The sequence below is a fragment of the Kitasatospora sp. NPDC085879 genome, assembly GCF_040686255.1.
Lineage (GTDB): Bacteria > Actinomycetota > Actinomycetes > Streptomycetales > Streptomycetaceae > Kitasatospora.
In genome coordinates, this window is the sequence record NZ_JBFBJZ010000009.1 from 56,122 (window position 1) to 113,792 (window position 57,671).

A 57,671-nucleotide genomic window follows, 5' to 3' on the forward strand; every position below is an offset into this window, starting at 1 on the left:
GGCGACCGGGTCGGTGCCGAGCATCATCAGCGTGTAGCCGCCGGCCTCGGGGTTGCTGTCGACCTCGGTGCGCCAGCCGAACGCCTCGCGGTAGAAGGCCTTGGACCCCTCGGGGTCGGCGGTGGAGATCTCCACCCAGCAGGGGGCGCCGAGCGCGGGCCTGTCGATTCTCATCTCACTCCACCACCAGGACGAGTTTGCCGCGGGCGTGTCCGGACTCGACCTCGGCGAGTGCCTCCGGAGCCCGGTCGAGCGGGTAGGTCGCGGTGATCCGCGGGTCGAGGGCACCGGACGCGACGAGGTCGGCGACGTGCGCGAGGGCCTCACGGCCGGGGTTGCGGCGGACGGCGCTGCCGCCCAGTGCGGCGGCGGTGTCCGGGTCGGCGGTGGACACCAGCCGGGTGCGGTCGGTGAGGACGGCGGCGGCCTCCCGCAGGTCCTCGCCGCCGATCAGGTCGAGCAGACCGTCGACGCCGTCCGGGGCGGCGGCCCTGATCCGGTCGGCGACGCCCTCGCCGTACCTGATCTGCACGGCGCCGACGGAGGCGACCCAGTCGCGGTTGCGGTCGGCGGCGGTGCCGACCACCTTGACGCCGCGGGCGCGGGCGATCTGCGCGGCGGCGCCGCCGACACCGCCGGCGATGCCGAGGACGAGCAGGGTGCGGCCGGGGTCCAGGGCGAGCTGTTCGACGGCGTCCCAGGCGGTGGCGGCGGCGACGGGCAGGGCGGCGGCCTCGGCGAAGCCCACCCCGGGCGGCTTGCGGGCGCTGACATCGGCGTCCAGCAGGGCGTGCTCGGCGTAGCCGCCGCCGACCGCGACACCGAAGACCTCGTCGCCGACGGCGAAGCCCTCGACCCCGGGGCCGACCGCCTCCACCACGCCGGCGGCCTCGGTGCCGAGGACGGCGGGCAGCGGGCGGTCGGTGCCGAGCCATCCGTTGCGGATCTTCCAGTCCACCGGGTTGACCCCGGCGGCGCGGACGGCGATCTGCAGCCGGTCCGGCCCGGGGACGGGCACGGGGCGGTCCAGGAACTCCTGCTGCTCCGGGCCTCCGAACGCCCGGTATCCGAACGCCTTGGACATGCTGCTCCCTCGGGGTCGGCGACTTCCTCCGCCCAGCTTGCTGGGCGACGGGCCGGGACGGCCGGGAATGGTGGGCCGAACGGGACGGTTGTGCGGGAGGCGAAGGCAGTTGTTCAAATTGGAACCACGGGGTACGGTCGGAGCCGGACCAACCGGTTCAAATCTGAACCACACGACTCGGAGGCCGGCCATGCCGCAGACCGACACCGCCCGGACGCCGCTGCCCGCGCCCGCCACCGTGCGTTCCCGGGTGCGCATCCCGCTGGCGTTCCCGGACGGCTTCCGGGTCGAGGCCGAGGTGTTCACCTTCCACGGACTGGCGGACGGCGCCGAGCACCTGGCGCTCGCCCTCGGCGAGGTCGGCGACACCCCGCTGGTGCGGCTGCACTCCGAGTGCCTGACCGGCGACGTCTTCGGCTCGGCCCGCTGCGACTGCGGCCCTCAGCTGCGCGAGTCCGTGGAGCGGATCGCCGAGGCCGGCGGCTACCTGCTGTACCTCCGTCAGGAGGGCCGCGGCATCGGCCTCTACAACAAGCTGGACGCCTACGCGCTGCAGGACTCCGGCCTGGACACCTACCAGGCGAACACCGCGCTCGGGCTGCCCGAGGACGGCCGCGACTACACCGCCGCCGCCCAGATGCTCGGCACGCTCGGCGCCACCGGCATCCGGCTGCTCTCCAACAACCCCGACAAGGCCGGCCAGCTCTCCCGGCTGGGCATCACGGTGGCCGAGCGGGTGCCGACGGGCGTGCACCTCTCCGACAGCAACGTCCGCTACCTGCGCACCAAGGCGGACGGCACCTCCCGCACCGCCGGCCACGGCATCGAGTTCCTGTCGCTGGGCGCCTGACCGGGCTCACCTCACCCGAACGGCGCAGCGCGCGCGCGGCGGCCCCGTCCGCGTGGAAGCGTCGGGCGGTGGGCCGCGCCATCCGTCGCTGCACCCGCCCCGCGGCCCCGCCGGGTCTCCTCCCGGCGCGGACCGACCCGGGAGAGCGCCCGTGGAAACCGACTCCCTCACAGCCGAAGCCCTGCGCGAACTGCGCAGCCCCCGGCCCTACCCGGCAATCTCGCTGACCATGCCGACGCACCGCCGCGAGCCGGACAACGCCCAGGACGCGGTTCGGCTGAGGAACCTCCTCGCGGAGGCCGAGCGGCGCATCGACGCCGACCCGGAGGCCTCCCGGCAGGACCGCATCGAGCTGCACCGGCAGCTGGAGCGCGCGGTCGCCGAGGTGGACCTGCGGCACTCCCTGGACGGTCTGGTGGTGTACGCGACCCGCGACCAGCACCAGGTCTGGAGCCTGCCCCGCGAGGTGCCGGAGCGCGTCGTGCTGAGCGACACCTTCCTGACCCGCAACCTGGTCGCCGCCAAGGCGCAGGAGCGCCCGTACTGGGTGCTGGCGGTGGCCGCCGACCGGGCCACCCTGTGGAGCGGCGCCGGGCTCGCCCTGCACGAGCACGAGGCGGACGGCTTCCCGATGGAGCCGGAGGGTGTGGACTGGGACGTCCAGCGCGAGGAGCGCACCGGCGGCCAGCCCAGCACCTTCAGCGACGAGGAGACCCGGCGCTTCCTGCGCGCCGTGGACACCGCGGTCGGCGGCGTCCTCGGTGCGGACCGCCGCCCGCTGTTCCTGGTCGGCCTGCCCCAGGCGGTGTCCGCGCTGCAGGAGGCGGGCGCGGCGGCGGGCTCCGCGGTCGCGACCGTGCTCAAGGGCGGCCTCACCGACGGCCCGGACCGCACCCTGCTGCAGGAACTCGCCCCGGCGATGGCCCAGTTCACCGCACACGAGTCCGACCGGGTGGCGTCCGCGCTGGACTCGGCCCGCAGCCGCCGGGCCTTCGCGGCCGGCCTGGACGAGGTCTGGGAGGCCGTCTGCGAGGGCCGGGCCGAGATGGTGGCCGTCGAGGAGCACTTCCAGCGGACGATGCGCGTCGCCGACGGTCACCTCGCGCCGGTGGACGGCGACACGGCCGGCGGCTGGGAGGCCGGCGTCCGTGAGGACATCGTCGACGAACTCGTGGAGACCGCGCTGGACAAGGGCGCCGAGGTGGTCTTCCTGCCCGACGAGCAGCTCAGCGCGCACGACCGGATCGCCGCGGTGCTGCGCTACTGACCGCGGCCGACCGGCCGCCGCGGCCCCCGGCCCGCACCGCGCGGGTCGGGGGCCGCGGCGCACCCGCCCGGCGCAGCCCTACGCGCGGCGGGCCGCCCCGCGACGGAGGCTGGACGGGTCGTGTCCCCTCGGCCGAGCGTTCCAGGAGCCGCCATGTCCCCGCACCCCCGCCTTCGCTCCCTCACCGGGCCCACCGCCCGGGCCGGCGCGATCCTCGTCGCGGCCGCCGCCCTGACCGCGACGGCCGCGGCGTGCAGCTCGGAGAAGACGAAGGGCGGGATCAGCCCGGCGGTCGTGTCGGCCGCCGCGGAGGCCTCCCGGCACGCGGCCTCGGCCGCCGCCGAGGCCTCGGAGCTGGCCGGCGAGGACGCCTCGGCCGCCGCGTCGAGCGCCGCCGCGCTGATCTCGGAGGCCGCCCTGGCCCGGGCCGCGTCCGCCTCCGCGGCGGCGGCCTCGGTGGAGTCCCGGGCGGCCGCCTTCGAGTCCTCGGTGTCCGCGCAGGTGTCGAAGTCCCGGCAGAGTGCCAGTGCCGCGCTGAGCGGGGTGGCCGGCACCGGCAACGCGATCGGCGACGTGACGCTGACCGGTGTGCCCACCACCGCCACCGACGGCTTCCCGGCGGCCACCGTCACCATCACCAACTCCTCGTCGCAGAAGGCGAGCTATGCGGTGCAGGTGGACTTCGTGGACACCTCCGGCGCCACCGTGGAGACGGTGGTGGTCGGCACCGCGGACGTCGCCCCGGGCGAGCGCCGCACGGTGCTCGCGCACGGTGACCAGAAGGTGGACGCGGCGAGCGCCAAGGTCGTCCGGGCGCAGCGCTTCTAATCGGTGATCCGGCACGCGGCCGGGGTGCCGACCTGATGACCCGGCCCCATCCTGGGACCGGGGTTGATCCGCACCGGATGTCACCGGAGGTGACCGCACATGCTGGGACGAGGTACTGGTGATCCTGAGGCCGTCGTGATCGGCGCCGGCCCGTACGGACTGGCGGCGGCCGCGCACCTGCGGGGCGCCGGCGTGTCCTTCCGGGTGTTCGGTGAGCCGATGGCGGGCTGGCGCGAGCACATGCCCGCGGGGATGTTCCTCAAGTCGACGCCGCGGGCGTCCGGCATCTCCGACCCGTCGGGCCGGTACGGGTTCAACGACTTCCGCTCCCGCTCCGGCCGCGGCACGGTGGGTGACACGTACCCGATTCCGCTGGCCGAGTTCATCGAGTACGGCGAGTGGTTCCAGCGGCAGCGGGTACCCGAGCTGGAGCACACGCAGGTCACCGGGGTCGAGGGCGCGCCGGGCGGCTTCCGGGTCTCGTTGGAGGACGGCCAGACGGTGTCGGCCCGCTCGGTGGTGGTGGCGACCGGCTTGCGGCCCTTCGCGCACATCCCGCCCGAACTTTCCGCGGTGGTCGAGGCGGGCCGATGCTCGCACACCAGTGAGCACGCCGACCTGGCGAAGTTCGCGGGGCAGCGGGTGGCGGTGGTCGGGGCCGGTCAGTCGGCCCTGGAGAGCGCGGCTCTGCTGCACGAGGCCGGGGCCTCCCCCACCGTGGTGGTGCGCGGCCCCCGGCTGGTGTTCGGTGACACGCCGGACGCCGACGTGCCGTCCACCCGCCCGCTCACCGCCCGGGTGACCAAGCCGTCCAGCGGGCTCGGCCCGGGGTGGGGTCTGCGCGCCTACACCGACATCCCCTGGGCCTTCCGGTTCCTGCCGGACGAGGCGCGGGCCGTCCGGGTCCGCAAGGTGCTCGGCCCGGCCGGGGCATGGTGGCTGCAGGACCGGGTGGACGGGCAGTTCCCGGTGCTCACCAGGCACCCGCTGGCGGCGGCCGAGGCGGTCGACGGCACCGTCCGGCTGAGCCTCGAAGGCCCGACCGAACTGCTGGAGGCGGACCACGTCCTGGCGGCCACCGGCTACCGGGTGGACGTGGCGCGGCTCGACATCCTGGACGAAGGACTGCGCCGGGCCGTACGCCGTACGGAGCGGGGCGCACCGCGGCTGGCCCCAGGCTTCGAATCCTCGGTACCGGGCCTGTACTTCACCGGGCTGGCGGCGGCCGACACCTTCGGACCGGTAATGCGGTTCGTCTGCGGCACCCGCTTCGCGGCCCGACGGATCGGCCACCACATCGCCGCCCGCAGCAGTACTGCGTAGAAGGCGGGTCGACCACCAGGGGCCTGTGAGGCCTCTGGTGGTCGACCAGCGCCTCTGAGGCACTCGCCCTTGGCGCTCGATCAGGAGTGGAGGGTGGTGCGCAGGAGGCGGTAGGGGGCGGACAGGCTGAAGCGGAGCAGTGCCATGGCGGCGGGGGCCGGGTCGTCCGAGGCGAACCAGGCATGCTCGGTATGCGGCTCCGGCCACAGGCCCCAGGGGCGGCAGCGGTCCTGCCAGGCGCCGGACAGCGCGGAGAGGGTGTCGAGCCGGCCCATCCGGAAGCGTCGCGGGCGCTGGGGAGCGGCCGGGACCCGGCGGCCGGTGAGCGACAGGTGGAGGGCCCGGACGACGTCCACCCCGTCCACCGTCTCGAACAGGCGGAACTGGGCGCCGTTGCGTGGGTTGAAGTCCACCAGCTTGTAGCGGTCGTCGCGCCGGTCGTAGCGCCAGTCCAGGTCGGCGGTGCCGCAGTAGCCGATGGCCTCGCAGAAGTCGGCGGTCAGTGCGGCGAGTTCGGGGTTGGACCGGGTGTGGCCGCGGGTGGTGACGCCGGTCTCCGGCGGCCACGAGCGGTCCTTGACCCCGGTGAAGACGACCAGCGGCCTGCCGCCCGGGCCGCAGCACAGGTGGGCGATCCAGTCCTCGGCGCAGGCCTGCGGGACGTACTCCTGGAGCAGCAGCGAGAGCGGGCCGTCGGACGGGCACGCGGCCAACAGGGCCGCTTCGTCGGGCACGATCGTGGTGTGGCTGACGGCCGGCCTGGCCAGCCGGGTGAAGGGGGCGAGGTTCTTCAGGACCACCGGGTAGCCCCACTCGCTCGCCGTTGCGAGGAGTTCGCCGCGGTCGGCGGGGGTGCAGGCGCGGGGGGTGGCCACGCCGTGCGCCCGGCAGAGCTCGCGGAGCCCGCCCTTGTCGGCGAGCCGGCGCGGCAGTCCGGGCGGTACCGGCGGCAGCAGGAAGTACGGGGCGAGTTCCTCCTGGTGCTCGGCGAGCAGCACGGCCGCCTCGTCGTCGGTGGGCACCGCGACGCTGCGGCGGCCGATCGCCCGGCCGGCGGCGAGCAGTTGGGCGACCAGGACCTCGGCGGGTTCGCAGCCGGTGCCGGGCCGGGCGAAGGCCCGGCGCACGTAGCGGGAGAGCGCGGTCGGGGTGAGCGGGTCCTCCACCATGGCGTACACCGGTACCCCGGCCCGGCCGAGCGAGCGGGCGGCACCGGTGGCGCCGTATGCGTCCGGGTACCTGCCGACCTTGACCAACAGCGCGGGTACCGCGCGGTCCAGTTCGGGCCTGTGGGCATGCATCGGTGTCCACCTCCTTGAGTGGGTCAGCGCTGCCAGACGGCGACCCAGCCGACGTTCAGCCGGGCGGAGTCGACACCGGACGGCGGCGCGACCTGGAAGCCGACCGCCAGGTTGATCACCAGTTCCATGGCGACGTGCGGGATCGCGGCCGGTTCGGTGACCTGGAAGCGCTGAACGCCGTCGACGTACCAGGTGACCGAGTCGGGCTGCCAGTCGACGGCGTACACGTGGTAGCCGTCGGCGAAGTCGCGGGGGCCGTAGCTGTTGCCGATGTGGGTGTCGCTGCCGTCGGGGGCGCGCCAGTGCAGGTTGGCGGAGACCTGGGTCGCCGTGTTGATGAACTCCACGATGTCGATCTCGGGTGGGGTGCCGCGGGTCTCCGCCGGGATCAGCCAGAAGGCGGGGAACATGCCCTCGGCCTCGGCGGGCACCTTGATGGCGGCGGCGTAGTAGCCGTAGGTGAAGGTGTGCCGCGGGGTGCCGTCCCAGTGGTCCCGGCCGGTGGTGACCATGCCGGAGGTCCAGGGGTAGGTCTTGCCATCGGTGCCGTGGGTCTCCCGGCGCTGGGCGGTGAGGGTGAGGTTGCCGTCGGCGACGGACACCTGGCCGGGCAGGTACCACTCCAGCTCGTGGTTCCCCGCGTTGGTGCAGCCGCCGATGTTCCAGTCGTAGCAGGTGGTCCAGTCCTTGGTGTTCAGGCGGGAGCCGTTGAAGTCGTCGTGGAAGACCAGGTGCCAGGCGCCCGGCAGGTTCGGCGGTTCGGTCGCCTGCACGGTGCCCTCGCTTTCCGCTCGGGCGTTCGGCGCCGGGGAGGTCAGGGCGGTCGGATCTGCGCAGGCGGCGGCTCCGGCCAGCAGGCAGGCCGCAGCCAGTGCGCCGGCCCGCAGCGACGGGCCGCGGTGCCGGCCGGTCGGCGGGGGCGGTGCCGGCCGGGCGAACCGGTTCGCCGGGTCGGGCGGCGGCCGCCGCCGCGGGTAGGGCAGCACCAGCAGCGTGGTGAGGACCGCGAGCACCACCAGCACCCTTCGGGCGGTGAACGTGTGGGTGAGCAGCATCGGGGTGGCGGCCGCCGTCGCGAGGACGGTGCTGCAGGCGAGGGCGGGCACCACGGCGGTCAGGGGGGCCTGCCGGACGCCGGCGGGCCAGCGGCAGCGCAGCACCAGGGCCGTGCCCGGCACGGCCAGTACGGCGACGGCCGCGGTGGCGGCCCGCACCGGGCCGGCGTTCAGGGTGGTCGCGGCCACCCCGGCCCAGGCGAGCAGGGCGAGCGCGAGGCGCAGGTAGGGGCCGGCAATCACGGCTGCCTCTCTTCGGGCTGGGGCTGGTTCTCGATGCCTCCGGCCGGTGCGACCCCGGTGGGACCGTCGGTGGACGGCGCCACGTACTGGTAGACCACCGCGTCGGGACCGGTGTACACGGCGCGGAACTCCGGTGAGCCGGCCGCGAGATCGGCCAGCCGGCGGACGGTGTCCTCGGGCAGCACCCCGGTCAGCCGGCAGTCGGCGATCTGGGCCCGGGTGAGGACGAGGTAGGACGGGCCGGCCACCACCGGGTAGGTCAGCTCCCGGCGTAGCACCGGCAGCGGGTCGGCCAGCATGCGGCGCTGCTCCTCCTCCGGGAGCTGGCTGAGCACGATCCGGGTGCGGTCCTCGTCGTAGTGCATTTCGCCGCCGGGGAGGGCGGTGCCGGTGGCGAAGACGATGCGGGTGCCCGCCGGGGCGTCCGTGGTGACCAGGCGCAGTGCCTCGACCTCCTGCGGGGTGAAGTACTTCAGTGCTTCCTTGCTGTAGTAGTTGCCGAACATGCCGAGGGCCAGCACGGTGGCTGCGACGGCGGCGAGGGCGCGGTGCAGCACGGGACGGCGGCCGTCGCGCAGGAGGACCGTGGCGGCCAGGAAGGCGGTGGCCGGGAGCACGAAGAGGTAGGCGCGCAGGATCATCTCGCCGCCGTAGCCGTTGCCGAGCAGCAGGGGCAGTGGACCGAACAGGACGGCGACCAGGCCGGTGCGCCGTACCCACCGGTGGCCGATCAGCGAGATCAGGGCGAGCAGGCCGATCGTCCCGGACATGCCGAGGGACAGCCAGCCGACCGCCACCTGGTCCGGCGCCACGGTGCCGAGTTTCAGCTGATTGGGCGGACGGACGTTGCTTTCGGCCGCGGTGAGGCCGGCGATCAGCCCGCCGATGTTCTGCGACAGGTAGGGGCGGGCGACGGTGACGTCCCAGGCGAAGGTCATCCCGACGGCGGCCGCCAGCACCGGCAGCACCGTCCTGCGGTTGCGGCGGCGCAGGCAGAGCATGGCGAGGACGCTGATCGTCATCACCGGGGTCAGCGGGTGCGAGACGACGATGCCCGCGAGCACCACCACGACCATGGCGTACCAGCCGAGCCAGGGTGTCCGGGCGGTGAGCGCGGTGGACGCCGGCTGCCCTTCGGCCGCGGTCTCCGCCGCCCGGCGCGCCTCGGCCATCCGTCCCAGCACCAGCGCGAGCAGCAGCACGAACAGCACGAAGACGAAGGCCTGCGGCGCGAAGTAGTCCTGACCGACCCAGGAGATCGAGTAGAAGAGCCAGACACCGCCCCAGACGAGGCGTCGGCTGTCGGTGATCGCGCGGTAGAGCAGCAGCAGCGGGCCGAGCAGCAGCAGATTGGTCAGCAGCGGCCACCACGACGCGTAGCCGAGCGCGGAGTGCAGGCCGGTGGCCCGCAGGAAGAGCACGTTGAGCTGGAAGAAGCCGGGCCACTCGTTGTAGATCTCCAGCCCGCCGGCGTTCGGCACGGTGCCGTCGTGCCGGAGCATCGCGTCGACTACCGCGACGTGCTTCCACGCCCAGGCGTAGCGCAGCGTGGGATAGAGCACGCTCGGGGTGGCGTGGATCACGGTGATCAGCGCGACCACGTACGCCGCGGCCCAGGCCTGCGGGATGCGCGGCCGGTAGAGCACGGCGAGGAAGCCGGCGAGCAGGAGGGCGAAGCTTGCCCAGTAGAACGGCGGCAGGACCTGGAGCAGGCCGAGGTCGCCCATCCGGTCGAGCCGCGCGCCGCGCAGGGCGAGCACCCACAGCACGATCGCCGCGGGCAGCGCTCCGACGGTGAGCCAGGCCGCGGGGCCGCGGCCGCCGGCCGCCCGGGCCAGCAGCGCCGACGGCGGGCGGCGTTGTGCGGGCGGGTCGGCCGGGCCGGCGGCTCCGGCAATCTGCTGGTCAACCATCGAGGGCCCTCTCCGGACAGTGGGCGTGGCGGCACGGGCGGTGGTCAGTCCTTGGGCGGACCTCCGACCGGGGTGCCGATGAAGCGGGTGAACCGGCGGTAGGTCCGCCAGCCACGGGTGTAGAGGCTCTCCCGGATCGGGCCGATGCGGCTGCCGCGGCCGGCCGTCCAGTCGTCGAAGACGCTCTCCGGGGTGTCGCTGCGGACCATCAGCCGGCAGATCCGCATCGGGTCGTCGGTCGCGGAGCTGAACTTGTTCTCCACGGCGGTCGCCGACGTCCATCCGACGGCGCGGACCTGGCGGCGCACTGCAGGGCTGGAGTACCCGTGCGGGTAGGCGAAGGCGGTCACGGTGTGCCCGACCGCGTCCTCCAGGCGTTTCTTGCTGCCGGCGATCTCGTCGGCGCGCCGCTGGCCGTAGACGGTGTCGAGCTGGGCGTGGGTCTGGGAGTGGCCGCCGATCTCCACGCCGAGCGCGTCCAGGGTGCCCACCTGGCGCCAGTTGAGCATCTGCGTCTCGGGCAGCAGGCTGCCGCTGGGGCGTCCGCCGGGCGGGTGGATGGCGCCGACAGTCACGTAGAGGGTGGCCGGCAGGCCGCGTTCGGTGAGGATCGGGGCGACCGTCCAGTAGAAGTCGGCGTAGCCGTCGTCGAAGGTGAGCACCGCGGCGTTCGAGGGCGGCGGCGGGCCGCCGTGCAGGGCTGCGACCAGCCTGCGCAGCGGGACGACGGTCAGGCCGGCGTCGGCGATCCGGTCGAGCTGCTCGCGGAACGTCTTCGGGGAGACCGTGTAGGGCGCGATCCAGTCCGGCGGGTCGTCCGAGACCGAGTGGTACAGGAAGACGGGGACGGCTCTCATCGCGGGCTCCTCGCCGGCCGGAGGGCGGGCACGGACGGCCGGGGCAGCAGCAGGGCGGCGCGGCCCACGGTGTAGCCCAGCAGGGTGATTCCCGCCCCGGCGCAGAGCGCGCCCGCGGAGCGGAGGTCGGCCCGGCGCAGACTGCGCAGCACGGCTGAGGGCAGCGCGTGCCGCAGGTAGCGGCGCTCGGAGGCCAGTGCCGGGCGCGGCCCGGTGTGCTGCGCGACCACGGCCTTGGAGCGGCCCTCGGCGTAGCAGCGGGCCCGGAAGTACGCCCAGGTGGCCCGGGTGGGCGGGACGTGATGGTGGACGACGGCGGCCGGTTCGTAGCGCAGCACCGCCCCCGGGTGGCGGGCGGCCAGCCGTAGGCAGAACTCGGTCTCCTCGCAGCCCACCGGCCGGGTGCCGATGCGGCCGAGGTCGAGCCGGAAGCCGCCGGCCGAGACCGCCACGGCCCGCCGGAAGGACATGTTGGCGCCGGTGAAGTTGCGGATCGCGGCGGGCCGTTCGGGCAGGCCGCGGTAGGAGCAGCCGACCACCCAGTCGAACTCGCCGGGGAACCAGCCGGGCCGGCCGGTCTCCCAGCGCGGCCGGACCAGCCCGCCGACGCCGAGCACCTCCGGGTCGCGGTAGCCGGCCAGCAGGCGGCTGCTCCAGTCGGGAGCGGCCACCGCGTCGTCGTCGAGGAAGGCGACGACGTCGCCGCTGACGGCGCGGACGCCGGTGTTGCGGGCCCCGGACAGGCCGCGGCGCTGCTCGTTGCGGACGACCCGGACGCCGGGCCAGTGCCGTTCGGCGCGGCGGGCGAGTTCGGGGCAGTGGTCGATGACGAGCAGCAGTTCCTCCGGGGGCCGCTGCTGGCCGCGGACGGACTCCACGGCCGCGCACAGGTCGTCCCAGCGGTCCAGGGTGTACGCGCAGATGACGACCGAGAGGCTGGTGCGCGTGTCCGGTGGGGTGGTCATGCCCGACTCCCTTCGGGGGCCTTCATCCAGCGTGGCAGAGTGAGCAGCAGCGGCACGGCGACGGCGCAGCAGGCGAGCAGCCAGGCCAGGCCGACACCGGTGAGTCCGTACCGCGGCAGCAGGACGAAAGTGAGGCCGACGGTCAGGACGCACTGGGCGACCTGGACGCCGATGAGCAGGCGGAGGTTGCGCCGGACCCTGGCGACGTCGATGGCGACGATGATCAGGACGGTGGGCAGCGAGGCGACGGCCATCAGCCGCAGGACGGGGGTGCCGTACCGGGCGTAGTCCGGACCGAAGAGGGAGAGGATCCACGGCGCCGCGACCACCACGACGGCGGTGGCGGCGAGCACCAGCAGCCCGGCGTGGCGGAGCATCCGCCGGGCGAGCTCGGGGAGCCGCTCCGGGGCGTGGGCGCCCTCGACTACGAGGGAAAAACCCATGCTGAGCACGGCGATGTTGAAGGTGTCGGCGATGATCCAGGCCAGCGAGTAGTACGCGTTCTGGGCGGCGCCGAGGTGGGCGAGCACGGTCAGCGGCAGCACCGTGTAGGTGGTGATGCCGGCGAGCTTGCCCAGGTAGTCGGCGGTGGCGTAGCGCTTCACCCGGCCCGGCATCGGGGCGCCCTCGCGGTCGGCGCGCTGGTGGGCCGGGATCGCGTGGCGGAACAGCACGGAGTTGGCGATCAGGATGGCCAGCACCAGGGCGACGGCCCACGAGGTGAGGATGCCGGTACCGATGGCGAGGGCGGCGCAGGCGGCGAGGGCGCCGGCCTTGGCGGCGGCGAAGATCACGTTCTCGCCGAGGACCCAGCCGGTGCGGCGCAGGCCGGTGAGGGCGCCGTCCTGGAGGTCGAAGATGGAGTAGCCCGCGGCGGCGATGACGAAGGCGGTGCCGAGCAGGGGCGAGCGCAGGAAGTCCAGGCTGGGGGCGACGATCGGGACGATCAGCAGGAAGCCGACGGCTGCCAGTGCGCTGAACACGCCGGCGATCGCATAGGACCGCAGGACGAACCGCCCTGTGTGCCGCCCGGCACGCGGGACGAACCGGACGAGGACGTCGCCGAGGTTGAACCGGCCGAGGGCGGACATCAGGGCGGCGACCGAGAGCGCCGCGTAGCTGGTGCCGACGGTCTCGGCGCTGTACCAGCGGGTGGCGAAGATCCAGAACAACGCGCCGAGCCCGGCCGCGAGCACCGCGCTGGCGGCCAGGATGTGCCCGTTGCGCAGCAGCGGCTCGCCCGCGGTCCGCCGGAGCATGGCCGTGGTGCGAGCCCGCAGCAGCGCGCGGTAGGTGCACTCGCAGGGCAGCGGCAGCGGGCACGAGCACGCGCGGGCCGGTGCGGTGCGGCGGCGGGTCAGTTCCGGTATCACGGCCGGCCACCGCCATGTGTCCGTCGGCGCCTGCGGCTGACGAGGTAGCTGAACGGCCCGACGAGCAGGCCGCGGCATTGCAGTCGGACGAGCTCGCGCGGGGCCGGCGTGCTGTCGGGGCGGCGCCGGCCCGGGGCCAGCGGAAGCATCGCCGGCAGGCCGCGGACGAGGTCGGCCAGCATGGCCGGGCGGTGGGCGACGACGGCGGCCAGGAAGGCGCCGTAGCCGACGCCGTAGCCGTACACCTGGGAACGGAGGGCCGACGGGGTGCGGCGGTGGCGGTGCCAGACCAGCGCGTCAGGCGCGTAGGCGACCAGGCGGCCAGTGGTGAGGACGCCGAGGAAGGCCAGCAGGTCCTCTCCGCCGCGGGTGGGGGTGCCGGCACCGGTGGCCTCGTCGAAGCCGCCGATGGCTCGCAGGGCCTCGGTGCGGAAAGCCATGTTGGCACCGGTGCCGAAGCGGCTCACGGTATAGGGGACGGGCGGGTCGCCGCCCTGGTCGGCGAGCGACCAGATGCGCGGGGCGAAGCCGCGGGAGAAGCCGCAGTGGAGTTCGAAGGCCACTTGGGAGGGCGTGTCCAGTTCGGCGGGCAGGACCAGGCCGGTGACGCAGCCGATCCGGGCGTCGGCCCGGAAGGTCTCCAGCAGGGCGCGCAGCCAGCCGGGGTCGGGCAGGGTGTCGTCGTCGGTGAAGGCGCACACCTCGCCGGTGGCGGCGGCCAGGCCGGCGTTGCGGGCCCGCGAGACCCCGGGCGCGGGCTCGCACAGGTAGCGGATGCGGTCGGCGTACCGGTCGCGGATCAGGTCGTGGGTGGCGAGGTCGCTGGGGGCGTTGTCGACCAGCAGAAGTTCGGCGTCGGCGGGTGCCGCCTGCAGCAGGGCGTCCAGGCACGGCGGGAGCAGTTCGGTGCGGTCGCGGGTGCAGACGATCACGGTGAGCGAGGGCAGGGCGGCGGCCGCGGGCGGCGGGGTGACGGGCGTGGCACCGAGTGCGGTGCCGGCGGCGAGCAGGGCGGCCCGCAGCCCCGAGGTGTCCCCGGGGGCGGCGGTCACGGTGACCATGCCGAGCGGGTGGCTGTGCCGCCGGACGAGGGCCAGCACGGGGCCGCCCGCTGGCGGCGGAGCGGCCGCGCCTCCGGGGACCTTCAGCTCCGAGGGGTGGGCGAGGTCGAGGTCGACGATCGTGGCCGGCGGGTCGGGCAGTACGGCGGCGGCCGGGGTCATCATGGTAATCACTCTCCGATCCGTGCACCGCGCTGGTGCCAGAGGCTGCGGAGGTAGCCGAAGGGGCCGTACAGCAGGCCCTGCAGTTCCCGCCACCCGAGGCCGGGCACGGGTTCGGGGCCGCAGTTCTCGGCCGCCCGTCGGCGGTGGACGGTCTGCCACTGCCACAGGCCCCGGGGCAGCCGGCGGAGCAGGTCGCCCAGCACCTCGGGCCGGTGAGCGACGGCAGCGGTCAGGTAGGCGCCGAAACCGACCCCGAAGTTGAAGACCTGCCGGGCCAGTGCCTCGTCGGTGCGCGGGTGGCAGTGCCAGACGATCGCCTCCGGCTGGTAGGCGATGTCGTGGCCGCTGTTGTAGACGGAGAAGAAGGCGTAGAGCTCCTCGCCACCCCGGGCCGGGGTGCCGGCGCCGGTGGCCGGGTCGAAGCCGCCGACGGCGCGCAGCACCTCCGTCCGGAAGGCCATGTTCGCGCCGGAGCCGAAGCGACCGACGGAGAAGCGCTGCAGCGGGTCGGCGTTCGCGTCGTGCAGTGACCAGCTGCGGGCCGCGAAGCCGCGGGAGTAGCCGCCGTAGCTCTCCAGCGCGGCCTGTGCGGCGGTGTCGAGTTCGGCGGGCAGCACCAGGCCGGTGACACAGGCGGTCCGGTCGTCGGCCAGAAAGGCCTCGGCGAGAGCGGTCACCCAACCGCGGTCGACGAGGAGGTCGTCGTCGGCGAAGGCGCAGATCTCCCCGCGTGCCGCCGCCAGCCCGGCGTTCCTCGCGCGGGCCGAGCCCTGCTCGGGCTCGCACACGTAGCGGACACGGTCGCTGTAGTGCTCCAGCACCAGGTCGCGGGTGCCGGTGCCGTCCGGCGCGTTGTCGACCACGACCACCTCGACGTACGGGTAGTCGGTGCGCAGCAGCGAGTCGAGGCAGTGCCGCAGCGAGTCCGGCCGGTTGCGGGTGCAGACCACGACGGTGACGGTGGGCGCTTCCGCAGGCACCCGCGGCGGCCCGGTCCGGCGGGGACGCGCCGCGAGTGTCGCGGTGGACAGGGCGGGAACGCGCAGTTCCCGGTGGGCGGCTTCGACCAGCGCCCGGCGCAGCGTGGCGGGATCGCCTGCTGTACCGGTGGCCTGGACCAACCCGAGCGGGTGTCCGTGCAGCCGCACCAACGCCAACACGCGGCCGTCCGGGTCGACGGGGCCGAGACCGCCGGGCGCACGCAGGCGTCCGGGCTCGTCCAGGTCCAGCTCGACCACCCGGACGGGGGTGTAGAGCGTTTCACGGGCGGCAGTGCGCGGGCAGGCAGCCGGGGTGCGCCGGTCGTAGCCATTCATCACAGCTCCCCCACGGCGGCGGGCGCCGAGGACTTGGCACCGGGACGCTCGGCGATCAGGGTCCGCAGCACCCGTCGGCCGTCGGAGACGGCGTGGAGGTGCGAGCGACCGCTGCGGCGGGGAAGTTCGAGGCTCGGGACCTCTGCGATGCGCAGGCCCGAGCGGAGGGCGTGCGCGATCATCTCGGCCTCGATCTCGAAGCCGGACGAGCGCAGCCGGAGTTCGTCCAGGAAGCTGCGGCGGAACGCGCAGTACCCGTAGCAGAGGTCGGTCAGCATCGTGTGGTAGAGCCGGTTGACCACCGTGATCAGGGCGCGGTTGCCGAGCGAGCGGATGCGGGTGAGGTCGAGGGAGCCGCCGCCGGCGATGCAGCGCGACCCCTTGACGAAGTCGTACCCGTTGTCGAGGAAGTGCAGGTAGTGCGGGATCTCGCCGGGCCACATGGAGCCGTCGGCGTCCATCATGACGATGTACTCGCCGGTGGCGGCGGCGAAGCCGGTGCGCAGCGCGTTGCCCTTGCCGGGGCCGGTCTGCTGGACGTTGCGCACGGTGGGCAGGCAGTGCCGGGCCATGGCGAGGGTGGCATCGCTGGACGAGCCGTCCACCAGGATGACCTCGTCCACACAGCGGGGGATCTGCTCGAACACCCAGGGGATGTTGCGGGCCTCGTTGTGGGCCGGCACGACCAGGCTGACGGTGTGCCGAGTGGGGATGTCCCCGGCCCTGCGCATCGGCTGCGGCTCTGCCGAACGATCGGTGGATCGCCGCATGGGCATGCCGTTGCGGGTCGGGTGCGGCTGTTGCGGGTCGGAAGGCATGGTGGTGCTCATCGCGAGCGGCCTCTCGGGAGGCGGCAGGGCACACGTGTGCCCGCGGAGGAAGGGTGGAGACTGATCAACGACGCTCGGGCTGCGTCCCCCGCGGCCTCGGTGAGCCCCCCGGGCCCTGCCCCTAGAATGCGTCGGTCGTCTCGGGCGCACGGAGCGCCGACGGTGACGGCCGGTACCTGGCATCCCGCCGTAGCGGTACCGGTTGCAGCCATCATCCTCATGGCAGTCACGCCGAGTCAAGGACTTTGGGGCGGTTTATCTGAAATGCCCGATTTTTCGACGGCGGGTCGACGATCCCTCACTCGGTGAGGTCGATCGCCTCCGGCAGATTGGCCTCGGCGATCCGGCGGGCGATCTCGCCGGGGCGGACGGGGCGACCGAAGTGCCAGCCCTGCGCCCAGTCGCAGCCCATCAGCCGCAGTCGCTCGGCGTCGGCACGGTTCTCCACGCCCTCGGCGGTGACGGTCAGCCCCAGGGTGTGCGCGAGCGAGACGAGTCCGCTGACGATCCGCCACCCGAGGTGGGTGTCCTTGGCCGGGTCGTGCAGGTCGCCGACGAAGGAACCGGCGATCTTCAGGCCGGAGACCGGCAGGTCCCGCAGGTAGGCGAGGTTCGACCAGCCGGTGCCGAAGTCGTCCACGGCGAGCGACACGCCGAGGTCGACCAGGCCGTGCAGCGACTTCAGCGCCTCGTCCTCGGGGCCGACCACGGTGGACTCGGTGATCTCCAGCTGCAGCTTGTCGGGCTGCAGTCCGCTCGTCCGGAGGATACGGTCGAGGTCTGCGACGAGTCCGGCGTTGCGGGCCTGACGGACCGCCAGGTTGACGTTGAGCTGCGGCGCCCGGTCGCCGAACCGCCGTACCCAGTCGGCCGCCTGACCGCAGGCCTGCTCAAGCACCCAGCGGCCGAGTGGCATGATCAGCCCGGTCTCCTCGGCGGTGCCGACGAACTCCTCCGGCCCGAGCACACCGAGCTGCGGGTGGCGCCAGCGGACCAGCGCCTCGACCGCGGCGAGCGAGCCGTCGGCGAGGTTGACCAGCGGCTGGTAGTCGATGAAGAACTCGCCGCGGTCCAGTGCGGAGGGCATCCGGACGGACACCGCGTACCGGCTGACCGCGCGGGCGTTCTCCTTGGGGTCGAACAGCGTCCAGCGGCCGCGGCCGGCCTCCTTGGCCCGATAGAGCGTCAGGTCGGCGGCCCGGACGGCGGCGCCCGGGGTGGTGGTGGCGACCCGCCGCTCCAGCACGCCGACGCTGGCGCCGACCGCGAGCTTGTGGTCGCCGACGATGACCGGTTTGGCCAGTGCGGCGAGCACCGTCTTGGCCGCGGCCACCGCCTCCTGCTCGCCCCGGCAGTTCTCCAGCAGCACCACGAACTCGTCGCCGCCGAGCCGGGCCACCATGTGGCCGAGCGGGGTGAGCGCGGCGTCCAGCCGGCTGGCCACCGCGGTGAGCAGCTGGTCGCCCATGTCGTGGCCGAGGCTGTCGTTGACCACCTTGAAGCCGTCGAGGTCGACGTAGCACAGCCCGAAGCGGGCGCCCGGCTCCGGCTCCTCGAAGAGCCGCTCCAGCCGCTCGAAGAAGGCCGCGCGGTTCGGCAGGCCGGTGAGCGGGTCGTGGGTCGCCTGGTGGCGCAGCCGCTCCTGCAGCCGGTAGCGGTCGGTGATGTCCTCCAGCATGGCGACCTGGTACTTGGGGATGCCGTCGGCGTCGCGGATCAGCGAGACGGTCAGGTGCGTCCAGACCACCTCGCCGTCGCGCCGGTAGTACGGCTTGTCGACCTGGAAGTACTCGCGCTTGCCGCTGATGAGGTCCCCGTAGGCCTCCCAGACGCCCGGGGTGTCCTCGGGGTGGACGAGGTCGCCGACCCGGCGGCCGGCCATGTCCTCCGGGCCGACGCCGAAGATCTCCCCGATGGCCTTGTTCACGGCCAGGATGTTGCCCTCGACGTCGCCGATGCCGATGCCGATCGCGGCGCTCTCGAACAGGGCGCGGAAGCGCGCCTCGGACTCGCGCAGGGCGCGCTCGACGCCGTGCCGGGCGGTGTCCGCGGCCAGCCGGATCGCCTCCTGCTCGCGCAGCGTCCGCTCGCGCAGGGCGGCCGCCCAGCCGGCCGCGAAGGCGCCGGAGAGCATCGGGCCGGTGCCGTCGGTGGCGGGCTGCCGGTGCAGGATCTCCACGGCCCGGGCGAGCACCTCGGGGTCGGTGAAGTGGGCGTCGACCAGCATCGCGCCGGCCTGCCGGGCCGGGGCGGCGTCGAAGGGCCGGGCCCGGCGGGCGCGGTCGAGCAGGTCGGCGGTGCGGTCGACCAGGCTGTCGACCACCCGCGGGTGGACGGCGTCGCCGTGGCCGGCGCCGAGCAGCCGGGCCCATTCCTCGCGCAGGCCCCCTGCGCTTCGGGCCCCCACCGGCAGCCGGTCGCTCACGGCAGTCGTCCGACGCCGGCCACACCCGTCATCCGCTCCGGATGCGGGCCGACCGCCTCCGGGACGTCCGGCCGCCACTCGGGCAGGTAGACCAGGCCCGGCTCGACCAGGTCGAAGCCGTCGAAGAAGGCCTCGATGGCGTCCCGGCCGCGCATGGTGAGCGGGGTCGGGGTGCGCCGGTAGAGGTCCTGGTGGGCGCCGGCCTGGTCCGGCCGGCCCTCCAGGGAGGCGTGCGAGAGCACCAGGGCGCTGCCGGGCGGGAGCGCGTCGCGCAGTCTGGCGACGAGCTTGTGCGGGTCGTCGTCGTCGGGCACGAAGTGCAGCACGGCGACCAGCATCACCGCCACCGGCTCACCCTCCGCGAGCAGCGCGGCCGGCTCGGGGCGGGCGAGCAGGTCGTCGACGTACCGCAGGTCGGCCTGGACGACGCTGCTCGCCGGGTCGTCCTGGAGCAGCAGGCGACTGTGCGCGACGGCGACGGGGTCGTTGTCGACGTACACCACCCGGGCGTCGGGGGCGACCTGCCGGGCGGCCTCGTGGACGGGGCCGAAGGTGGGGATGCCGGAGCCGATGTCCAGGAACCGGGTGATGCCCGTCTCGGCGAGGTGCTGGACGGCACGCCGCAGGAAGGCCCGGTTGGCCCTCATGATCTGCGGGAGCTCCGGCCAGAGTTCGACCGCCTTGCGGGCCGTCTGCCGGTCTGCCTCGAAGTTGTGCGAGCCGCCGAGGTAGTAGTCGTACATGCGGGCCGCGTTGGGCTTCTCGAGGTCTGTTCCGGCGGGCACCCAGTCCGGTTGCCGCATGACGGCACCCCCTCCGGTTCAGGAAAAAGCCAACAACTCGACATGATTTTCCTATGATCTGATCTTCCTTGCAAGCGGAACGGAAGTTCCCGGCTCCACCACCGCACATCCCCGGATTCCTTACGCCGCGCGGTTCCTGACGCATTCGGCGGACAATGGTCCTGATGGCCGGACGAATAGAGGACTACGCCCTCATCGGGGACCTCCAGACCGCCGCCCTTGTGGGCCGTGACGGTTCGGTCGACTGGCTGTGCCTGCCCCGCTTCGACTCCCCCAGCTGCTTCGCCGGGCTGCTCGGCGACGGGCGGCACGGCGCGTGGCGGCTCGGGCCCGCCGCGGGCGGAGTCTGCACCCGGCGGCGCTACCTCGACGACAGCCTCGTCCTGGAGTCGCTCTGGGCCACCCCCGACGGCACCGTCCGGGTGCTCGACTTCATGCCGCAGCGCGACCGCGTCCCGCAGCTGGTGCGGATCGTCGAGGGGGTCTCCGGCGCCGTGCCGATGCGCGGCGAGCTGCGGCTGCGGTTCAACTACGGCCGGGTCGACCCCTGGGTGCGCCGCACCGAGCACCACCGGGTGGCCGTGGCCGGCCCGGACTCCGCCTGGCTGCGGGTGCCGCCCGGGGTGCACACCTACGGCCAGGACGGCTCCACCGCCTCCGACTTCACCGTCTCCGCGGGCGAGCGGGTGTCCTTCGTGCTGACCTGGCAGCCCTCGCACATGCACGCCCCGCCGCGCACCGACCCGCTGCGGGCGCTGGCCGGCACGCTGGACGGCTGGCAGCTCTGGGCGTCCGGCTGCCGCTACGACGGCGAGTGGCGACGCGCCGTGCTGCGCTCGCTGATCACCCTGAAGGCGCTCGCCTACGAGCCGACCGGCGGCATCGTCGCGGCGCCGACCGCCTCGCTGCCCGAGGTGCTCGGCGGCGAGCGCAACTGGGACTACCGCTTCTGCTGGCTGCGCGACTCCAGCCTCACCCTCTCGGCACTGCTGCGCGGGGGCTTCCGCGAGGAGGCGGCCGCCTGGCGCAAGTGGCTGCTGCGGGCGATCGCCGGCGACCCGGGCGACCTGCAGGCCGTCTACGGGGTGGCGGGCGAGCGGGGGCTGCCCGAGGTCGAGGCCGACTGGTTGCCCGGGTACGGCGGTTCGACACCGGTGCGATTCGGCAACGTCGCCGTCCGGCAACTCCAACTCGACGTCTACGGCGAGGTGGTGGACACGATGTACCTCGCGCTGCGGGCCGGCATCCCGATGGAGCGCCAGGTCTGGAGCCTGCTGCGGATACTCATGGCCTACCTGGAGAAGCACTGGACGGAGCCCGACGAGGGCCTGTGGGAGGTCCGCGGCGCCCGGCGGCACTTCGTGCACTCCAAGGTGATGGCCTGGGTGGCCGCCGACCGCGCCCTGAAGATGGCCGAACTCACCGGCCTGCCCGCGCCCGTGGAGCGCTGGCGGGAGATGCGCGACGCGGTGCACGCGGACGTCCTCGAGAACGGCGTCGACCGCCGCCGCGGCCTGTTCGTCCAGCACTACGGCGGACGGGAGTTGGACGCCGCGACGCTCTTCGTGCTGAAGAGCGGCTTCCTGCCGCCGGACGACCCGCGGGTGGTCCGCACGGTCGACGCCGTCCGCACCGGGCTGGACCACGGCGGGCTGATCCGGCGCTACCCGGCGGCCTCGCGCGCGGACAGCCTGCGGGGCACCGAAGGCGCCTTCCTCGCCTGCTCGTTCTGGCTCGCCGACTCCCTCGGCGCGATCGGGCGCCCCGGCGAGGCCCGCGAGCTCTTCCTGCGGCTGGTCTCGCTGGGCAACGACGTCGGACTGCTCGCCGAGGAGTGGGACCCCCAGGAGAGGCGCCAACTCGGCAACATGCCACAGGCGTTCAGCCATGTAGCGCTGGTCAACTCGGCCTTCGAACTGGCCGCCCGCGCGGCCTGAGCCCGCCCGGAACGCCGAAGGGCGGCCGGAACGCCGAGGGGCGGCCGATCCCACCGCCGTGGGATCGGCCGCCCGGTGCCGCGATCAGCTCGCGGCGCGGATCACAGTGCCGTGCAGGTCAGCGTCGGGACGGCGTTGCTGCCGCCCGCGTTGGTCGCACCGAAGCCGAAGCCCGCGGAGCCGCCGGCCCCGATCGCACCGTTGTAGGCCGCGTTGGTGACGGTCACCGCCTGGCCGGTCTGCGTGTAGCTGCCGTTCCAGAGGTTGGAGATCTTCTGCTGGCCGCCGTAGGTCCAGGTGACCTTCCAGCCGTTGATCGCCGTGGTGCCGTTGTTGGTGACGGTGACGTCGGCGTTGAAGCCGGCGCCCCAGTCGCTGCTCACCTTGTAGGTGGCGGTGCAGCCCGAACCGGTGCCGGTGCCCGAGGTGGTGACGGACAGGGCCGCCGAGGCCGCGGAGACGTTGCCGGCCGCGTCCTTCGCCTTCACCGTGTAGCTGTACGCCGTCGAGGCGGTCAGGCCGGTGTCGGTGAACGAGGTGGTCGCGGTCGAACCGACCAGCGTGCTGCCGCGGTACACGTCGTACCCCGTCACACCGACGTTGTCCGTCGAGGCCGTCCACGACAGCGAGACACTGCTGGACGTCTTCGCCGGCGAGGTCAGACCGCCCGGAACGGTCGGCGCCTGGGTGTCGGTGGTGCCGCCGGCCGAGGTGGTGACGGACAGGGCCGCCGAGGCCGCGGAGACGTTGCCGGCCGCGTCCTTCGCCTTCACCGTGTAGCTGTACGCCGTCGAGGCGGTCAGGCCGGTGTCGGTGAACGAGGTGGTCGCGGTCGAACCGACCAGCGTGCTGCCGCGGTACACGTCGTACCCCGTCACACCGACGTTGTCCGTCGAGGCCGTCCACGACAGCGAGACACTGCTGGACGTCTTCGCCGGCGAGGTCAGACCGCTAGGGACGGTCGGCGCCTGGGTGTCGGTGCTGCTGCCGCCGACGGGCGGGTAGGCGTTGGCCAGCAGCTGCTGGAACTGGGCGGAGAACCAGGCGCCGGCGAGCGGCGAGTTCGGCAGGGCGCCGGACATGCTGTTGCCGTTGCGACCGTTGCCCGTGTAGGTCGGGTCGCACATCCGGTCGAAGCCCTTGCCCTCGTCGTTCGGGATGACCTGGCTCGCGCCGTCGGACTCACCCGGGGGCTTGGCCCAGACGTAGGCGTCGATGCCCGTGGCGGGCGCGGCGGTCGGACGCTCGCCGAGGCCGGCACCGCTCTGGTTGCACCAGTTGCCGGCGTGGATGCGGCGGTCGACCCGGCCGCCGTTGACGTAGTCGTCGACGGAGGTCAGCGGGCCCGGGCCGGCCGGCCGGGCCGTGCCGCCCCAGCCGTTGCGGGAGGTGTCGATCAGCATGCCGATGCTGCTGTTGAAGCCCTCGCCGATCAGCTTGGTGCGCAGCGCCTGGGCGAAGGACAGCTCGTCGACGTAGTAGTTCCAGTCGACCCACTTCGACTGCCGCACGGTGGTGCCGTTCACGGAGTCGGTGACCTTGAAGTTCGGCTCCACCAGCGCGCTGTAGTTGGCGGTGTTGACGATGAAGCCGGCCACGTCGTTGACGGTGGCGCCGCCGGTGGTGGCGGCCTTCTTGAACTCGGTGGCGGCGGGGCCCATGTTGGAGTCCCAGCCGAGCCATCCGTGGTGCGCGGCGTCGATGTAGTTGTAGACGTTCGGGATCGCGGCCAGGGTGTGCAGGGCGTAGCCGACACCGGCCTCGTAGTTGCCGTTCGCCTTCATGGTGGTGCAGGCGTCGGTCGAACCGGCGGTGCCGCCGGCGTTGGTGACCAGGTTCGGCAGCGAGTCGGGCTCGATGACGTTGACGATCCGCAGGCCCGCGTACTTGGAGTCCGACATGATCGCGGCGATCGGGTCGATGTACTCCGCCTTGTAGCGGCCGATCTCGGTGGCCCCGAGCTCGCCGTTGGAGGCGAGGGCGGAGCAGTCGCGGCCCGGCAGGTCGTAGATGACGATCTGGACCAGGTCGGCGCCCTGCGCGAGGGCGGCGTCCAGGTGTGCCCGCAGGCCCTTCGCCGCGGAGGAGCCGGTGATCGCGGCGATCCGGTCCATCCAGACGAAGGTCGGCTGGTTGGCGACCGCGGAACCGCCCGGCTCGGCGGCCGCCTTGGCGGACCAGTCCGGGTTCACGTAGACCTTGGCGCCGGCATAGGGGTTGTCGAGCTTGGCCTCGGCGGCACTGGCCGGCTGGACGGCCGTCGCGAGCGGCAGGACGGCGGCGACGCCCAGCGCCGCGGCGGCTGCCGACGTGCGCAGACGGCGCATGATGGGGGAAGGCACTTACGGAGTCCTTTCGGGTGGGGGAGGGACCCTGACGTGCATCGGAGGGAGTCACTTGGTGGGAGCGCTCCCACTTGCGGGGGATCGACGATACGTCGATGGAAAAGTCGGAGCTTGGTCGACGAGTCGCCGGAGCGGCGGGGTTTTCTCAACCCGCGCTTCAGGGGCGGGCCCTGAGCTCATGGGATATCAAGCCACGAAGGCCATGCCCCGTCAAGGCATCAGACGGAGTTGACGATGCGAAACATCGAGCGATCGTGGGAGCGCTCCCCCGCCCGATCGGCGACACTGGCGCCCGCTGTCCGCGGATGCCGCCCTTGCCGCCGCCCGTAGCGTGGAGGTGACCGGCGCGGAGGTGCGCCCGCGGACCGGACGGAGGGAGCGGCGGTGACGGAGTCCTTCGACCGCGGCGGCACGGGCAGCAGCAAGTGGGCCCGGGCGGGGCGGGGCCGGATCGCCCTGGGCCTCGCCGACATGGACCTCCCGGGCCCGCCGGCCGTCGGAGCGGCCCTGGCCGCGCGGGCCCGCCACCCGGCGTACGGCTACACGGTGGCCGATCCGGGCGCGCCGCGGCTGGTCGCCGACTGGTACCGCCGCCGGCACGGCGCGGCGGTGGACGAGGACTGGGTGCTCTGCCTGCCGTGCGGCCCGCGCACCGCGATGCGGCTGCTGCTGGACGCCGTGCCGCCCGAGGTCCGCGGCCGCACCGCTGTCGCGGCGGCGCCGGAGTGGGGCGGTTTCGCCGGGATCTGCGCCGCGGCCGGGCTGCCCTTCGCGTCCGTCCCGCTCGGGCGCGCGGACGACCCGTTCGGCCTGCCGCCGGCCGGCTTCGCCGCGCTGCGCCCCGGGGTGCTGTTGGTCAGCAGCCCGCACAACCCCACCGGCCGGCTGCGCACCGCCGACGAGATCCGCGCGCTGGCCTCGCTGGCGGCCGCCGAGGAGGGCCTGCTGATCTCGGACGAGGTGCACGCCGACCTCGTCCACCCCGACCACGGGCTGCGCCACCCCGTAGCGGTGGCCACCGCCGATCCGGCCGCGGCCCACCGCACGGTGACCGTCGGCTCGGTCGGCAAGACCTTCAACACCTCGGGCATCCCCAGCTGTTGGCTGCTCGTCCCGGACGCCGGGCTGCGCGCCCGGATCCGCGAGCGGGCCGCCGGGTACGGGATCTGGGAGGGCGGCCTGCTGGAGCAGATCGTGCAGCGGGCCGCGCTGGAGGAGGGCGCCGGGTGGCTGGACGGGCTGCTGCTCCACCTGGCCGCCGCCAGGGACCTCGCCCTGGCCGCGCTCGGCCCGGCGGTGCTCGCCCGCCCGCAGGCCTCGTACCTGCTCTGGCTGGACGGGGCCGCGCTCGGCCTGCCACCCGAACGGGCGAGGGAGGAGGCGATGACGGAGCGTGACGTCGAGCTGGCGGACGGGGCCGACTTCGGCGCGCCCCGTCCGGGACTGCTGCGGCTGAACTTCGCCCTGCCGCTGCCGGTGCTGGAGGACGCCCTGCACCGGCTGACGTGCGCCTGACCTGCGTGGGGCGGCAATGATGTTTGCCGCGTAGCAGACTGAGCAGGAACAACCGGGCCGCAATCGCGTACCGAGGGATGGTGAGTCCGGTGATACCCGTCCGCCCGCAGCGCAGCACTGACCGACCGAATCAGACACCCAGCGTGACGCCGCTGACCGAGGCGTCCGCCGAGACCCATCTGGCCGGAATCTGTTTCAAGATCGGGCCGCCGGCCCTGGTCGGGGTCGAGGCCGAGTGGTTCGTCCACGACAGCCGATGTCCCGAGCGGCCGGTCGACCCCGGCCGCACCGCCGCCGCCCTCGCGGCCCTGCCCGAGGACCACGACGGCCCGCGCTTCCCGGCGGGCTCCCGCTTCACCCGCGAACCAGGCGGCCAGGTCGAGCTCAGCTCCCGGCCCGCCGACTCCCCCGCCGACTGCGCAGCCGACCTGCTGCGCGACCAGGCGGCCCTGCGCACCGCACTGGCCGACCAGGGCCTGCGACTCACCGGCAGCGGCACCGACCCGCTCGGCAGGACCCGCCGGATGCAGACCGAGCACCCCCGGTACCGCGCCATGCAGGCCTTCTTCGACCGCGCCGGGCCCTGGGGCGGGATCATGATGACCGGCACCGCATCCGTCCAGGTCTGCGTGGACGCCGGCACCGAGGCCGCGGTCGCCCGCCGCTGGCACCTCGTCCACCGGCTCGGCCCCGTCCTGGTCGCCGCCTTCGCCAACTCCCCCCTGCTGGACGGCCGGCCCACCGGCTACCGGTCCAGCCGGCAGGTGGTGTGGTCCCGGATGGACCCGACCCGCACCCTCGCCCCGCTGCCGGACGGCGACCCGCGCGAGGCCTGGGCCCGGTACGTGCTGGACGCCGAGGTGCTGTGCGTCCGCCGAGCCGAGGGCCGGCCGTGGACGGCGCCGCCCGGCCTGACCTTCCGGCAGTGGCTGCGCGGCGCCGGCGAGCGGCCCGCCACCCTGGCGGACCTGGAGTACCACCGCACCACGCTCTTCCCGCCCGTCCGGCCGCGCGGCCACCTGGAGCTGCGCATGATCGACGCCCAGCCCGGCGACGGCTGGCTCGTCCCGCTCGCCCTGGTGACCGCGCTGCTCGACGACCCGGAGGCCACCGACGCGGCGCTCGCCGCGCTGGAACCGCTCGGCCACGACCGGGCCCTGCCGCCGCCGCGCTGCAGCCTCTGGCGGCGGGCCGCCGCCCTCGGCACCACCGATCCCGAACTGCGGCAGGCCGCGCTCGCCTGTTTCGCCGCCGGCGAGCGGGCGCTCGCCCGCCGGCCCGACTCCGCCGGTCTGCGCCGCGCGCTGACCGAGTACGCCGACCGCTACCCCGCCCGGGGCCGCTGCCCGGCCGACGACCAACTGGACGCCGTCCGGGCCGGGCGCCGCCCCGCCGTCGAGGAGGACGCACCGTGCTGAACGCCGACCGCACCGACCCGGCGACGCTCCGCGAGGCGATCGCCACCGAGCTGCTGGCCGCCCGCGACCGCACCGCCGGGCTCACCGGCTGCGTGGACGACCGCGACCTCACCGCCCAGCACTCCCCGCTGATGTCGCCGCTGGTCTGGGACCTCGCGCACATCGGCAACCAGGAGGAGCTGTGGCTGCTGCGCAACGTCGGCGGCCACGACCCGATGCACCCCGAGATCGACCCGCTCTACGACGCCTTCGAGCACCCGCGGGCCGAGCGGCCCAGCCTGCCGCTGCTGCCGCCCGACGAGGCCCGGCGGTACGCGCACGAGGTCCGCGGCCGGGTCCTCGACCTGCTGGAGGCGAGCCCGCTGGAGGGCGCCCCGCTGCTGGACGCCGGATTCGCCTTCGGCATGATCGCCCAGCACGAACAGCAGCACGACGAGACCATGCTGATCACCCATCAGCTCCGGCAGGGCGCCGCCGTGCTGGCCGCCCCTCCCCCGCCGCCCGCCACCACGGACCGGCTGCCCGCCGAAGTCCTCGTCCCCGCGGGCCCGTTCACCATGGGCACCGACACCGAACCGTGGGCGCTGGACAACGAGCGGCCCGCGCACGAGGTGGACCTGCCGGCCTACTGGCTCGACACCGTCCCGGTCTCCAACGCCGCGTACCAGGCCTTCGTCGAGGACGGCGGCTACCGGGAACCGCGCTGGTGGACACCGGCCGGATGGGACCACCGGCGAAAGGCCGACCTCACCGCACCGCTGTTCTGGAGCCGGGAGGGCGGACAGTGGCTGCGCCGCCGCTTCGGCACCGTCGAACCGGTGCCGCCGGACGAGCCCGTGCTGCACGTCAGTTGGTACGAGGCGGACGCCTACGCCCGCTGGGCCGGCCGGCGGCTGCCCACCGAGGCCGAGTGGGAGAAGGCCGCCCGCTTCGACCCCGCCACCGGCCGATCCCGCCGCTTCCCCTGGGGCGACGAGCAGCCCGCCGCCGAACACGCCAACCTCGGCCAGCGGCACCTGCAGCCGGCCCCGGTCGGCAGTTACCCGGCGGGCACCGCGCCCTGCGGCGCCCGGCAGCTGATCGGCGACGTCTGGGAGTGGACGGCGAGCGACTTCTCGCCCTACCCCGGCTTCACCGCCTGGCCGTACAAGGAGTACTCCGAGGTGTTCTTCGGGCCCGAGTACAAGGTGCTGCGCGGCGGCTCGTTCGCCGTCGCTCCGGTCGCCTGCCGGGGTACCTTCCGCAACTGGGACTACCCGATCCGGCGGCAGATCTTCGCCGGGTTCCGCACCGCCCTCACCGCCGGCACCGCCCATGACGCCGAGGGCGCCTGATGTGCCGCCACCTCGCCTACCTCGGCGGCGAACTCCCGCTCGGCGCGCTGCTGTTCGACCCGCCGTACGGGCTCGTCCGGCAGTCCTGGGCACCCCGCCGGCAGCGGTACGGCACGGTGAACGCCGACGGCTTCGGCATCGGCTGGTACGCCCCCGGCGAGGAGCGGCCCGCCCGCTACCGCAGGGCCGGGCCGATCTGGGCGGACGAGAACCTCGTCGACCTCGCCCGGGTGGTGCGCACCCGGGCGCTGCTCGCCGCCGTCCGCTCGGCCACCGCCGGCTGCGCGCCGGGCGAGGCCGCCGCCGCACCGTTCACCGCCGGGCGGCTGCTGTTCAGCCACAACGGCGCCCTGCCCGGCTGGCCCGAGCGGTACGGGCCGCTCGCCGCCACCCTGCCGCCGGCCGACCTGATGGCGCTGGAGGCGCGCAGCGACTCGGCCCTGCTGTTCGCCCTGCTGCTGGCCCGGCTGCGCACCGGCGCCGATCTCGGCGAGGCCGTCGCCGACACCGTCCGGGAGGCCGCCAAGTACGGCGAGACCAGGCTCAACCTGCTGGTCACCGACGGCCGTTCGATCGCCGCGACGGCCTGGGGCGACACCCTCTTCCACCGCACCGGCACCGTGTCCGACGTGTCGGCCGGGGTGGTGGTCGCCTCCGAGCCGCTGGACGACGGGCCCGGCTGGACCGAGGTCCCCGACCGCACGCTGCTGCTCGCCGGACCGGCGGGCGTGGCGCTGCACCCCATCGACATCGACCGCCCCGTACCGGAGAGCGACCGGCCCGAACCGAGTGACGGCCGCCCGACGCGAGAGGACGACTCGCCGTGAGCACCTTCGACCTGACCCGTCTGCTGCCCGCCGACCACTTCAGCCACGCGCTGCGGCACGATGTGCAGCGGGGCCTGACGGCAAGTCCCAAGTGGCTGCCGCCCAAGTGGTTCTACGACGCCCGGGGCAGCGAGCTGTTCGAGGAGATCACCCGGCTGCCCGAGTACTACCCGACCCGGGCCGAGCGGGAGATCCTCACCGACCGGGCCGCCGAGATCGCCGGCCTCACCCGGGCCCGGACGCTGGTGGAGCTGGGCTCCGGCTCGTCCGAGAAGACCCGGCTGCTGCTGGACGCGCTGAACGGCTTCGGCAGCCTGGAGGCGTACGTGCCGGTGGACGTCAGCGAGAGCGCACTGGAGGCCGCCGGGGCGGCGCTGGCCGCCGACTACCCGGGCACCGACGTGCACGCGGTGCTCTCCGACTTCACCCAGGGGCTCGGGCTGCCGCCCGGCGGCGGGCCGCGGCTGGTCGCCTTCCTCGGCGGCACCCTCGGCAACTTCGTGCCCGCCGAGCGGGCCGGCTTCCTGCGCACCCTGCGGGCCGCCCTGGAACCGGGCGACGCGCTGCTGCTCGGCACCGACCTGGTGAAGGACCCGGCGGTGCTGGTCGCCGCGTACGACGACGCGGCCGGGGTGACCGCCGAGTTCAACAAGAACGTGCTGAACGTGCTCGACCGGGAGCTGGACGCCGACTTCGACCCGGACGCCTTCGAGCACGTGGCGCTCTGGGACACCGAGCAGGAGTGGATCGAGATGCGGCTGCGCTCGGTGCGCGACCAGACGGTGAAGATCCCGGCACTGGACCTGCCGGTGCACTTCGACGCCGGCGAGGAGCTGCGTACCGAGGTCTCGGCGAAGTTCCGGCACGAGCGGGTGGCCCGGGAGCTGGCGGCGGCCGGCCTGCGGCTGACCCACTGGTGGACGGACGGCGCGGGACGGTTCGGGCTGTCCCTCTCCGAGCCGGTCTAAATCTTCATACAATTCAGATCTTGAACGGCAATCCGGACTGCTTTGCCCCATTTTCCGGATAGTGCGTACATGTGATGAACAGACCGAGGGTACGATCCTGACGCCTCTCTCAACGTCGAGTACACAGGAGTCAGAGATCGTGAGCGTCACCCAACAGCCCGTAGCGGCCCGCGCGCAGTCTCCGGACCGGCTCGGGTTCGTGGTCTTCATCGCGGCGGCGGCCGCGCTCGGCGGCTTCCTGTTCGGCTACGACAGCTCGGTGATCAACGGCGCCGTCTCCGGCATCCAGGGCAGGTTCGGGATCGGGGACGGCGTCACCGGCCTGATCGTCTCCTCCGCGCTGCTCGGCTCTGCGGCGGGCGCGGCGGTGGCCGGCCGGTTCGCCGACCGGTACGGCCGCATCCGGGTGATGAAGGTCGCCGCCGTGCTCTTCGCGGTCAGCGCCCTCGGCTCGGCGCTGCCGTTCGCCGCCTGGGACCTCGCCGCCTGGCGCGTCCTCGGCGGGGCCGCGATCGGCATCGCCTCGGTGATCGCCCCGACCTACATCGCCGAGGTCGCGCCGACCCGGTACCGCGGCCGACTCGCCTCCTTCCAGCAGGCCGCCATCGTGCTCGGCATCGCCGTCTCCCAGCTGGTGAACTGGCTGCTCGCGGAGGCCGCGGACGGCGACACCCGCGGCAGCCTGCTCGGCCTGGAGGCCTGGCAGTGGATGCTCGGCATCTGCGTCCTGCCCGCGGTGCTCTACTTCGTGATGGCCGCGATGATCCCGGAGTCCCCGCGCTTCCTGATCTCCGCCGGACGGCTCGACGAGGCCCGCTCGGTGCTGCGCCAGGTCGAGGGCGACGGGTCGGACACCGAGGCCCGGATCACCGAGATCCGTTCGCTGATCGCCTCCGACCACCGGCCGCGCTTCCGTGACCTGCTCGGCGGCCGGCTCGGCCTGCTGCCGATCGTCTGGGTGGGCATCGGCCTCTCGGTGTTCCAGCAGCTCGTCGGCATCAACGTGATCTTCTACTACTCCTCGATCCTCTGGCAGTCGGTCGGTATCGACCAGAGCAACTCGCTGATGATCAGCTTCGTCGGCTCGGTGATCAACATCGCCGGTACCGCGATCGCCGTCCTGCTGGTCGACCGGATCGGCCGCAAGCCGCTCGCGCTGATCGGCTCGGCCGGCATGGCCGTCACCCTCGGCGCGGCCGCCTGGGCGTTCTCCTCGGCCACCGGCACCGGCGACGACGTCACCCTGCCGGACCTGCAGGGCGCGGTCGCCCTCGTCGCGGCCAACCTGTTCGTGCTGTTCTTCGCGCTCTCCTGGGGCGTCGTCGTCTGGGTGATGCTCGGCGAGATGTTCCCGAACCGGATCCGGGCCGCCGCGCTCTCGGTCGCCGCCTCGGCGCAGTGGCTGGCCAACTGGGCGATCACCGTCTCGTTCCCGGCGATGTCGCGGTGGAACCTCTCCGCCACCTATGCGCTCTACGCGGCCTTCGCGCTCGGCTCGATCCCCTTCGTGGCGAAGTTCATGAAGGAGACCAAGGGCGTCCGCCTGGAGGACATGGGCTGATCGCCGCATCCGCTTCCCGGAGCAGGGGCGTCCGCACGGTTGCCGGCGCCCCTGCTGCGTTGCGGGTCCGCGGGCACCCTAGCGTTCCGGGCGGCGGGCGGAGGCACAATCGCCCACTCTCCGCGCACGCCACGGCACATCCGGTACCCATGACGCAGGGAGGGATGTGCCCTTGATCTTCAGCCGGATTCGCACCCGCAGGCCCGCCGCCGGAGCCTGCCCCCACGCCCACCAACACGTGCCGCAGACCGGGCCGAACCCGGTGGGGCCCGTGCCGGGCAGCCTCGCCGGGCAGGCCGTCGCGTTCGTCCGGCAGTTCCACCGCGAGACCGCCGCTGCCGGCGACCCGGCACCGCGGGTCCGCCAGGTGCTCGCCGAGATCGAACGCACCGGCGGCTACCGGCACACCACCGAGGAACTCGCCTTCGGGGCCCGGCTCGCCTGGCGCAACGCCGCCCGCTGCATCGGCCGCCTCTACTGGCGCAGCCTGGTCGTCCGCGACCTGCGGCACATCGACACCCCCGACGCGATGGCCGAAGAGTGCTTCGCCCACCTGCGGACCGCCACCAACGGCGGCCGGATCCGCCCCGTGATCTCCGTCTTCGCCCCGGACCGGCCCGGACTGCCCACCCCCCGCATCCTCAACCAGCAGCTCGTCCGGTACGCCGGCTACCCCGACGGCGAGGGCGGCTGGACCGGCGACCCGGCGGGGGCGGCGCTCGCCGCAAAGGCCCGGGAGCTCGGCTGGAAGAGCGGCGAGGAGCGGTTCGACGTCCTGCCGCTGCTCGTCCGGCGGCGGCCCGGCGAGGAACCCTCCTGGTACGAGCTCCCGGACGACGCCGTGCTGGAGGTGCCGCTGCACCACCCCGAGCACGCCTGGTTCGCCGGGCTCGGGCTGCGGTGGTACGCCGTGCCGGCGATCAGCGACATGACGCTGGAGATCGGCGGGATCCGGTACCCGGCGGCGCCGTTCAACGGCTGGTACATGGGGACCGAGATCGGCGCCCGGAACCTGGCCGACGCCGACCGCTACGACATGCTCGGCGAGGTCGCGCGGCGGCTCGGGCTCGACACGGGGTCGGAGCGGACGCTGTGGCGGGACCGGGCGCTCGTCGAGCTGAACGTGGCCGTGCTGCACTCCTACGAACGGGCCGGGGTCACCATGGCGGACCACCACACCGAGTCCGTGCGCTTCCTCTCCCACGTCGCCCGGGAGCAGCGGCACGGGCGGCCCACCCCGGCGGACTGGAGCTGGATCGTGCCGCCGGTGTCGGGCGGACTGACGCCGGTGTACCACCGGTACTACGACCCGGTGGACCCGGACGTGAGACCGGCCTTCCTGCCGAGAGAGGGCTCACCCTGAGCGTGGGAGGCGGGGGGGGTCCGGGCGGCGTGGGCGGCGGCGGCCGGGCTCAGTGCCCCGGGCCGGTGAGCAGCCGGCAGACGAAGTCCTCCTGGACGGCGCGCAGTCGGGCTAGCAGGGCGGGCCGGGTGGACTGGCTGATCTGCTCGGTCACCGAGACGGTGAGGGCGCGGCGGCCGTCCGGGGTGGCGGCCGCGAGCTGGGTGTAGCCGGCGGTGTTGCCGGTGTGGCCGTACACCGTGCCGCAGCGGGTGGTGTACCGGAAGAGGGCGAGCCCGGCGGCATTGGTGCCCGGCCCGGCGGGCTCGGAGGCGCCGGGCACGAAGGCGACCTGTTGGCGCCGGGTGGCGGGCTTGAGGAAGCGGTCGCCGCCGTAGGCGCGGATGAAGGAGGACAGGTCGGCGGGGGTGGAGACGATGCCGCCCGAGGCCCAGGCGCCGGAGGCGCCGAACAGGGTGGAGACGTCCTCCGGCGGGTCGGGCGGGACGACCTCGTAGCCGTGCAGGTAGGGCTCGGGGAGTTCGTAGCCGCGCGGCAGGGTGGTCTCGCGCAGGCCGAGCGGGCGGGAGACCAGGCGGGCGAGGAGTTCCTCGTACGGGCGGCCGGTGGCGGCCTCGGCCATCAGGGCGGCGGCGATGTTGTCGGAGTTGGAGTACCGGTACTGGGTGCCGGGGGTGAAGGCGAGACCCTGGTCGAAGACGTAGTCGAGCAGGTGGTGCGGGTCGAAGACGTGGTGCGGGTCGGCGGTGATGACGGCCCGGAAGGCCGCTGATGCGCTGTAGTCGGGCAAGCCGCTGGTGTGCTGCAGCAGCTGGCGGAGGGTCACCGCGTGCCAGGCGGCGGGCAGGTCGGGCAGCCGCTCGCCGATGGTGTCGTCGAGGCCGAGTGCGCCGCGGTCGACCAGGCGCAGGGTGACGGCTCCGCTGAAGGCCTTGGCGGCGCTGGCGATCCGCATGTGGTCGGTGCTGCGGGGCGGTCGGCCGGTGCCGATCTCGGCGGTGCCGGCCCGGTAGACCTCGGTGCGGTCGCCGTACCGCAGGACGGCGATGGCGCCGGGCGGGCCGCCGGGCGCGGTGACCAGTTCGCGCAGTTCGCGTTCGAGGCCGGGCCGGTCGTCGGGCCGGCCGCCGGCGGTGGCGACGCCGGGGGCGAGACCGAGCAGGGCGAGTGCGGCGGCCAGGGCGGCGGCGGGGCGCAGTGGACGGCGGCGGGGGGTGCGGGCCGGGCGGGGTGGTGGCTGCACGGTGGGCCTCCGGGTGGCGGGCCGACGGGACAGCAGCCAGTGATGACCGCCCGTCGGCTCCGGCAAACGCCCCGGCCGGGGGTGTGACCCGTTGGGGTGTGCGGGCCGGGTCAGCCGGCGGCGGGGTGGCGCAGGGCGAGGCCGTCGAGGAGGGCGGCCAGGCCGGTCTCGAAGGCGCCCTCGTCGATGGCGCGGCGGTGTTCGGCGAGCAGGTGGGCCTCGCCGAGGTGGGGGTAGTCGGCGGCGTAGACGGCGGCGTCCTCGGGGAAGCCGCCGGCGAAGGAGCCGAGGGCGGAGCCGGTGATGAAGTAGCGCATCAGGGCGCCGATCCGGGTGGCCTGGCCGCGCGGCCAGCCGGCGTCGACCAGGCAGCCGAAGACGGCGTCGGCGAGGCGCAGCGCGTTGGGGCGGCGGCCGGGGCCCTGGGCGAGGACGGGGACGATGTTGGGGTGGGCGGCGAGCGCGGCGCGGTAGCTGCGGGCCCAGTCGCGCAGGGCCGTTCGCCAGTCCTCCGGCGCGTCGAACATGGCGAGGTCGACCTCGCCCATCACGCTGTCGACGACGGCGTCGAGGAGGTCGTCCTTGGTGGCGAAGTGATTGTAGAGGGAGGGCCCGCTGACCGAGAGCTCGGTGGCGAGGCGGCGGGTGGAGAGCGCGTCCAGACCGTCGGCGTCGACCAGGGCGAGCGCGGCGGCGACGATCCGCTCGCGGCTGAGCAGCGGGGTGCGCGGGCGGGCCATGCGGTCGCGGCCTCCGATCGGGTGGGGTGTCACACATTCTTGCAGGCGGCATCTTCCCCGGGCGGACACGGTGGGGCTAGAGTCACCTTAAAACTTGCACTGCTAGTTTATGGAGTGTCCGCCGCCATGAATCTTGAGCTGTCCGAGGAGCAGGCCGCCGTCCGCGATCTCGCGGCGGCGTTCACCGACCGCGAGATCGTGCCGCACGCGGCCGCCTGGGACCGCGCCGAGTCGGTCGACCGCTCGATCGTCGGCACGCTCGGCAAGCTCGGATTCCTCGGCCTGACCCTCCCGGAGGAGTACGGCGGCAGCGGCGGCGACCACCTGGCCTACTGCCTCGTCCTGGAGGAGCTCGGCCGCGGCGACTCGGCGGTGCGCGGCATCGTCTCCGTCTCGCTCGGCCTGGTCGGCAAGTCGATCGCCGGGTACGGCACCGAGGAACAGAAGCGGGAGTGGCTGCCCCGGCTCACCGCGGGCGAGGCGCTCGGCTGCTTCGCGCTCACCGAGCCCGGCACCGGCTCGGACGCGGCCAACCTGACCACCCGGGCCGTCCGGGACGGCGCCGACTGGCTGATCACCGGCAGCAAGACGTTCATCACCAACGGCACCTGGGCCGAGGTCGCCCTGGTCTTCGCCCGCACCGGCGAGGCCGGCCACCGCGGCATCACCGCCTTCCTGGTGGAGACGGGCCTGCCCGGCTTCGAGCGGCGGACGATCCACGGCAAGCTCGGGCTGCGCGGCCAGGCCACCGCCGAACTCGTCCTGGACGGCGTCCGGGTGCCGGACAGCGCCCGGCTCGGCGCCGAGGGCCAGGGCTTCAGGGTCGCGATGTCCGCGCTGGCCAAGGGCCGGATGTCGGTCGCCGCCGGCTGCGTCGGCATCGCCCGGGCCTGCCTGGAGGCCGCGGTGACGTACGCAGGCCAGCGCGAGCAGTTCGGCCGGCCGATCGCCTCCCACCAGCTGGTGCAGGAGCTGCTCGCCGACATCGCGGTGGACGTCGAGGCGTCCCGGCTGCTGACCTGGAAGGTCGCCGACCTGATCGACCGCGGGCTGCCGTTCGCCACCGAGTCCTCCACCGCCAAGCTGTACGCGAGCGAGGCGGCGGTGCGCGCCGCCAACAACGCCCTGCAGGTCTTCGGCGGCTACGGCTTCATCGACGAGTACCCCGTCGGCAAGTACCTGCGCGACGCGCGGGTGATGACCCTCTACGAGGGCACCAGCCAGATCCACAAGCTGCTGATCGGGCGATCCCTGACCGGCATCAACGCGTTCTGACCACCTGTCACCACCCTCAGACAAGGAGCCCGACGAAGTGCGTCCCGTCTACTTCGCCGCCGCCCGCCGCACCCCGATCGGGCGGCTGCGCGGCGCGCTGTCCACGGTGCGGCCCGACGACCTGTCGGCCGCCGTCCTCTCCGGACTGCTGGCCGACGTGCCGCAGCTCGACCCGGCCCTGATCGACGACGTCTACTGGGGCGCCGCCAACCAGGCCGGCGAGGACAACCGCAACGCCGCCCGGATGGCCGTGCTGCTCGCCGGGCTGCCCGACAGCATCCCCGGCGCCACCGTCAACCGGCTGTGCGCCTCCGGCCTGGAGGCCGTCACCACCGCCGCCCGCGCGATCGGCTCCGGCGAGGCCGACGTCGTCGTCGCCGGCGGCTGCGAGTCGATGACCCGCGCCCCCTTCGTGCTGCCCCGCCCGGACGAGGCGATGCCGCACCGGATGGAGACCTTCGACACCCGCCTCGGCTGGCGGCTCACCAACCCGCGGATGAAGGAGCTGCACGGCGTCCTCTCCATGGGCGAGACCGCCGAGGAGGTCGCGGCACGGTTCGGCATCACCCGCGAGCAGCAGGACGCCTTCGCCCTGCGCAGCCACCAGCGGGCCGCCGCGGCCCGCAAGGACGGCCACTTCGACGCCGAGCTGCTGCCCGTCGTCCGGCCGGACGGTGTGACCGTCACCGCCGACGAGTCGATCCGCGAGGACACCACCCTCGAGAAGCTGGCCGGCCTCAAGCCGGTGTTCCGCTCCGGCGGCACCGTGACCGCCGGAAACGCCTCGCCGATGAACGACGGCGCCGCCGCGCTGCTCCTCGTCAGCGAGGAGGCGCTGGGCCGGCTCGGCCTGGAGCCGCTCGGCCGGTACGTGGCGGGCGCCTCCGCCGGCGTCCACCCGGACGTCATGGGCATCGGCCCCGTCCCCGCGACCCGCAAGGTGCTGGCCCGGGCCGGCTGGCAGCTCGGCGACGTCGAGGAGGCCGAGTTCAACGAGGCCTTCGCCGCCCAGGCGCTGGCCTGCGTCAACGAGCTCGGCTTCGACCCGGAGCTGGTCAACCCGAGCGGCGGCGCCATCGCGCTCGGCCACCCGCTGGGCGGCTCCGGCGCCCGCATCCTCACCACCCTGCTGCACCGGATGCGCCGCACCGGCGCCCGGCGCGGCCTGGCCACCATGTGCGTCGGTGTCGGTCAGGGCACCGCCGTTCTCGTCGAGAAGAACTGAGGGCAGATCAGATGACGCGATTCGCAGGCAAGGTCGCCGTGGTGACCGGCGCCGCCCAGGGCATCGGCGCGGCCACCGCCGTCCGGCTCGCCGAGGAGGGCGCGACCGTGGCCGTCGTCGACCTCACCGCGGAGCGGGCGCAGGCCACCGCCGACGCGATCACCGCCAAGGGCGGCACCGCCCGCGCGTACGGCTGCGACGTGGCCGACTACGACGCGGTGGAGGCCGTCTTCGCCCGGATCGTCGAGGACCTCGGGGCGCTGCACATCCTGGTGAACAACGCCGGCATCACCCGCGACAACCTGTTCTTCAAGATGGCGAAGAACGACTGGGACGCGGTGCTGACCGTCAACCTCACCAGCGCCTACAACTGCAGCCACGTGGCGCAGACGTACATGGTGAAGCAGAAGTACGGCAAGATCGTCTCGCTGAGCTCGCGATCCGCGCTCGGCAACCGCGGCCAGGCCAACTACGCCGCCGCCAAGGCCGGCATCCAGGGCCTCACCGCCACCCTGGCGATCGAGCTCGGCCCGTACAACATCAACGTCAACGCGGTCGCCCCCGGCTACATCGCCACCGCGATGACCGCGGCCACCGCCGAGCGGGTCGGCTCCTCCGCCGAGGACCACCAGGCGATGGCCGCCGAGCGCACCCCGCTGCGCCGGGTCGGGCAGCCGGAGGAGGTCGCCTCCGTGGTCGCCTTCCTCGCCAGCGAGGACGCCTCCTACGTCAGCGGCCAGACGCTGTACATCAACGGCGGCGCCCGCTGACACCGCCACGGAGACCGGCGGGCTTACCGAATCCGGGGGCGTTCTTTACCCGATCCGGTGGCCCGTCGCGGTGATGCCGACGGCCCCGCGCTGACTATGGATCAACGGCCCGCGGGCCGGTGGGATGTGGGGTGCCGACCGACCGGTCGGCACCCCTCCTCCGAGGAGTCCCATGGGCACGCATCCCGTCACCGCGGGTCCCCGCTCCACCGTCCGGGCGCTCGCGCTGCTCGCCGTCGGGGCCACCGCCCTGACCGGCGGCACGGCCGTCGCCCGGCCGGCCACCGGGGCCGCACTCCGCGGGCCGGCCGTCCACGTCCGTCCCGCGTCCGCCGGCCACATCACCGCGGCCGGCCGCACCGCCCCGATATCGACCGCCGAGTGCGTGGCGCAGATCGGCATCCACTGCTACTCGCCACTGCAGTACCGCACCGCCTACAACCTCGACCCGCTGTACAGGCAGGGCGTCACCGGAAAGGGCCGGACGATCGTCATCGTCGACTCGTTCGGCTCGCCGACGATCCAGCACGACCTGGAGGTGTTCGACAAGCAGTGGGGGCTGCCCGACACCAACGTCGAGGTGGTCAAGTGGGGCGAGGTGCCGCCGTTCGACCCGACCAACGAGGACCACACCGGTTGGGCCGGCGAGACCACCCTCGACGTGGAGTACGCCCACGCGATCGCCCCCGACGCGCACGTCGTGCTGGTGGAGACCGGCGTCGCCGAGACCGAGGGCGTCACCGGCCTGCCCGAGATGATGGACGCCGAGCGGGCCCTGATCCGGGCCGGGCGGGCGGACGTGATCTCGCAGAGCTTCGGCGCCACCGAGAACACCTTCCCCGGCTTCGACCGGCACGACTTCCGGTCCGTGGAGAAGCTGCGGTACGCCTTCAAGGAGGCCGCGGCCCGGGACGTCACCGTGCTCGCCGCCTCCGGCGACGCCGGCGCCACCGACGCCATGGAGAACGGCTCCGACCTGTACCCGTACCGGGTCAACTCCTGGCCGTCCTCCGACCCGCTGGTCACCTCGGTCGGCGGCACCCAGCTCACCCTCGACGAGAAGGGCGTCCGCACCGCGCCCGACAAGGTCTGGCACGACGACTACGGCGCGGCCGGCGGCGGTGTCTCCGGCATCTTCGACCGCCCCTGGTACCAGGCCGGCGTCGCCAAGGTCACCGGCAACCACCGCGGCACCCCGGACATCTCGATGAGCGCCGCCGTGGACGGCGCCGCCTGGACGTACGAGTCCTACGACCCGACCCGGGTCGGCTGGCACCTCACCGGTGGCACCAGTGAGGCCACCCCGATCTTCTCGGGCGTGGTCGCACTCGCCGACCAGCTCGCCGGGCACCGCCTCGGCCAGCTCAACTGGCGGATGTACGGCCTGGCGCAGCTGCCCTCCCGGTGGAGCGGCATCACCGACGTCACCGCGGGCGACAACTCCTGGGACAAGGTGACGGGCTACCAGGCCGCCACCGGCTACGACCTGGCCTCGGGCCTCGGCACCGTGGACGGCGCCCGCTTCGTGCACGCGGTCGCCGGACGCTGACCCCGTCGCGCGTCCCCGGGCCGTCCCGCCCTCGGCGGCGGGGCGGCCCGGCCGCGTGTCTCAGTCCTCGGCGGGCGCCGCGGCCAGCTTGGCGAGGTAGCGCTCCGCCGCCCGCAGCTTGCGGCCCTCCGGGCCCGGCAGGTGGGCCCGCAGCTCGATGATCTCCGGGGCGAGCCGGATCGCCTCCGCCCGGTCGGACACCGCCCGCCAGCAGGCCTCGGCGTTGGTCGCCGCCCGCTGCGTCTCCGGGTCGTCCGCGCCCGCCGAGCCGAGCAGCGCCAGCGCCACCTCCCGGTAGAGGTCGGCGGCGAGCACCGTCCGGCCGGCCAGCCGGGAGACGTGCGCACGGACCTGACGGACCTGCAGGGCCTGCGGCGCGGCCGTGCCGTAGGCCGCCACGGCCTCGTTCTCCAGCGCCAGCGCGAGCTCGGCGGCGGTGTCGTGCTCACCCGCGTCGGCGGCCCGGACGATCCGGCCCACGGCCTCGCGGTAGTCGGCGAGCGGGTCGCCGCTCCGGGCGTCCGCAGGCGTCTCCTCGGACGGCCCGGCGGGGACCGGCTTGCCGAGCTCGACCCGGGAGGCGGGCTTGCCGGGCTCGACCCGGGGCACCTCGGCGGGGGCACCCATGGGGTCGGGGAGCACCGCCGTCCTGGCGAGCTCCGCCATCTCGGCGGCGAGCTCCGGGGTCAACGGCGGCGGCACCGGCGGCGCGGGCGGATCGCCCGGGAGCCGCTTGCGCAGCGACACCGGACGGGCCGGACGCGGCGGGGTCGGCGGCACCCCCGGCTTCAGCAGCGACACCGGGCCGCGCGGCGCCACCGGCTGCCGCGCCTTCGCCAGGGTGACCCGCGGCGGGGCCGGCACCGACGCGGCCGGGCGGGGCCGGCCCGGCCGGGCCGCGGGCCGCTTCGGCTGGACGGCCGCGGGCCGCGGCGCCTCGTTGAGCCGGGCCTCGGTGGAGTTGTCGCCGATCTGCCGGGAGGTGTTGCGGAACACCGGGCGGTCCGGGGCGTGCGAGAGCAGGATCGCGGCGTCCGGCCGCAGCACCGAGTGCACCTGGCGGCGCAGTTCCTCCGGTGCGAGGACGGGCCCGGCCCCCGGCACGCCGACGTGCAGCACCTCGATCAGCGCGCGGGTGAAGGTGCCGACCTGGTCCGGGTCCGGGTTGACGACGGCCCACAGCGGCACCCCGTCGGTGAGCGGGGAGATCGTGCTCTGCACCAGCGGCCAGGCGGTCTGGTCGGCGCTCAGGTCGCCGACCACCAGGGTGTCCCACTCCTGCGGCCGGTGCCGCAGCTCCGCGGCGACGGACTGCCAGGGCAGGGTGTCGTGCGAGCGGGTGTCACGGAGCGTCAGGAACAGCTGCTCGCCGCGCCGGTCGGTGACCAGGTGCCCGCCGATGTGGACGAGCAGCGGGCCCGGGTGCCGGGCCGCGGCGCGCAGATGGGCGAGCACGGTCTGCGGGTCGCCGGCGCCGGGCAGGTGGACGGCGTCGACCGCGTCGGAGGCCAGCAGGACGTGCGGGGAGACCGCCGCCAGCATCGCGGACAGCACCGGCGCCTGCGAGGTGCCCCGACCCAAGAGCCGGCGCCCGGTGCTGCCGTAACCGCCCTCGACGACCAGGATCCGGCCGCGCTGGCCGGCGCCCAGGCCGCGGAGCTGCGGCGGCGCGGCCGGTCCGGGGCCGGGACCGGGGCCCACCACGGGCGCCGGGGCGGGCGACACGGGGGGCACCGGGGCGGGCGACACGGGGGGCACGGGCGGCTGCTGCGGCGGGACGGGCGGCAGGACGATGGCCGGCATGGTCGTCGTCCAGCCGGTGTGCGGCATGGGCGCGGGCGGCTCGGCCGCATCCTCGCCGGGTCTGTGCACGGCCGGCCGCGGTGGGGCGTCCATGTCGAACGGTGTCCGCTCACCACCCCCGGAGGCCGCTGTCACGTCCGCCACGCCCGGTCACCGCCCCGCCCCGCCGCCCGCCGCGGCCCTCGCTCCAGCCTGCGCGATGCCCGCCACCACGCACGATTTCGCCACCTTACGGGGTGATCCCCGGCCGGTTCCAGGCCGGGTGGGCGATCGCCGCGGAGGAGCGCCCCGGAGCCGTCGGTCCGTCAGTAGGTCACGGTGATCCGGCGGGCGGGCCCGTCCACCCGGACGGTGCCACCGTACGGGACGACCTGCTGGGGGTCGGTGTGCCCGAGGTCCACGTCGAAGACCGCCATGGTGTCCGGCGCGTACGCCTCCAGCGCGCGCAGCACGGCCGTACGCTGCTCGGCGCGGTGCGCGGCACGCTGCGCCGGGTCGTTCGGCCGGTCGAAGGACCAGGACTTCGCCCGGCCCATCAGCAGCGCGGGGAAGCGGGCGAGCAGCCCTCGCTCGCCCATGCCGCGCAGGATCCGGAACACCTGCTCCGCGGACGGGAGTTCCTCCGAGGTCTCCAGGAAGAGCACGCAGTCCTGGTACGCCTCCGGGCGGCGGATGCCGCGGTCGGCGAGCATCAGCCCGGCGAGCGTCTCCAGGTTGCCGCCCCAGCTCACCCCCTCGACCACCCGCTCGGGCCGGTGCCAGGTCCAGCCCTCGGCGGGCTGCATCGGCGGCTCGGCGGCGAACGTCGCCGGGTCGTCCCAGGGCAGGTCGACGTCGTTGAAGTCGGCGGATTCGGTCAGCTCGTGCGGGCCGGAGGTGAAGAGCGCCGCACGCGCCGACTCGGCGGTGACCGGATGCAGGGCGCCCTGCCGGCCGAACTGGGTCATCACGCTCGCCCCGTGGAAGCCGACGATGCCGAGGTTCCACAGGTGGACGAGCAGGTTGGTGTTGTCGCTGAACCCGAAGAACGGCTTGGGGTTGGCGCGGATCAGCCCGTCGTCCAGGTGCGGCAGCACGGTGAGCTGGTCGCTGCCGCCGATACTGGCGATCACCGCCTTGATCTCCGGGTCGGCGAAGGCGGCGTGCAGGTCGGCCGCCCGCTCCTGCGGCGAGCAGCCCATCCGGCGGGTGGTCGGGTACTCCACCGGCTCCAGGCCGAACTCCTCGACCAGCCGGCGCAGGCCGAGGTCGAACGGCAGCGGCAGGACCGCCGGCAGGCCCGCGGACGGGGAGAGGATGGCGACCCGGTCACCCGGCTTCGGCTTGGGCGGATACGAAGGAGCGGTCATGCTCCGATCCTAGGTGCGGCCCGGGCGGGTTCCCGGCTCCGTTCGGAAGCGTGAATGGCCGCCGCCGGCCGGTGTGCCGTCACGCGGACGGCCCGCGGACCACCAGCAGGGTCTTGCCGGTGACCGCCCGCGACTCCATCGCGGCATGCGCCTGGGCCGCCCGCTCCAGCGGGAACCGCTGCCCGATCAGCGGCCGGAGCCGCCCCGCCGCACCCGCGGCGAGCGCCTCCCCGGTGGCCTCCCGCAGCAGCGCCGGGTCCGGGCGGCGCGGCGCGACCAGCTCGACACCGCGGGCCTGTGCCGTCTCCGCCGGGACTGCCGCCCAACTCCCGCTCGCCAGTCCGTAGCTGACCATCCGGCCGCCGGGGACGAGCAGGCCGAAGGCGGCCCGGGCGAGGTCGCCGCCGACGCCGTCGAACACCACGTCCAGCCCGCCGGTCCCGGCCCGGACCTGCTCCGGCCAGCCGGCCTCCCGGTAGTCCACCGCGAGCTTCGCGCCGAGGCCGGCCACCACGGCCGCCTTGCGCGGGCCGCCCGCCGCCCCGACCACGGTCGCGCCCGCGGCGGTGGCCAGCTGTACGAGCAGGCTGCCCACGCCGCCGGCGGCCGCCAGCACAAGTACCCGGTCACCGGCGCCGATCCCGGCCGCGCGCAGTTGGAGCAGCGCGGTGCGGCCGTCCGCGAGCAGCGCGACCGCCTCGTCCAGCGCCAGCCCGTCCGGCACCTCGGCCAGGTCGGCCGCCGCCGCGAGGGCCCGCTCGGCGTAGCCGCCGGAACCGCCGGTCGAGGTCACCACGCGACGGCCGACCAGCGCGGCGTCCACGCCCTCGCCGACCTCGGCCACCACCCCGCCGACCCCGTTGCCCGGCACCAGCGGCGGCACCGCCGCGAACGGGCCGCGACCGCTCGCCCGGAACTGCGTCTCCACGAAGGTGGTGTTGGCGTACGCGACCTCCACCACGACCTGACCCGGACCCGCCACCGGATCCGGCGCCTCGCCCGCCACCAGCACCTCCGGCCCGCCGAACTCCGTCAACCACACCACGCGCACGACCGCTCCCCGGCTCGTTCCGACATCTCGGACTCCTCGGGTTCCAGCCTGCAAGGTGAAGCGGACTTCAGGTCAAGCGGCGTCGGTCAGATGGGAGTGCAGCACCTCGGCCTCGGCCCGGAGCCGCTCGGCGCGCTCCGACTGCCCGGCCCGCTCGTACGTCTCCGCCGCCTCGATCCGCTCGGCGGCCTCCGCCCGGACGACGTCGACGATCTGCTCCTCCGTCAACTCGCGGCGCGGCACCTCGGCCGCCCCCGCACCGATCGGGATCAACTCGACCGCGAGGTGCCGGTCGATGCCCTCGGGGCGTTCCACCGCCTCGGCGTTGTCCAGCGCAGCCAGCGTCGGCCGCAGGGCGCCGACGGCGACCCTGTCGCGGGCCTTCATCGCCACGGTGAGGGCCGCCCGCAACCGGGGGCGCAGGGGTGCTTCCGTACTGCTCGACTCGCTCGTCATGGCCGGACGGTAACCGTGGGTACCGCTCCCCCGCGACCGATTTCAACGGGCGGCCGCGCGGTCAGCGGTTCCTGCCCGTGGCGAGGCGTGGCGCCGCGGGACGGCTGTCGGGGCCCTTGTCGTGCGCGCGTTCGCCCATCTCCTCCCAGAAGCTCCGCAGAGCCTCCCGGTCGACGTCCCGCTGCCACGGCGCCAGGCCGCCGTGTCCGCCCAGGCGCGCGTCGATGAGACTCATCTGCCTGCGGCAGAACACCTCGCTGAACTCCATCCGGGTGCCGTGCTGCTGGCTTCTCGGCGGGTACGGGCAGAGGTCGAAGGTGCAGCCGCAGCTGGCTTTGGACGCGAAGGTCTCCCCTGCGCCCGTCCGGCTGGGATTCAGCGGGGCACGGTCGCGGGTGAGGCACGGCGGCAGGAAGGGCTCCTGACGCATCTCGAACCCGGCCCGACCCCGAACAGTCACGCTCCGGAGCCGCCGACACCGCGCGTCGAGCCGCGGACCCGGCACCCGGTTCGCCGCCCCCTCAGGCGGCGAGGAGGTCGCGGAGGAGGGCCACGGTGTCCGGGTCCAGGTCGCGGCCGGTGCGGCGGCTCAGGGCGTCCAGGCGGTTGACGGCCCGGACGAGCTGGTCGCGGGCGCCTGCCGAGGCGTAGGCGTAGAACAGGTCGCGGTGCAGGAGTTCGACGTCCGGGGCGACCGCCAGCGCGCGGAAGATGGCGGCTTCCGCGGTCCGGTGGTCGCCGTACTGCAGGCGTCGGACGGCGAGTTCGTGTGCCGTGTCGACGATCGCGGCGAGCATGTCCTGCCGTTCCGGTTCGGCCCAGCCGTAGGCGTCGGCCGGTGCCTCGGCGAACGGCGCCCCGCGGACGAGGGCGAGGGCGTGGGCGAGCGCGGCGTCGGCGGTGGAGCTGGTGGACCGCATGCCGCGGCGGTAGAGCCCGCGGAACTCGTCCCAGTCGCAGCTGACGGTCGGTGCGAAGGTGTAGCCGTCCGGCTGGTCGGTGCGCAGGTAGGCGCGGCCGTCCGCGGAGCTGCCCAACCAGGCGGCCAGGCGGGTGAGTTTGCCGGGCAGCGGGCTGGCGGCGAGGGCGGGCGCCAGGTCGGCGAGGTGGGCGGCGCCGGGGTGGAGTTCGCGGTCCAGGGTGGCGTGGTCGATGCCGGGCCGCAGCGCGATCAGTGCGGCGAGTTCGGTGAGCCGGGGGACGGCAGCGGGCTCGGTGGTTCCGGCCGTCCCGGTGACGTCGACCGGTCCGAGGAGCCGCAGCCGGGGCGCGGAGCGGCCGGCGTGCGCCTCGGGCGAGCGGAGGATGGCGAGCAGTTCGGCGCTGTCGGTGCGGGCGGCGGCCGCACGGGGCGCGGAGGGCGCCGGGGCGGCGGTGTCGGGTGCCGGGTCGTGGGTCGGTGTCGGCTCCGGCGCCGGGACGGGCACCGGTGCGACGGCCGGCGGAAGCTCCGCGGAACGGGACTCCGGCTGCGGTGGAACAGTGGGCCGCGGCGTACGGGCCGGCCCGGAGGCGGCGTGCCGGCCGATGCCGTTGACGGTGTGGCGGGGCGGCCGCCCGGCCGGGGGCTCGGCGGCGTCGGGCCCGCCGGGCCGCTGCGGTGGGGTCGGTTCGACCGCGGGGGGCGGCACCGGGGTCAGCGGCGGCGCCGACGGGGTGACGGGGGTGACCGCGCGGACGGCGGAGGGACCCGGCTGCGGCGGGGTGGCGGTCGGCGCGGTGCCCGCGAACGGGCTGGCGCCGGTGCCGACGACCCGGGCGATCAGCCGGGGTCCGGCACCGCCCGGACCGGTCTGGGCCCCGCCGTCCACGGCGCCGGCGACTGCGGCCAGCACCGGTACGGGGGTGGGCAGTTCGGCGGGTTCGAGGTCGCCGCCCGGGCCGTCGAGGGTCCACTCGGGGGCCGGGTGCTGGGTGGTGTCGCCGGAGCTGCGGACGAGTTCGGCGAGGTGGCCGTACTGGGTGTCGTCCAGCCGTTGGAGTTCGACCTGGAGGTGCAGGCCGGGCAGGGTGGCGGCGCCGGTGGCGGGCAGCGTCCAGCGGGCGGCCGGGCCGGCGCCGCGTTCGGGGGCGCGGGTGATGACGGCGAGGCAGCTGCGCGGCTTGGCGTCGAGCAGCCGGCCGAGTTCGGCGGGCACCTGGCCGTCGGGCGGCTGGGCGGAGAGCACGATCTCCGGCACCCAGGACTCGTCGGACCTGCCGCGGCTGCGGGCGTCCCGCGGGCTGGTGGCCTCGGCGGCCACCAGCGTGGCCCGGGCCCGGGCGGTGCGCGGGCCGAGCGCGCCGAGCGCCTGCTCCAGCGACTCGTAGTGGTGGACGCGTTCGGCGGCCCGGCCGGCGATCGGCAGGCCGTCGGCGAAGCCGACCAGGTGCAGGTGGAGGCGGTCGGCGAGCGGGCTGTGCGCGAGCTCCAGGGCGAGGGTGCGCAGCACGTCGCGGGCGTCGTCCGGGTGGCCGGAGAGGTGCACCAGTCGGACGGTCTCCAGGTCGGCGAGGACGACGGAGCCGTCGGGCGCGCTGCCGAGGGTCACCAGCGCCGGGTAGGGCGCCGCCGACTTGGCGGCCTGGCCGGGCGAGAGCAGTTCGTTGGAGTCCTCGGGGCACCACCAGACGTTCGCGGCATGCGCGGCGCGGAAGGGGGCGATCGGCACCGCGGGCCCGGACAGGTGGAGTTCGACCGTGCGGCCGGGGGTGATCCGGGCGGCGACCAGCGAGGGCAGCCGCTTGCCGGTGCGGACGGTGTTGCGGGCCAGTGTGCGCAGCGCCCGGTCGAGCAGCTCCAGTGCGGGCACGTTCTGCCGGGCCCTCAGCTCGGCCTCGAAGGCGGCGGCGGACGGTTCCGGCATGGTGATGCGGTGCCGGGGCTTGCGGGCGCGCTGCTGGTCGCCGCGGCGGCGGGCGACCGCGCCGATCATGACGGCCGCGAGCAGCACGCCGACGGTGGAGGCGGTGAGCGCGGCGGTGTAGTCGCCGGAGGCGTGCTCGCCGTGGCCGACGGTGGCGGGGACGGCCGGGGGCGCCGGGACGTTCCTGGACGGCGCGGTCGGACCGGGGGTGCTCGGGGCCGGCGTGGCGGGCGCGGAGTCGGCGGGTGCCGGGGTGGCGGGCGCCGGGGTGGACGGCGCGGGCGGCTGTTCGGGCTGCGGCTGCTGGGGTGCGGGCTGCTGGGTGCCGGGGTCGGCGGCCGGTGCGCCGGGGATGGCGAGCACCATGCCGGGCACCAGGACGTCCGGGTCGGTGAGCCGTTCCCCGTCGGGGGCGCGGACGCCGCGGTTGGCCTCGAACAGCTTGGGCCATTCGTCGCCGCTGCCCAACTCCCGCCGGGCGATGGCGGAGAGGCTGTCGCCGGGGACGACGGTGACCGAGGAGTGCTGCGGGGCGGGCGCCGGGGCCTGCTGCGGCGCGGGCGTGCCGGAGGCGGTGTCGGGCTTGGCGTCGCCGGGCATCAGCAGCTTCCAGCCCGGGTGGATCGGCCGGTCGGCGTCGAAGCGCCGGCCGGAGTCGTCCATCACCCGGCCGTCGTTGAGCCGGGCGATCTCCTGCCACCGCTCGCCCGAGCCGAGTCGGTGCTCGGCGATGGACCAGAGGCTGTCGGCGGGCCGGGTGTCGCGCACGGTGTAGACCGGGTGGTCCTGGGCGGGCGCGGCCGGGGCGGCGGCGGGTGCGGCCGCGGGCAGCGCGGCGTACTGCGGCGCGGCGGGCAGGGCGGCGGCGACGGCCGCCGGTCCCCGCTCGGGGGTGGCGGCGAAGGCCGAGCCGGCCACCGGGAGCAGGGCGAGGACGGAGCCGACCAGGCCGGCCGCGATCCGCTGGCTCCAGCCGAAGGCCGGGATCCGGCGGGCGACCCGGCCGCGGAGCTGCGCGGGGATCTCCAGCAGGACGGCGAGGGTGAAGCAGAGCCAGGCGATCCAGCCGATGCCGACCAGCGCCCAGAGGAAGAGCCGGCCGTCGTCGGGGCTGGTCAGGATGCCCACCAGACCGCCGCCGGTGGCGGGTTCGCCCATCGAGGCGACGGCCAGGGTGCCGTAGCCGAGCAGGGCGGGGAGGCCGGCGAGCAGGGCGAGCAGCGCGGCCAGCGAGGCGAGGGCGGCCACCACCGAGCCGGCGGAGCGGCGCCGGCGGGGCCGGACGGGTACCGGCCGCCGGACGCCGCCGGCGGGTGCCGGGGCGCCGGGGGCGCCGGTGCGGGCGGGGTCGTCGGCTCGTCGCGCGGCCATCAGCCGTTCTCCGCTTCCGTGATGCCGTGCACGAGGGTGGCCTTGCCGTACCCGTGCACCTCGAGGTGGGTGAGGTCGGGGAGCACCGCGCCGATCAGGGCGGTGGTGTAGGTGCCGCTGGTCCGTACCTCGACGGTGTGGTCGTCGACCAGCCGGGTCCTGCCGGTGAGGTTGTAGGCCTGCAGGTAGTCGTCGGCGGCGCGGGCGGCGGCCTCCTCGCTGAGGATGCGGTAGCCGCGGCCCTGCAGCACGGCCTCGACGTCGAGTTGCTGGCTGGCGACGCGGGCGGCCTCCTGGGCGCGGGCGTCGGCGCGTTCGATGGCGCGCAGCCGTCCGCCGAGGTCGAGCACGATGCCGACCAGAATGACCAGGGCGGCCGCGCAGATCGCCACGTACAGCGACAGTGCGCCGTCGTCCGGTCCGCGGCCGCGCCGCGGCGGTGTTGTCCGGTGTGCCACCGGCCCCCCTCTCCTGCTCAGTCGCCGCGGTACCGGTCGACGACCGAGGTGAACTCCCCCGTCATGGTCTTGTCCCCCTGGAGCGCGTCCACACCCAGCAGGTCGCGCAGCGGCACCGAGCAGCGCACCCGCACGGTGACGGTGTCGAGGTCGCCGCCGGGGGTCTGCAGGGTGCCGAAGGAGACCGGGCTGACCGGGTCCTGCGAGCAGCGGACGCTGCGCCGGCCGAGCACGTCCTGCACGGCGTCGGCGGCGGCCTGCCGGGCGCCGTCCTCGGTGCGGGCGAGCGAGGCGGCGCGGGCGCCGGCCCGGGCGGCCGCGTCGACGACGGCGCCGGTGCTCTGCACCCTTCCGGCGGCGACCACGATCAGCACGAAGGCGAGCACCACCGGCAGCAGCAGCGCCGCCTCGACGGGCACGGCGCCGCGGTCGGGGCCGCCGGTCGGCCGCGGCCGGGCCGCGGGGCGCTTCACCGCGGCCCGCCCTGCGGTACGAAGCGCTCCCGGGGTGCGCTGAGCGTCTCGGTGATGGTCAGCGCGTCGAAGAACGGGACGACGGACTGCGGACGGACCGTCACCGTCATCTGCTGGGTGTCGGCGTCGGAGCCGTAGTGGTCGACGCTCTCGAGTTCGGCGAGCCGGCCGAAGCGGCCCAGGCACTCCTTCACCCGGACGTCCCCGTCCTCGGCGGTGGCACCGCGCACCCGGCCCGCGTCGACGCCCTCGCGCAGCGCGGTGAGGGCGGCCTGGTCGGCGTACCACCAGAGCGAGGCCTGCACCACGAGCATGACGGCGGTCAGCACGATCGGGAAGACGATGGCCAGGCCGAGGACGACCGCCCCGCGGTCGCGCGGTGCAGCGGGGCGCAGCGCGGCAGGGACGCACGGGCGACGGATCACTTCACCGCGTCCGGGACGTCGGTGGGGATCTTCTGCTCGGCCTTGCCGGCGAGCAGCTTGACCGCGGCCAGCACCGCTCCGGCGATCGCGACCAGGACGATGATGGTGAGCGCGAGTTCGATGCTGATCGCGCCGCGGTCGCCGGACGCGCGGGCCGCCCGCAGTCTGCCGAGGCGGACGTGCAGGTAGGGCATGCCCAGGTGCAGCGGCAGCAGCACGGGCAGCAGCAGGGCGGTCATCAGGGGCTTGAGCCTGGCCGTGATCGGGGTCATGGTGTGGTCTCCAGGACGGTGGTCGGTGGGCGTCGGCTGCTCAGCTGACGTCGAGCATCTGGTACAGCGCGGGGAAGACGATCAGCACCGTCATGAGCAGGGTGAGGGCCGCGCCGGGCGCGACCATCCGCTCGCTGTCGGTGTTGGCCTGCGCCAGTTCCTCGGCGAGGAGTTCACCGCGGAGGCTCTGGGCGCGGGCGCGCAGGGTGTCGTACACGGCGGCGCCGTCGGTGCCGGAGATCCGCATGATGTCCGCGAGGTCCTGAAGGGGGGTCAGTCCGAGTTCGACGGCGAGCCCGTCGAGGCCGTCCCAGGGCGGCAGCCGGTCGGTGGCGGCGCGTTCCAGGGCGTCCCTGATCCGGCGGAAGACGGTGCCGCGGCCGACCGCGGCGGCCCGGCGCAGCGCCTCCGCGGGCCCGCAGTCGGCGGCCCGCTCCAGGGCGACGAGTTCCAGGTAGGCGGCGATGCCGTGCAGGTACTCGGTGCGGGCCTCCTTGGCCTCGCCGGCCACGATGCCGTCCGGGACGAGCCAGAGCAGCACCGCCAGCAGCGGCCCGGCGACCAGCGGTACGGCGATCGGCAGGCCGATCCCGACCACCGCGGCCATCGCCACCAGGTAGCCGGGCAGCACCAGGCCGATCAGCGCGAACAGCAGCTTGTGCGCCATGAACCGGGCCGGGGTGCGGCCGATCAGGGCGAGTTGCTGGTGCGGGATCCGGGCGCCGGGCAGCCGCAGCGTGTCGGCGCCGATCCGGTCGTACCAGGCGGGCCGGCTCTCGTCGGCGGGCCGCGGGTCGGGGGTGCGGTGCAGCCGGCCCAGCGCCTGGCCGAGGTCCGGTGGGGCGGGGCGGAGCTCGGCGAGCAGCAGGGCGACGCCGCCCGCCGCGGCGGCCCCCGCGAGCACGGCCCAGGGCGAGATCATCGGACCTCCTTGGCCGCGGCGGCCGCCGCGGGCTCCGGCTCGGCCTCGGCCGGGTCGCCGGGCAGCCGGCCGGCCTTGCTGCGCCTGTCGGCCTCGATCAGGCGGGGCAGCGGGGTGTGCGCGGCGAGCGAGCGCATCCAGGCGATCACGCCGACGAACGCGGCCGCGACCACGGCGAGCACCACCTGGCCGGCGAAGCTCGCATAGGGCGCGGTGTAGCGGGAGTTGAGGGCGCCGACCAGGACGACGACCAGGATGATGCCGACCAGCCAGCGCACGGTGGTGCGGTGCTTGGCCCGGTCGGCCTCGATGGTGCGGCGCTGGCGGACCTCCTCGCGCACCGATCCGGCGATGTCGGCGAGCGCCCGGGCCAGGCCGGGCCCGCTGTCGCCGGCGCGCAGCAGCAGCGCGGCCAGCACCTTGTCGGCGGTGGCGTCGGCGAGTTCGTCGCCGAAGGCGCGCAGCGCGTCCTCCGGCCGCCAGCGGGACTGCAGCCGGGCGGCGAGGTCGCCGATCTCGGTCTCCAGGGCGGGCGGAGCGGTACGGCGGCTGGTGACGATGGCCTGGTTGAGGCCGACGCCGAGCAGCAGCACGTCGGCCAGGCGCTGGGTCCACTCGGCGAGCGCCTCCAGGCGTTCGATCCGGTGCGTGTCGGAGCGGGTGGCGTCGTACAGCCAGGGCAGGCCGAAGACGGCGAGCGGCAGCAGCAGCGCGGTCAGCGGGATGCCGGTGAACAGCCAGGCGCCGGCGCCGCCGGCCGCCGCGAGCACCGACTGGACCTGCCGCATCCGGGCCCGGCCGGGGGCGGCCGCGCCGGGCGCGCCGTACCAGAAGGTGTGCAGCCGGCCGGTGCCCGGCCGGGTCTCCGGCCGTTCCTCCCGGGAGCCGACGAGGCCGGCCACCAGGGCGACCAGGCCGCCGGCGACGGCGAGGCCGCAGAGCACGAGGAGCAGCATCAGCGGCCACCGCCGATCCGCAGCGCCAGCGGCGCGCCCCAACTGCCGTACGGGGACTGCAGCAGGCCGGCGTCGAAGCCGGCCCGGCGCAGGTCGTCCAGGCACTGCGGCGGGGTGTGCGGGACGGCCCGCGGCTCGCCCTGCTCGGGGCGCGGGGCGAAGACCTGGTTCATCGCCGGGCGTCCGCTCTCGCCGAGGCCGGTGACCTCCAGGACGTGCGAGACGAAGCGGTGCCGGCGGCCGCCGACCGCGGTCTCGTCGACCATGGTGACGTGCACCACGAAGTCGACGGCGTTCGCGGTGAGCCGGTAGGCGAGGCTGTCGGTCATGTGGGCGCCGTACTCCAGGCAGAGCTCGGCGATGCGGTCGACGACCATGTGCGGGGCCCGGGCGTGCAGGGTGCACATCGAGCCGCCCTCGCCGTTGGTCATCACCCGCAGCATGGGCACCACCTCGGCCGAGCGGACCTCACCGACGATGATCCGCGAGAGCGTCATCCGCAGCGCGGCGGGGATGAGTTCACCGATCGTCAGCTCGCCGGCGACCCGGCCGTCGACCCGTTCGCCGTTGCCCTCGCGGGCCTCCATCGGCACCACCTGGCGGAGGTGGCCGAGGGTGTGCAGCCACAGCTCGAACTCGGTCTCCAGGGTGCCGACCCGCTCGTCCGGCGGGATCTCGGCGGCCATCGCGCGCAGCAGGCTGGTCTTGCCGACGCCCTGGGTGCCGGTGATCATCACGTTCTTCTTGCCCCGGATCGCCGCCGCCAGGAAGGCGGCCAGCGTCGCGTCGAGAGTGCCGAGCCCGACCAGGTCGCCGAGTGTCGCCGAGGCGACCCGGTGCCGGCGGATCGCCACGTACGGGCGCGGGGTGACCTCGGTCAGCGCCTGCAGACGCATCCCGCCCTCCAGGCGCAGGGCGAGGGTGGGGCTGGCGGTCGAGAGGCTGCGCTCGCCACCGCCGTGCTGGCGGGCCAGGTCCTGGAGCAGCTCGACGAGTTCGGCGTCGTCGTCGGCGATCGGCGGCACCTGCCGCAGCGGCTCGTTGGCCCGCGACACCCACACGTCGTCGCAGCCGTTGACCAGGATGTTCTCGATCTCCGGGTCGTCCAGGTAGGGCTGCAGCCGGCCGGCCCGGAACAGCAGGTCGTAGACGGCCTCGGCGAGCGCGCGGTCCTGGTCGCGGGTGGGCGGGATGCCGTGGGTCTGCGCGTACGCGTCGGACCAGCGGGCGACCGCCTCCTCGATCAGCGCCCGGCCGCGCTGCCGCCGGGTGGCCCGGTCGACCTCGCCCGACCCCTCCAACTTGGACAGCTGCTGGTGGAGTTCGGACGCCACCTGGCGCTTGAGTTCGCGCGCGACCTGCGGGTCGACGGCCGGCCGGACGCCGACCGGCTGCAGCGCGGGCACCGCCGCGACCGGTGCCGCGGGCCCGGTCGGCCGGACGGGGCCCGGGACGATCCCGGCGGAGGGGCCGGCCGCGGGCACCTGCCAGGGCAGCGAGGACGGCCCCTGCTGGAGCGGGCTACCGCGCACGGAGCACCTCCCCGTACCCGTTGTGCGGCTGCCGCCGGTCCGGCGGCGGCGGCGGGAAGGACGCGGGTGCGGGCGGCTGCGGGACGGCCGGCGGCGCGATGTGCTGCGGGAAGGCGAGCGGGTGCGGCTCGGGCGCCGGTGCCCACGGCTGCCGCGGCGCCACCGGGCCGAGAACCGGGCCGGGCACGGGGCCGGACTGGCCGTACTGCGGCTGCTGGCCGTACTGCGGCTGCGGTATCGGCTGCGGGGCGGGCGGCTGGGGCACGGGCTGCTGCTGGTACGGCTGCGGCTGCGGGGCGAGCCGCTGCCGGCGGCGGGCCGCGACCTCCTGGATCCGGTCGGCGGCGCTGCGCGCCGTCCGCATCAGCTCGGAACGGACGAACCGCCGGTCGGCGGTGTCCCCGCCGTCGGAGAGCACCTTGGCGGTGCGCGGCGCGAACGGCAGCAGGCCCAGCGCGGAGACGCCGAGTTCGCGGGCGGCCTCGGCCAGCGGGTAGGGGCCCTCGGCGATCGGCAGCAGGCCGAGCGCGTCGGCACCCGAACCGGCGTTCTCCAGGTCGTCCCGGAGCGCCGCGAGCCGCGGCCGGGCGGCGGACAGGCCGCGCAGCGTGGTCCGCACGGTGGCCGCGACCACGTCGGCCCGCCGGGCCAGCACCGCACCCGGGCCGGCCGCACCGGAGCGGCCGAGGTCCACGATCACGTCGTAGCCCTGGCCGTCCAGTGCCTGGAAGGTGTCGGCGAGCGGCTCCCAGGTGTAGGCGAGGCCGGATGCCTGCGCCGGGTCGGTGAGGCCGGGCAGCAGCAGCCGGTCGGCGGTGCCCTCGGGCGAGAGGTCGACGAGTTGCTCCCACATGCTCTGGACGAGCAGGCCGCGGCGGTCCGCGACCGCCAGGTTGCGCAGCCCGTACACGGCCTCGATGCGGCCCTCCAGGGCGCCGGCCAGCACCGCGCCGCCGTCCGGGTCGCACTCGGCCAGCAGCACCCTGCGGCCCGACTGCAGCGGCCAGCTGAGCAGCAGGGCGAGCGCGGTGGTGGTGGCCCCGGGGGCGCCCGGGCCGCCGGTCACGGCGACGACCGCCATCAGGTGCCCCCTCCCGTACCGCTCTTGGGACTGCCGGTGGCCCTGCCGGACGGGGCGCCGCCCGTCGGGGTGCCGGACGCGGTGCCCTGACCGTCGGCGGCGGTGTCGCCCGCGGACGGTGCCGGGGCGGGCGCGGCGCCCGTCCGCGGCGCGAGGATCACCTGGAAGCGGCCGGTGGCCACCCAGACGGCGAGCCGCGGGCCGTCGGCCGCGGGGACGGCGACGTCCACCACCTGGCTGCCGTCGGTGTCGACCCGGCCGACGGTGACCACCGTCGCGGAGAGCGTCTCCGGTGTGCGGGAGGCCGCCGCCTGGTCGGACTTGGCGTCCGGGGTGTACACCACCAGCACCTGCAGCCCCGGCTGGAGGCGGGCGGCCGGCAGCTGGGTGCGCTTGGCAGCGAGGCCGACGATCTGCTGGCCGGGCTGGAGCGCCGGGTCGGCGGTGACGTCCGCCTTGAGCAGCAGGGCGCCGCGCCTGAGGTCGGTGGTGGCCCGCAGGCCGATGGTCCGGGCCCGGTCGCGGGCGTCCAGCGGGCGCAGCACCGGGTCGCCGGCGATGTGTGCGACCACCAGGTCGTCGGCGGTGATGGTCTGGCCCATCGGGACGTCGCGGGCGATCGCGAGCACGGCGATCCGCTGCCCCGAACTGGTGTAGAGGGCGGCGCCGCCGAGGCCGCCGGCGGCGATCAGCGCGACCGCCATGGCCAGCACGGCGGGCCGGCGCCGCCGGGCCCGCAGGGTGCGCGGCGGGACGTGCGGGGCCGGCCGGACCGGGTCGGGGGCGAGGGCGGCGGTGCCGGCGCTCGGCGTCGGGACGTTGCGGGTTTCCACCGGGCTTCGGCCTTTCCGGAACTGGTGGTTCGTCAGTGGTCGGGAGCGTGGCGGGCGGTCAGTTGAGCGCCTGCACCTCGGCGACCTTCAGCGGCAGCGGGTCGTCCGTGGTGACGCGGTAGTCGACCGCGAACACCCGCGCCCCGGTGTCGGACCGGACGGCCTCGACCCGCCAGGTCAGCGTGGCCGTCAGGTAGAAGGTCCGGTCCTGCTGCCCGGCGGAGGACGTCCGGTAGGTGTATCCGCAGGGCGGCGTGGTACCGGCACCCGCGCGGTACGGGGTGCCGGGGCCGGTGCATTCGGCGCCGGGCGAGCCGTCACCGGTGTCCCAGTGCACCTTGGTCAGCCGGGCGGTGGCGGTGACGCTCATCGTCCGGCCCTTCGCGGTGGCGCTCTGCGGCCCCGCGGTGGTCTCGGTCGACGTGTACCAGAGCCAGACCGGCACCCCGACCACGGCGGTCGCGGCCGGGGCGGCGTGCAGCTGCGGCGAGTCGAAGTGGATCATTCCGAGCGCCTTCATGCCCAGGTCGTACGGGCGGTCCGGCGGCGGCGGGCCGCCGGGCGGCTGGGCGAAGAACATCGGCGGCTTGGGTGTCAGCTGGCCCCCCACACCGCGGCAGTTGACCTCGTACACCGCCCCGTCGGACGGGCCGTGCCCGTCCCAGGCCGGGTCGCTCGCGGGCGGCTGCGGCTCGGAGCGGTGGTAGTAGCAGCCGTCCGCGGTGGAGAACCACCCGAGGTCGTCGTCCCAGCACGGCCACTGCTGCCCGTTCCAACTGCACATCTGCACCCCGCCGTCGGACCCGCCCGACGACCCGCCGCCCCCGTTCCCGGGATCCGCGGTACTCCCGGGCTCGGTGACGACCACGCAGATGTCGCGGACGGCACAGGGGTTGACGCCGCCGCCGGGCTCGCCGGCCGAGGCCGGGGCTGCCGGTGCGAGCAGCAATGCCGACAGCAGCAGTGCACGAACGATGGTCTTCAGCACGTGCGGTCCACCTCGCGTTCGAAGTCCACGATGATCCAACGGCTGTCGTTCCTCCGCAGCGAAACGGTCGCCGGATAGCGGGTGAGCCGCTGCCGGGGATCCTTTACCGCTCCGGTCGTTGCGTCCGCCTGGTGCCAATCGGTCACGTCGAGGCAATCCTTCACGACGGCCGTCTGCGGATCGGCGGTGAGATCGACCTTCTTCACCGATGCCGAGTTGCGCGGACTCCCGGTCATCACGAGCTTTGCGTCGTGCAGTTGGTGGAGACTGGCGAGCGCTTCGCTCAACGCGTGTCCGGTGGAGTACGCGCGCAGTTGCGAACCGTCCGAATCCGATCGCCCGAAGGCCTCGGCCTGCGCGTCCCACCAGGCCTGATAGGTGTTCAGAACCAGTCGGGCGACGGCACCGTCGGAGCCTTCGGTCGGGGCGGTCGTGCCGGTACCCGAACCACTCGAAGGAGTTACAGCCGTCCCACCGGGAACAGCTGTCACAGGAGTACCCAGACGGTCCGCAGAACCACTGGATCCGGCGGCGGAACAGGCACCGAGCGCCAACAGCAGTGCCACCCCACCGATCCCAACCGCCCCAGGGCGCAACACATTTCCGCGCTGCCGCATCGCCCCACCTCTTAGCGCCAGACCTCGTCCGCGGCCATGGTCGCAAAAATCTTCCGCCGTCCCTCGATGCCGCCGCGGGGGCATCGATTCTTCGCCACCCACCCCGGCACAGCAACACCTCGGGCGGTCCGACCTTACGCGTTGGGCGGATCGGTTGGGGAGTTTTCCCGCCAGAGAACGGCCAACAGTTCGTCGGAAAGCGACAATCCGGCCAATGCGCCCCGCACGGCGGCCCGATTGCGCATCAGCAGCCGTCCTCCGTCGGCCGGAACCAGTTCGACGGCCTGCCCGGCCGCCGCCGCGCCGCCGTCCCGCAGCGCGAGTTCGTACGCGAGGGCGGGTGCGAGTTCCTGCGGGCCGAGGGCCGCGGGTGCGCCGGGCAGTCCTTGGTCGAGGACCTGGACGAGGAGGCGGCTGAACGATCCGTCACCGCCGGGCCGGACGGCGTCCCGGCCGCGTCGGCCCGTCTGGTGCCTACCGATCCGCCCCCAGAGCGGGACGCGGGAGTG

The 57,671-nt window shown here is 74.6% G+C and carries 50 protein-coding genes (2 of these 50 only partly in view); 16 read left to right on the plus strand and 34 right to left on the minus strand.

Annotation, left to right across the window (positions count from 1 at the left end; all coding sequences use genetic code 11):
* Both AB0P35_RS09565 and AB0P35_RS09570 read right to left on the minus strand, forming a co-directional pair.
* Positions 1-174, minus strand: the 5' portion of a protein-coding gene (locus AB0P35_RS09565) for a VOC family protein (RefSeq protein WP_095872131.1). Its footprint begins 609 nt before the window's first position; only the first 174 of its 783 coding nucleotides appear in the window; it begins with the start codon at positions 172-174; its stop codon lies off the left edge, out of view.
* Position 175: 1 nt separating this feature from the next.
* A complete protein-coding gene (locus AB0P35_RS09570) occupies positions 176-1,084 on the minus strand; it encodes an NADP-dependent oxidoreductase (protein WP_095872132.1) in 909 nt (302 codons plus the stop codon).
* 190 nt (positions 1,085-1,274) lie between these two features.
* Between AB0P35_RS09570 and ribA the strand changes: the two genes are divergently transcribed.
* From ribA to AB0P35_RS09590, 4 genes are all read left to right on the plus strand, one after another.
* Positions 1,275-1,934, plus strand: coding sequence for a GTP cyclohydrolase II (ribA, locus tag AB0P35_RS09575; RefSeq protein WP_363508704.1), 660 nt, complete (start codon positions 1,275-1,277; stop codon positions 1,932-1,934).
* Positions 1,935-2,085: 151 nt separating this feature from the next.
* Positions 2,086-3,201 carry a chemotaxis protein gene (locus AB0P35_RS09580; RefSeq protein ID WP_363508707.1) on the plus strand — a complete coding sequence of 372 codons (1,116 nt, stop codon included), beginning with the start codon at positions 2,086-2,088 and terminating at the stop codon, positions 3,199-3,201.
* A gap of 153 nt (positions 3,202-3,354) precedes the next feature.
* A complete protein-coding gene (locus AB0P35_RS09585) occupies positions 3,355-4,029 on the plus strand; it encodes an FxLYD domain-containing protein (protein WP_095872135.1) in 675 nt (224 codons plus the stop codon).
* Between the two features lie 99 nt (positions 4,030-4,128).
* A complete protein-coding gene (locus AB0P35_RS09590) occupies positions 4,129-5,352 on the plus strand; it encodes an NAD(P)-binding domain-containing protein (protein WP_363508710.1) in 1,224 nt (407 codons plus the stop codon).
* An 80-nt stretch (positions 5,353-5,432) separates the two neighbouring features.
* Here AB0P35_RS09590 and AB0P35_RS09595 read toward each other — a convergent pair whose 3' ends face one another.
* The 11 genes from AB0P35_RS09595 to AB0P35_RS09645 form a co-directional block, all read right to left on the minus strand.
* Positions 5,433-6,653, minus strand: coding sequence for an ATP-grasp domain-containing protein (locus tag AB0P35_RS09595; protein WP_363508713.1), 1,221 nt, complete (start codon positions 6,651-6,653; stop codon positions 5,433-5,435).
* 23 nt (positions 6,654-6,676) lie between these two features.
* On the minus strand, positions 6,677-7,951 hold the full coding sequence (locus AB0P35_RS09600) for a glycoside hydrolase family 16 protein (protein WP_363508716.1): 1,275 nt from the start codon (positions 7,949-7,951) through the stop codon (positions 6,677-6,679).
* The gene (locus tag AB0P35_RS09605; RefSeq protein ID WP_363508719.1) at positions 7,948-9,864 is read right to left on the minus strand and encodes a glycosyltransferase; all 1,917 of its coding nucleotides are present in this window, start codon (positions 9,862-9,864) and stop codon (positions 7,948-7,950) included. Before AB0P35_RS09605 ends, AB0P35_RS09600 begins: the two co-directional genes overlap by 4 nt.
* Positions 9,865-9,908: 44 nt before the next feature.
* A complete protein-coding gene (locus AB0P35_RS09610) occupies positions 9,909-10,721 on the minus strand; it encodes a polysaccharide deacetylase family protein (protein ID WP_363508722.1) in 813 nt (270 codons plus the stop codon).
* The gene (locus tag AB0P35_RS09615; RefSeq protein WP_363508725.1) at positions 10,718-11,686 is read right to left on the minus strand and encodes a glycosyltransferase family 2 protein; all 969 of its coding nucleotides are present in this window, start codon (positions 11,684-11,686) and stop codon (positions 10,718-10,720) included. Before AB0P35_RS09615 ends, AB0P35_RS09610 begins: the two co-directional genes overlap by 4 nt.
* Positions 11,683-13,059, minus strand: coding sequence for a hypothetical protein (locus AB0P35_RS09620; RefSeq protein WP_363508728.1), 1,377 nt, complete (start codon positions 13,057-13,059; stop codon positions 11,683-11,685). Before AB0P35_RS09620 ends, AB0P35_RS09615 begins: the two co-directional genes overlap by 4 nt.
* Entirely contained in the window at positions 13,056-14,285 is a 1,230-nt protein-coding gene (locus AB0P35_RS09625; protein WP_363508963.1) for a glycosyltransferase, read from the minus strand. The genes AB0P35_RS09620 and AB0P35_RS09625 overlap by 4 nt, the downstream gene beginning before the upstream one ends.
* A 5-nt stretch (positions 14,286-14,290) precedes the next feature.
* Positions 14,291-15,601, minus strand: coding sequence for a glycosyltransferase family 2 protein (locus AB0P35_RS09630; protein WP_363508730.1), 1,311 nt, complete (start codon positions 15,599-15,601; stop codon positions 14,291-14,293).
* Entirely contained in the window at positions 15,601-16,431 is an 831-nt protein-coding gene (locus AB0P35_RS09635) for a glycosyltransferase family 2 protein (RefSeq protein ID WP_363508732.1), read from the minus strand. The genes AB0P35_RS09630 and AB0P35_RS09635 overlap by 1 nt, the downstream gene beginning before the upstream one ends.
* Positions 16,432-16,729: 298 nt before the next feature.
* The gene (locus AB0P35_RS09640) at positions 16,730-18,856 is read right to left on the minus strand and encodes an EAL domain-containing protein (protein WP_095872146.1); all 2,127 of its coding nucleotides are present in this window, start codon (positions 18,854-18,856) and stop codon (positions 16,730-16,732) included.
* Positions 18,853-19,659, minus strand: a complete 807-nt coding sequence (locus tag AB0P35_RS09645) for an SAM-dependent methyltransferase (protein WP_363508735.1) — start codon at positions 19,657-19,659, stop codon at positions 18,853-18,855. Before AB0P35_RS09645 ends, AB0P35_RS09640 begins: the two co-directional genes overlap by 4 nt.
* Positions 19,660-19,823: 164 nt before the next feature.
* Between AB0P35_RS09645 and AB0P35_RS09650 the strand changes: the two genes are divergently transcribed.
* Positions 19,824-21,596 carry a glycoside hydrolase family 15 protein gene (locus AB0P35_RS09650; protein ID WP_363508738.1) on the plus strand — a complete coding sequence of 591 codons (1,773 nt, stop codon included), beginning with the start codon at positions 19,824-19,826 and terminating at the stop codon, positions 21,594-21,596.
* A gap of 101 nt (positions 21,597-21,697) precedes the next feature.
* On the opposite strand, the gene AB0P35_RS09655 is transcribed toward AB0P35_RS09650, so the two are convergent.
* On the minus strand, positions 21,698-23,923 hold the full coding sequence (locus AB0P35_RS09655; RefSeq protein WP_363508966.1) for a glycoside hydrolase family 6 protein: 2,226 nt from the start codon (positions 23,921-23,923) through the stop codon (positions 21,698-21,700).
* A gap of 402 nt (positions 23,924-24,325) precedes the next feature.
* Between AB0P35_RS09655 and AB0P35_RS09660 the strand changes: the two genes are divergently transcribed.
* The 7 genes from AB0P35_RS09660 (at position 24,326) to AB0P35_RS09690 (ending at position 32,927) form a co-directional block, all read left to right on the plus strand.
* Positions 24,326-25,456 (plus strand): aminotransferase class I/II-fold pyridoxal phosphate-dependent enzyme, encoded by a 1,131-nt coding sequence (locus tag AB0P35_RS09660; RefSeq protein WP_363508741.1) that lies wholly within the window; start codon positions 24,326-24,328, stop codon positions 25,454-25,456.
* Positions 25,457-25,599: 143 nt separating this feature from the next.
* Positions 25,600-26,874 (plus strand): ergothioneine biosynthesis glutamate--cysteine ligase EgtA, encoded by a 1,275-nt coding sequence (gene egtA / locus AB0P35_RS09665; RefSeq protein ID WP_363508744.1) that lies wholly within the window; start codon positions 25,600-25,602, stop codon positions 26,872-26,874.
* Positions 26,868-28,208: an ergothioneine biosynthesis protein EgtB gene (gene egtB, locus AB0P35_RS09670; RefSeq protein WP_363508747.1), complete on the plus strand. Its 1,341-nt coding sequence runs from the start codon at positions 26,868-26,870 to the stop codon at positions 28,206-28,208. The genes egtA and egtB overlap by 7 nt, the downstream gene beginning before the upstream one ends.
* On the plus strand, positions 28,208-29,035 hold the full coding sequence (egtC, locus tag AB0P35_RS09675; protein WP_363508750.1) for an ergothioneine biosynthesis protein EgtC: 828 nt from the start codon (positions 28,208-28,210) through the stop codon (positions 29,033-29,035). Before egtB ends, egtC begins: the two co-directional genes overlap by 1 nt.
* A complete protein-coding gene (gene egtD / locus AB0P35_RS09680) occupies positions 29,032-30,003 on the plus strand; it encodes an L-histidine N(alpha)-methyltransferase (RefSeq protein WP_363508753.1) in 972 nt (323 codons plus the stop codon). Before egtC ends, egtD begins: the two co-directional genes overlap by 4 nt.
* 136 nt (positions 30,004-30,139) lie before the next feature.
* Positions 30,140-31,564: a sugar porter family MFS transporter gene (locus AB0P35_RS09685; protein ID WP_363508969.1), complete on the plus strand. Its 1,425-nt coding sequence runs from the start codon at positions 30,140-30,142 to the stop codon at positions 31,562-31,564.
* A 271-nt stretch (positions 31,565-31,835) separates the two neighbouring features.
* The gene (locus AB0P35_RS09690; RefSeq protein WP_363508756.1) at positions 31,836-32,927 is read left to right on the plus strand and encodes a nitric oxide synthase oxygenase; all 1,092 of its coding nucleotides are present in this window, start codon (positions 31,836-31,838) and stop codon (positions 32,925-32,927) included.
* Between the two features lie 49 nt (positions 32,928-32,976).
* Here AB0P35_RS09690 and AB0P35_RS09695 read toward each other — a convergent pair whose 3' ends face one another.
* Positions 32,977-34,089 (minus strand): serine hydrolase domain-containing protein, encoded by a 1,113-nt coding sequence (locus AB0P35_RS09695; protein WP_363508972.1) that lies wholly within the window; start codon positions 34,087-34,089, stop codon positions 32,977-32,979.
* A gap of 191 nt (positions 34,090-34,280) precedes the next feature.
* The gene (locus AB0P35_RS09700) at positions 34,281-34,910 is read right to left on the minus strand and encodes a TetR/AcrR family transcriptional regulator (RefSeq protein WP_095872156.1); all 630 of its coding nucleotides are present in this window, start codon (positions 34,908-34,910) and stop codon (positions 34,281-34,283) included.
* A 126-nt stretch (positions 34,911-35,036) separates the two neighbouring features.
* Between AB0P35_RS09700 and AB0P35_RS09705 the strand changes: the two genes are divergently transcribed.
* The 4 genes from AB0P35_RS09705 (at position 35,037) to AB0P35_RS09720 (ending at position 39,729) form a co-directional block, all read left to right on the plus strand.
* Positions 35,037-36,185 carry an acyl-CoA dehydrogenase family protein gene (locus AB0P35_RS09705; RefSeq protein ID WP_095872157.1) on the plus strand — a complete coding sequence of 383 codons (1,149 nt, stop codon included), beginning with the start codon at positions 35,037-35,039 and terminating at the stop codon, positions 36,183-36,185.
* A gap of 37 nt (positions 36,186-36,222) precedes the next feature.
* Positions 36,223-37,410: a thiolase family protein gene (locus AB0P35_RS09710; RefSeq protein WP_095872158.1), complete on the plus strand. Its 1,188-nt coding sequence runs from the start codon at positions 36,223-36,225 to the stop codon at positions 37,408-37,410.
* A gap of 11 nt (positions 37,411-37,421) precedes the next feature.
* Positions 37,422-38,180 (plus strand): 3-oxoacyl-ACP reductase FabG, encoded by a 759-nt coding sequence (fabG, locus tag AB0P35_RS09715; protein WP_095872159.1) that lies wholly within the window; start codon positions 37,422-37,424, stop codon positions 38,178-38,180.
* Between the two features lie 172 nt (positions 38,181-38,352).
* Positions 38,353-39,729: a S53 family peptidase gene (locus tag AB0P35_RS09720; protein WP_363508762.1), complete on the plus strand. Its 1,377-nt coding sequence runs from the start codon at positions 38,353-38,355 to the stop codon at positions 39,727-39,729.
* A gap of 60 nt (positions 39,730-39,789) precedes the next feature.
* Here the strand turns inward: AB0P35_RS09720 and AB0P35_RS09725 are convergent, their stop codons facing one another.
* The 18 genes from AB0P35_RS09725 to AB0P35_RS09810 all read right to left on the minus strand — a co-directional run.
* Positions 39,790-41,625: a hypothetical protein gene (locus AB0P35_RS09725; protein ID WP_363508765.1), complete on the minus strand. Its 1,836-nt coding sequence runs from the start codon at positions 41,623-41,625 to the stop codon at positions 39,790-39,792.
* A gap of 212 nt (positions 41,626-41,837) precedes the next feature.
* Complete coding sequence (locus AB0P35_RS09730) at positions 41,838-42,881, minus strand: S66 peptidase family protein (protein WP_363508768.1); 1,044 nt, start codon at positions 42,879-42,881, stop codon at positions 41,838-41,840.
* A 79-nt stretch (positions 42,882-42,960) separates the two neighbouring features.
* Positions 42,961-43,926 carry a zinc-binding dehydrogenase gene (locus AB0P35_RS09735; protein ID WP_363508771.1) on the minus strand — a complete coding sequence of 322 codons (966 nt, stop codon included), beginning with the start codon at positions 43,924-43,926 and terminating at the stop codon, positions 42,961-42,963.
* Positions 43,927-44,004: 78 nt separating this feature from the next.
* Positions 44,005-44,388 (minus strand): GatB/YqeY domain-containing protein, encoded by a 384-nt coding sequence (locus AB0P35_RS09740; RefSeq protein WP_363508774.1) that lies wholly within the window; start codon positions 44,386-44,388, stop codon positions 44,005-44,007.
* Between the two features lie 61 nt (positions 44,389-44,449).
* On the minus strand, positions 44,450-44,848 hold the full coding sequence (locus tag AB0P35_RS09745) for a hypothetical protein (RefSeq protein WP_363508776.1): 399 nt from the start codon (positions 44,846-44,848) through the stop codon (positions 44,450-44,452).
* A gap of 61 nt (positions 44,849-44,909) precedes the next feature.
* Positions 44,910-48,605, minus strand: coding sequence for a LysM peptidoglycan-binding domain-containing protein (locus tag AB0P35_RS09750; protein ID WP_363508779.1), 3,696 nt, complete (start codon positions 48,603-48,605; stop codon positions 44,910-44,912).
* On the minus strand, positions 48,605-49,063 hold the full coding sequence (locus AB0P35_RS09755; RefSeq protein ID WP_363508782.1) for a hypothetical protein: 459 nt from the start codon (positions 49,061-49,063) through the stop codon (positions 48,605-48,607). Before AB0P35_RS09755 ends, AB0P35_RS09750 begins: the two co-directional genes overlap by 1 nt.
* A gap of 17 nt (positions 49,064-49,080) precedes the next feature.
* The gene (locus AB0P35_RS09760; protein WP_144298585.1) at positions 49,081-49,536 is read right to left on the minus strand and encodes a TadE family protein; all 456 of its coding nucleotides are present in this window, start codon (positions 49,534-49,536) and stop codon (positions 49,081-49,083) included.
* Positions 49,533-49,961 carry a TadE family protein gene (locus tag AB0P35_RS09765; RefSeq protein ID WP_363508786.1) on the minus strand — a complete coding sequence of 143 codons (429 nt, stop codon included), beginning with the start codon at positions 49,959-49,961 and terminating at the stop codon, positions 49,533-49,535. Before AB0P35_RS09765 ends, AB0P35_RS09760 begins: the two co-directional genes overlap by 4 nt.
* Positions 49,958-50,233: a hypothetical protein gene (locus AB0P35_RS09770; protein ID WP_095872168.1), complete on the minus strand. Its 276-nt coding sequence runs from the start codon at positions 50,231-50,233 to the stop codon at positions 49,958-49,960. The genes AB0P35_RS09765 and AB0P35_RS09770 overlap by 4 nt, the downstream gene beginning before the upstream one ends.
* Positions 50,234-50,273: 40 nt before the next feature.
* Positions 50,274-51,155 carry a hypothetical protein gene (locus AB0P35_RS09775; protein WP_363508789.1) on the minus strand — a complete coding sequence of 294 codons (882 nt, stop codon included), beginning with the start codon at positions 51,153-51,155 and terminating at the stop codon, positions 50,274-50,276.
* A complete protein-coding gene (locus tag AB0P35_RS09780; RefSeq protein WP_363508792.1) occupies positions 51,152-52,111 on the minus strand; it encodes a type II secretion system F family protein in 960 nt (319 codons plus the stop codon). Before AB0P35_RS09780 ends, AB0P35_RS09775 begins: the two co-directional genes overlap by 4 nt.
* Positions 52,111-53,643, minus strand: coding sequence for a CpaF/VirB11 family protein (locus AB0P35_RS09785; RefSeq protein ID WP_363508795.1), 1,533 nt, complete (start codon positions 53,641-53,643; stop codon positions 52,111-52,113). The genes AB0P35_RS09780 and AB0P35_RS09785 overlap by 1 nt, the downstream gene beginning before the upstream one ends.
* Positions 53,633-54,724: a hypothetical protein gene (locus AB0P35_RS09790; RefSeq protein ID WP_363508798.1), complete on the minus strand. Its 1,092-nt coding sequence runs from the start codon at positions 54,722-54,724 to the stop codon at positions 53,633-53,635. The genes AB0P35_RS09785 and AB0P35_RS09790 overlap by 11 nt, the downstream gene beginning before the upstream one ends.
* On the minus strand, positions 54,724-55,557 hold the full coding sequence (locus AB0P35_RS09795) for an SAF domain-containing protein (protein ID WP_363508801.1): 834 nt from the start codon (positions 55,555-55,557) through the stop codon (positions 54,724-54,726). Before AB0P35_RS09795 ends, AB0P35_RS09790 begins: the two co-directional genes overlap by 1 nt.
* Before the next feature lie 58 nt (positions 55,558-55,615).
* Positions 55,616-56,545 (minus strand): hypothetical protein, encoded by a 930-nt coding sequence (locus AB0P35_RS09800; protein ID WP_363508804.1) that lies wholly within the window; start codon positions 56,543-56,545, stop codon positions 55,616-55,618.
* Complete coding sequence (locus AB0P35_RS09805; RefSeq protein ID WP_363508807.1) at positions 56,539-57,111, minus strand: hypothetical protein; 573 nt, start codon at positions 57,109-57,111, stop codon at positions 56,539-56,541. The genes AB0P35_RS09800 and AB0P35_RS09805 overlap by 7 nt, the downstream gene beginning before the upstream one ends.
* A gap of 185 nt (positions 57,112-57,296) precedes the next feature.
* Positions 57,297-57,671, minus strand: the 3' end of a protein-coding gene (locus AB0P35_RS09810) for a hypothetical protein (RefSeq protein ID WP_363508810.1). The gene runs 468 nt beyond the window's last position; only the last 375 of its 843 coding nucleotides appear in the window; its start codon lies off the right edge, out of view; it ends in the stop codon at positions 57,297-57,299.

Coding starts and splice junctions, on each gene's coding strand:
- AB0P35_RS09585 (WP_095872135.1), top strand. CDS start 3,355: ATGTCCCCGCACCCCCGCCTTCGCTCCCTCACCGGGCCCACCGCCCGG.
- AB0P35_RS09750 (WP_363508779.1), bottom strand. CDS start 48,605: ATGGCCGCGCGACGAGCCGACGACCCCGCCCGCACCGGCGCCCCCGGC.
- egtC (WP_363508750.1), top strand. CDS start 28,208: ATGTGCCGCCACCTCGCCTACCTCGGCGGCGAACTCCCGCTCGGCGCG.
- AB0P35_RS09780 (WP_363508792.1), bottom strand. CDS start 52,111: ATGCTGCTCCTCGTGCTCTGCGGCCTCGCCGTCGCCGGCGGCCTGGTC.
- AB0P35_RS09625 (WP_363508963.1), bottom strand. CDS start 14,285: ATGATGACCCCGGCCGCCGCCGTACTGCCCGACCCGCCGGCCACGATC.
- AB0P35_RS09615 (WP_363508725.1), bottom strand. CDS start 11,686: ATGACCACCCCACCGGACACGCGCACCAGCCTCTCGGTCGTCATCTGC.
- AB0P35_RS09705 (WP_095872157.1), top strand. CDS start 35,037: ATGAATCTTGAGCTGTCCGAGGAGCAGGCCGCCGTCCGCGATCTCGCG.
- AB0P35_RS09590 (WP_363508710.1), top strand. CDS start 4,129: ATGCTGGGACGAGGTACTGGTGATCCTGAGGCCGTCGTGATCGGCGCC.
- AB0P35_RS09700 (WP_095872156.1), bottom strand. CDS start 34,910: ATGGCCCGCCCGCGCACCCCGCTGCTCAGCCGCGAGCGGATCGTCGCC.
- ribA (WP_363508704.1), top strand. CDS start 1,275: ATGCCGCAGACCGACACCGCCCGGACGCCGCTGCCCGCGCCCGCCACC.
- AB0P35_RS09570 (WP_095872132.1), bottom strand. CDS start 1,084: ATGTCCAAGGCGTTCGGATACCGGGCGTTCGGAGGCCCGGAGCAGCAG.
- AB0P35_RS09610 (WP_363508722.1), bottom strand. CDS start 10,721: ATGAGAGCCGTCCCCGTCTTCCTGTACCACTCGGTCTCGGACGACCCG.
- AB0P35_RS09730 (WP_363508768.1), bottom strand. CDS start 42,881: ATGACCGCTCCTTCGTATCCGCCCAAGCCGAAGCCGGGTGACCGGGTC.
- AB0P35_RS09790 (WP_363508798.1), bottom strand. CDS start 54,724: ATGGCGGTCGTCGCCGTGACCGGCGGCCCGGGCGCCCCCGGGGCCACC.
- AB0P35_RS09770 (WP_095872168.1), bottom strand. CDS start 50,233: ATGACCCCGATCACGGCCAGGCTCAAGCCCCTGATGACCGCCCTGCTG.
- AB0P35_RS09720 (WP_363508762.1), top strand. CDS start 38,353: ATGGGCACGCATCCCGTCACCGCGGGTCCCCGCTCCACCGTCCGGGCG.
- AB0P35_RS09740 (WP_363508774.1), bottom strand. CDS start 44,388: ATGACGAGCGAGTCGAGCAGTACGGAAGCACCCCTGCGCCCCCGGTTG.
- AB0P35_RS09635 (WP_363508732.1), bottom strand. CDS start 16,431: ATGAGCACCACCATGCCTTCCGACCCGCAACAGCCGCACCCGACCCGC.
- AB0P35_RS09605 (WP_363508719.1), bottom strand. CDS start 9,864: ATGGTTGACCAGCAGATTGCCGGAGCCGCCGGCCCGGCCGACCCGCCC.
- AB0P35_RS09655 (WP_363508966.1), bottom strand. CDS start 23,923: ATGCGCCGTCTGCGCACGTCGGCAGCCGCCGCGGCGCTGGGCGTCGCC.
- fabG (WP_095872159.1), top strand. CDS start 37,422: ATGACGCGATTCGCAGGCAAGGTCGCCGTGGTGACCGGCGCCGCCCAG.
- AB0P35_RS09775 (WP_363508789.1), bottom strand. CDS start 51,155: ATGATCTCGCCCTGGGCCGTGCTCGCGGGGGCCGCCGCGGCGGGCGGC.
- AB0P35_RS09595 (WP_363508713.1), bottom strand. CDS start 6,653: ATGCATGCCCACAGGCCCGAACTGGACCGCGCGGTACCCGCGCTGTTG.
- AB0P35_RS09725 (WP_363508765.1), bottom strand. CDS start 41,625: ATGGACGCCCCACCGCGGCCGGCCGTGCACAGACCCGGCGAGGATGCG.
- AB0P35_RS09650 (WP_363508738.1), top strand. CDS start 19,824: ATGGCCGGACGAATAGAGGACTACGCCCTCATCGGGGACCTCCAGACC.
- AB0P35_RS09630 (WP_363508730.1), bottom strand. CDS start 15,601: ATGAATGGCTACGACCGGCGCACCCCGGCTGCCTGCCCGCGCACTGCC.
- AB0P35_RS09645 (WP_363508735.1), bottom strand. CDS start 19,659: ATGCGGCAACCGGACTGGGTGCCCGCCGGAACAGACCTCGAGAAGCCC.